The organism is Pseudomonas sp. ANT_J28 (assembly GCF_008370005.1).
In the GTDB taxonomy this organism is placed as follows: Bacteria; Pseudomonadota; Gammaproteobacteria; order Pseudomonadales; family Pseudomonadaceae; genus Aquipseudomonas; species Aquipseudomonas frigoris.
The window spans coordinates 1-57,671 of record NZ_VOBM01000041.1 but is presented as its reverse complement, the minus strand read 5'-3'; the positions used below and the strand labels follow the sequence as shown (position 1 = coordinate 57,671).

The 57,671-nt window shown below is 59.5% G+C and carries 44 protein-coding genes (1 of these 44 running past the window's edge); 22 read left to right on the top strand and 22 right to left on the bottom strand.

Features of this window, described 5'->3' with window-relative positions:
- On the bottom strand, nucleotides 1-3,290 hold the 5' portion of the coding sequence (locus FQ187_RS24035; RefSeq protein ID WP_149631378.1) for an RHS repeat-associated core domain-containing protein. Its footprint begins 1,513 nt before the window's first position; only the first 3,290 of its 4,803 coding nucleotides appear in the window; the start codon lies at nucleotides 3,288-3,290; the stop codon falls past the left edge of the window.
- 263 nt (nucleotides 3,291-3,553) lie between these two features.
- Here FQ187_RS24035 and FQ187_RS24030 point away from each other — a divergent pair, with 263 nt between their 5' ends.
- Complete coding sequence (locus FQ187_RS24030; protein ID WP_056744180.1) at nucleotides 3,554-4,249, top strand: HAD-IA family hydrolase; 696 nt, start codon at nucleotides 3,554-3,556, stop codon at nucleotides 4,247-4,249.
- 125 nt (nucleotides 4,250-4,374) lie between these two features.
- On the opposite strand, the gene FQ187_RS24020 is transcribed toward FQ187_RS24030, so the two are convergent.
- A complete protein-coding gene (locus FQ187_RS24020; protein ID WP_008146002.1) occupies nucleotides 4,375-5,121 on the bottom strand; it encodes a 3-oxoacyl-ACP reductase family protein in 747 nt (248 codons plus the stop codon).
- Nucleotides 5,122-5,246: 125 nt separating this feature from the next.
- Between FQ187_RS24020 and FQ187_RS24015 the strand changes: the two genes are divergently transcribed.
- Nucleotides 5,247-6,188 carry a LysR family transcriptional regulator gene (locus tag FQ187_RS24015; protein WP_149631377.1) on the top strand — a complete coding sequence of 314 codons (942 nt, stop codon included), beginning with the start codon at nucleotides 5,247-5,249 and terminating at the stop codon, nucleotides 6,186-6,188.
- Here FQ187_RS24015 and FQ187_RS24010 read toward each other — a convergent pair.
- The 3 genes from FQ187_RS24010 to FQ187_RS23995 form a co-directional block, all read right to left on the bottom strand.
- The gene (locus FQ187_RS24010) at nucleotides 6,157-6,885 is read right to left on the bottom strand and encodes an aspartate/glutamate racemase family protein (protein WP_149631376.1); all 729 of its coding nucleotides are present in this window, start codon (nucleotides 6,883-6,885) and stop codon (nucleotides 6,157-6,159) included. The two genes, FQ187_RS24015 and FQ187_RS24010, sit on opposite strands and share 32 nt — an antisense overlap.
- Nucleotides 6,886-6,941: 56 nt before the next feature.
- Nucleotides 6,942-8,483 carry an NCS1 family nucleobase:cation symporter-1 gene (locus tag FQ187_RS24005; protein WP_149631375.1) on the bottom strand — a complete coding sequence of 514 codons (1,542 nt, stop codon included), beginning with the start codon at nucleotides 8,481-8,483 and terminating at the stop codon, nucleotides 6,942-6,944.
- Nucleotides 8,484-9,054: 571 nt separating this feature from the next.
- The gene (locus FQ187_RS23995; RefSeq protein ID WP_149631374.1) at nucleotides 9,055-9,795 is read right to left on the bottom strand and encodes a phosphoadenylyl-sulfate reductase; all 741 of its coding nucleotides are present in this window, start codon (nucleotides 9,793-9,795) and stop codon (nucleotides 9,055-9,057) included.
- A 173-nt stretch (nucleotides 9,796-9,968) separates the two neighbouring features.
- Here FQ187_RS23995 and thrH point away from each other — a divergent pair, with 173 nt between their 5' ends.
- Nucleotides 9,969-10,586, top strand: coding sequence for a bifunctional phosphoserine phosphatase/homoserine phosphotransferase ThrH (thrH, locus tag FQ187_RS23990; protein WP_056744191.1), 618 nt, complete (start codon nucleotides 9,969-9,971; stop codon nucleotides 10,584-10,586).
- Between the two features lie 52 nt (nucleotides 10,587-10,638).
- Here thrH and pabB read toward each other — a convergent pair whose 3' ends face one another.
- From pabB to FQ187_RS23970, 4 genes are all read right to left on the bottom strand, one after another.
- The gene (gene pabB, locus FQ187_RS23985; protein ID WP_149631373.1) at nucleotides 10,639-11,976 is read right to left on the bottom strand and encodes an aminodeoxychorismate synthase component I; all 1,338 of its coding nucleotides are present in this window, start codon (nucleotides 11,974-11,976) and stop codon (nucleotides 10,639-10,641) included.
- Between the two features lie 81 nt (nucleotides 11,977-12,057).
- Nucleotides 12,058-13,044, bottom strand: a complete 987-nt coding sequence (locus FQ187_RS23980) for an alpha-L-glutamate ligase-like protein (protein WP_149631372.1) — start codon at nucleotides 13,042-13,044, stop codon at nucleotides 12,058-12,060.
- On the bottom strand, nucleotides 13,044-14,579 hold the full coding sequence (locus tag FQ187_RS23975; RefSeq protein ID WP_149631371.1) for an inactive transglutaminase family protein: 1,536 nt from the start codon (nucleotides 14,577-14,579) through the stop codon (nucleotides 13,044-13,046). Before FQ187_RS23975 ends, FQ187_RS23980 begins: the two co-directional genes overlap by 1 nt.
- A 5-nt stretch (nucleotides 14,580-14,584) precedes the next feature.
- Nucleotides 14,585-15,121 (bottom strand): ATP-dependent zinc protease, encoded by a 537-nt coding sequence (locus FQ187_RS23970; protein ID WP_149631370.1) that lies wholly within the window; start codon nucleotides 15,119-15,121, stop codon nucleotides 14,585-14,587.
- A 303-nt stretch (nucleotides 15,122-15,424) separates the two neighbouring features.
- Between FQ187_RS23970 and FQ187_RS23965 the strand changes: the two genes are divergently transcribed.
- The 6 genes from FQ187_RS23965 (at nucleotide 15,425) to prpD (ending at nucleotide 23,851) form a co-directional block, all read left to right on the top strand.
- Entirely contained in the window at nucleotides 15,425-16,144 is a 720-nt protein-coding gene (locus FQ187_RS23965) for a GntR family transcriptional regulator (protein WP_178122757.1), read from the top strand.
- Entirely contained in the window at nucleotides 16,141-17,031 is an 891-nt protein-coding gene (prpB, locus tag FQ187_RS23960) for a methylisocitrate lyase (RefSeq protein WP_008146328.1), read from the top strand. Before FQ187_RS23965 ends, prpB begins: the two co-directional genes overlap by 4 nt.
- Before the next feature lie 55 nt (nucleotides 17,032-17,086).
- Nucleotides 17,087-18,214 carry a 2-methylcitrate synthase gene (gene prpC, locus FQ187_RS23955; RefSeq protein ID WP_149631368.1) on the top strand — a complete coding sequence of 376 codons (1,128 nt, stop codon included), beginning with the start codon at nucleotides 17,087-17,089 and terminating at the stop codon, nucleotides 18,212-18,214.
- Between the two features lie 206 nt (nucleotides 18,215-18,420).
- A complete protein-coding gene (gene acnD / locus FQ187_RS23945; RefSeq protein ID WP_149631367.1) occupies nucleotides 18,421-21,015 on the top strand; it encodes a Fe/S-dependent 2-methylisocitrate dehydratase AcnD in 2,595 nt (864 codons plus the stop codon).
- Nucleotides 21,016-21,068: 53 nt separating this feature from the next.
- Complete coding sequence (gene prpF, locus FQ187_RS23940; protein ID WP_149631366.1) at nucleotides 21,069-22,259, top strand: 2-methylaconitate cis-trans isomerase PrpF; 1,191 nt, start codon at nucleotides 21,069-21,071, stop codon at nucleotides 22,257-22,259.
- Between the two features lie 107 nt (nucleotides 22,260-22,366).
- Nucleotides 22,367-23,851, top strand: coding sequence for a 2-methylcitrate dehydratase (prpD, locus tag FQ187_RS23935; RefSeq protein ID WP_149631365.1), 1,485 nt, complete (start codon nucleotides 22,367-22,369; stop codon nucleotides 23,849-23,851).
- On the opposite strand, the gene FQ187_RS23930 is transcribed toward prpD, so the two are convergent.
- Nucleotides 23,844-24,773 carry a DMT family transporter gene (locus FQ187_RS23930; protein ID WP_149631364.1) on the bottom strand — a complete coding sequence of 310 codons (930 nt, stop codon included), beginning with the start codon at nucleotides 24,771-24,773 and terminating at the stop codon, nucleotides 23,844-23,846. The genes prpD and FQ187_RS23930 overlap by 8 nt on opposite strands.
- A gap of 92 nt (nucleotides 24,774-24,865) precedes the next feature.
- On the opposite strand from FQ187_RS23930, the gene FQ187_RS23925 reads away from it, so the two are divergent.
- Nucleotides 24,866-26,275: a PLP-dependent aminotransferase family protein gene (locus FQ187_RS23925; protein WP_149631363.1), complete on the top strand. Its 1,410-nt coding sequence runs from the start codon at nucleotides 24,866-24,868 to the stop codon at nucleotides 26,273-26,275.
- A 91-nt stretch (nucleotides 26,276-26,366) separates the two neighbouring features.
- Here the strand turns inward: FQ187_RS23925 and FQ187_RS23920 are convergent, their stop codons facing one another.
- Nucleotides 26,367-27,185, bottom strand: a complete 819-nt coding sequence (locus FQ187_RS23920) for a pyruvate, water dikinase regulatory protein (protein WP_149631362.1) — start codon at nucleotides 27,183-27,185, stop codon at nucleotides 26,367-26,369.
- A 332-nt stretch (nucleotides 27,186-27,517) separates the two neighbouring features.
- On the opposite strand from FQ187_RS23920, the gene ppsA reads away from it, so the two are divergent.
- From ppsA to FQ187_RS23880, 8 genes are all read left to right on the top strand, one after another.
- The gene (gene ppsA, locus FQ187_RS23915; protein WP_149631361.1) at nucleotides 27,518-29,893 is read left to right on the top strand and encodes a phosphoenolpyruvate synthase; all 2,376 of its coding nucleotides are present in this window, start codon (nucleotides 27,518-27,520) and stop codon (nucleotides 29,891-29,893) included.
- A gap of 95 nt (nucleotides 29,894-29,988) precedes the next feature.
- Entirely contained in the window at nucleotides 29,989-30,978 is a 990-nt protein-coding gene (locus FQ187_RS23910; RefSeq protein ID WP_149631360.1) for an alpha/beta fold hydrolase, read from the top strand.
- Nucleotides 30,979-31,099: 121 nt separating this feature from the next.
- Nucleotides 31,100-31,591, top strand: a complete 492-nt coding sequence (gene rraA, locus FQ187_RS23905) for a ribonuclease E activity regulator RraA (RefSeq protein WP_149631359.1) — start codon at nucleotides 31,100-31,102, stop codon at nucleotides 31,589-31,591.
- A gap of 26 nt (nucleotides 31,592-31,617) precedes the next feature.
- Nucleotides 31,618-32,613: a zinc transporter ZntB gene (locus tag FQ187_RS23900; RefSeq protein WP_149631358.1), complete on the top strand. Its 996-nt coding sequence runs from the start codon at nucleotides 31,618-31,620 to the stop codon at nucleotides 32,611-32,613.
- A 63-nt stretch (nucleotides 32,614-32,676) separates the two neighbouring features.
- On the top strand, nucleotides 32,677-32,925 hold the full coding sequence (locus tag FQ187_RS23895; protein ID WP_027922557.1) for a hypothetical protein: 249 nt from the start codon (nucleotides 32,677-32,679) through the stop codon (nucleotides 32,923-32,925).
- 2 nt (nucleotides 32,926-32,927) lie between these two features.
- Complete coding sequence (locus FQ187_RS23890) at nucleotides 32,928-33,752, top strand: mechanosensitive ion channel domain-containing protein (protein ID WP_008027407.1); 825 nt, start codon at nucleotides 32,928-32,930, stop codon at nucleotides 33,750-33,752.
- A gap of 87 nt (nucleotides 33,753-33,839) precedes the next feature.
- The gene (sigX, locus tag FQ187_RS23885) at nucleotides 33,840-34,430 is read left to right on the top strand and encodes an RNA polymerase sigma factor SigX (RefSeq protein WP_008146300.1); all 591 of its coding nucleotides are present in this window, start codon (nucleotides 33,840-33,842) and stop codon (nucleotides 34,428-34,430) included.
- A gap of 107 nt (nucleotides 34,431-34,537) precedes the next feature.
- Entirely contained in the window at nucleotides 34,538-35,572 is a 1,035-nt protein-coding gene (locus FQ187_RS23880) for an OmpA family protein (protein WP_149631357.1), read from the top strand.
- Between the two features lie 85 nt (nucleotides 35,573-35,657).
- Here FQ187_RS23880 and cobA read toward each other — a convergent pair whose 3' ends face one another.
- The 8 genes from cobA to FQ187_RS23840 all read right to left on the bottom strand — a co-directional run bounded on the left by cobA (nucleotide 35,658) and on the right by FQ187_RS23840 (nucleotide 47,246).
- Nucleotides 35,658-36,422: a uroporphyrinogen-III C-methyltransferase gene (gene cobA, locus FQ187_RS23875; RefSeq protein ID WP_149631356.1), complete on the bottom strand. Its 765-nt coding sequence runs from the start codon at nucleotides 36,420-36,422 to the stop codon at nucleotides 35,658-35,660.
- Between the two features lie 10 nt (nucleotides 36,423-36,432).
- Nucleotides 36,433-39,147, bottom strand: coding sequence for a nitrate reductase (locus tag FQ187_RS23870; protein WP_178122756.1), 2,715 nt, complete (start codon nucleotides 39,145-39,147; stop codon nucleotides 36,433-36,435).
- Complete coding sequence (gene nirD, locus FQ187_RS23865; RefSeq protein WP_008146292.1) at nucleotides 39,147-39,464, bottom strand: nitrite reductase small subunit NirD; 318 nt, start codon at nucleotides 39,462-39,464, stop codon at nucleotides 39,147-39,149. Before nirD ends, FQ187_RS23870 begins: the two co-directional genes overlap by 1 nt.
- Nucleotides 39,461-41,914: a nitrite reductase large subunit NirB gene (gene nirB, locus FQ187_RS23860; protein ID WP_149631355.1), complete on the bottom strand. Its 2,454-nt coding sequence runs from the start codon at nucleotides 41,912-41,914 to the stop codon at nucleotides 39,461-39,463. Before nirB ends, nirD begins: the two co-directional genes overlap by 4 nt.
- 398 nt (nucleotides 41,915-42,312) lie before the next feature.
- The gene (locus FQ187_RS23855; RefSeq protein WP_149631354.1) at nucleotides 42,313-43,983 is read right to left on the bottom strand and encodes a bifunctional protein-serine/threonine kinase/phosphatase; all 1,671 of its coding nucleotides are present in this window, start codon (nucleotides 43,981-43,983) and stop codon (nucleotides 42,313-42,315) included.
- A gap of 7 nt (nucleotides 43,984-43,990) precedes the next feature.
- Nucleotides 43,991-45,202 (bottom strand): NarK/NasA family nitrate transporter, encoded by a 1,212-nt coding sequence (locus tag FQ187_RS23850; RefSeq protein ID WP_129442812.1) that lies wholly within the window; start codon nucleotides 45,200-45,202, stop codon nucleotides 43,991-43,993.
- Nucleotides 45,203-45,443: 241 nt separating this feature from the next.
- Complete coding sequence (locus tag FQ187_RS23845) at nucleotides 45,444-46,019, bottom strand: ANTAR domain-containing response regulator (protein ID WP_008146285.1); 576 nt, start codon at nucleotides 46,017-46,019, stop codon at nucleotides 45,444-45,446.
- A gap of 15 nt (nucleotides 46,020-46,034) precedes the next feature.
- Nucleotides 46,035-47,246 (bottom strand): CmpA/NrtA family ABC transporter substrate-binding protein, encoded by a 1,212-nt coding sequence (locus FQ187_RS23840; RefSeq protein WP_149631353.1) that lies wholly within the window; start codon nucleotides 47,244-47,246, stop codon nucleotides 46,035-46,037.
- Between the two features lie 229 nt (nucleotides 47,247-47,475).
- Here FQ187_RS23840 and FQ187_RS23835 point away from each other — a divergent pair, with 229 nt between their 5' ends.
- Nucleotides 47,476-48,495 (top strand): quinone-dependent dihydroorotate dehydrogenase, encoded by a 1,020-nt coding sequence (locus tag FQ187_RS23835; protein ID WP_149631352.1) that lies wholly within the window; start codon nucleotides 47,476-47,478, stop codon nucleotides 48,493-48,495.
- A 121-nt stretch (nucleotides 48,496-48,616) separates the two neighbouring features.
- Here FQ187_RS23835 and rmf read toward each other — a convergent pair whose 3' ends face one another.
- Nucleotides 48,617-48,832 (bottom strand): ribosome modulation factor, encoded by a 216-nt coding sequence (rmf, locus tag FQ187_RS23830; protein WP_003223300.1) that lies wholly within the window; start codon nucleotides 48,830-48,832, stop codon nucleotides 48,617-48,619.
- 530 nt (nucleotides 48,833-49,362) lie between these two features.
- On the opposite strand from rmf, the gene rlmKL reads away from it, so the two are divergent.
- Nucleotides 49,363-51,639 carry a bifunctional 23S rRNA (guanine(2069)-N(7))-methyltransferase RlmK/23S rRNA (guanine(2445)-N(2))-methyltransferase RlmL gene (gene rlmKL, locus FQ187_RS23820; RefSeq protein ID WP_149631351.1) on the top strand — a complete coding sequence of 759 codons (2,277 nt, stop codon included), beginning with the start codon at nucleotides 49,363-49,365 and terminating at the stop codon, nucleotides 51,637-51,639.
- A gap of 141 nt (nucleotides 51,640-51,780) precedes the next feature.
- On the top strand, nucleotides 51,781-54,168 hold the full coding sequence (locus FQ187_RS23815; RefSeq protein WP_149631350.1) for a GGDEF domain-containing protein: 2,388 nt from the start codon (nucleotides 51,781-51,783) through the stop codon (nucleotides 54,166-54,168).
- A 106-nt stretch (nucleotides 54,169-54,274) separates the two neighbouring features.
- Here FQ187_RS23815 and dacB read toward each other — a convergent pair whose 3' ends face one another.
- Complete coding sequence (gene dacB, locus FQ187_RS23810) at nucleotides 54,275-55,735, bottom strand: D-alanyl-D-alanine carboxypeptidase/D-alanyl-D-alanine-endopeptidase (RefSeq protein WP_046047889.1); 1,461 nt, start codon at nucleotides 55,733-55,735, stop codon at nucleotides 54,275-54,277.
- A 234-nt stretch (nucleotides 55,736-55,969) separates the two neighbouring features.
- On the opposite strand from dacB, the gene FQ187_RS23805 reads away from it, so the two are divergent.
- On the top strand, nucleotides 55,970-56,314 hold the full coding sequence (locus FQ187_RS23805) for a YggL family protein (RefSeq protein ID WP_007896965.1): 345 nt from the start codon (nucleotides 55,970-55,972) through the stop codon (nucleotides 56,312-56,314).
- Between the two features lie 42 nt (nucleotides 56,315-56,356).
- On the opposite strand, the gene FQ187_RS23800 is transcribed toward FQ187_RS23805, so the two are convergent.
- A complete protein-coding gene (locus FQ187_RS23800; protein WP_149631349.1) occupies nucleotides 56,357-57,547 on the bottom strand; it encodes a benzoate/H(+) symporter BenE family transporter in 1,191 nt (396 codons plus the stop codon).
- Nucleotides 57,548-57,671: the final 124 nt, after the last annotated feature.

Genomic DNA, 57,671 nt, shown 5'->3' with positions numbered 1-57,671 from the left:
GGCAGACGCAGGCGATTGAGCTGGCCGCAGGCGTCATAGCCATAGCGCAGCGTGCCCCAGCCCTGATGCTCAGTGATCAGGCGGTCCTGGTGGTCGTACTCAAATTCCAGCGGGTGATCGTGGTGGTCGTCGACGCTAACCAGTCGGCCGAGGCTGTCGTAGCGATATTCAACCTTGATGCCGTCGGGCAGGGTTTTGACCAGCAATCGTCCGGCCGAATCCCGCTGATAAGCCGTTACCAGTTGCGAGCCGTCCTCACCGAATTCGGTTTTCTCCAGCAGATGGCCATTGAGGTCGTAGGCGTACGCCGTGCGCTGGCCGTCGAATCGGGTTTCCTGTCGGATCAAGCCATTGGGCGTGTAGTCCAGGAGATATTTTTCGCCGGATTCGTTTTCGATTTCCGTGAGTAACAGCTGGGCGCTGTCGTAGCGGTACTTCAGTTGGGTGCCGTCGGCATTGATGCGGCGGCTGACCAGGTGCAGATCGTCGACGTATTCGTAGCGGGTGACGCGACCCAGTTCATCGCGTTCGGCAGTGATCTTGCCGTAGGCGTTGTAGCTGAACGCGCGACTGGCGCCGGTAGGCAGAGTCGTCTGGATCAGTCGTCCAACGGCATCCCGTTGGTACTGGGTAACGCCGCCGTGTTCGTCCTGACGGGTAATCTGCCGCCCCAACCCATCGTAGGAATACCGCCGCTGACCGCCGTCCGGCAAGGTCTCTTCGAGCAGTTGCCCTAGGGCGTTCCAGACGAACACCTGCCGACTGGTGTCCGGGTAACGGATCGACAGCAGCTGACCTTTTTCGTCGTAGTGATAGTGGCTGACATGGCCGTCGGGGTCGGTCGCTTCGGTGACGTCGCCCTGTGCATTGCGCTGATATTTCCACACCGCTTTGCCGCGATAGCGCGCGTGCAGGAAACCGTTGCGATACTCGTAGGTCGTCGGTTCGTCTTCCGGCGGAATCAGCGCGATAAGCCGTCCGACTTCGTCGTAACGGTACTCAGTGACAGCGCCGAGCGGATCCTGCTCGGCAAGCAACCGACCTTTATCGTCGTAGGCCTTGAGGTGCTCGCCACCGTCCAGCTCAACCTTGCGTACCAGCCGCGCCTGTTCGTCGTGCTCGTAAATCTCTTCGCTACCGTCGGCGTTCTTAACCAGCACATTGCCGTTGTTGTCCCAGACATATCGCGTGTCCATCTGCGAAAAAGTCGCCCAATGCCGCACGCACCGGGCCGCTTTACCAGCACGTTCCCACTCCCAGAAGAAACTCGCCCCACCGGCCAACTGCCGCTGCAGGATCACGTGCTGATCGTCGTAGTCGTAGCGTTCGCTTTCGCCGGCGGCATTGGTCGCTTCGATCAAGCGATGACGAGCGTCGTAGCGGTAGGCAACCAGTGTTTGCTCGGTACGCCAGGCGTTTTCCAGGGTGTCGGCCGGATGAAAACGCTGATACTCGACGGCGACCATGTGCCGGCGGTCATAGCGCAACAGAAGGGAACGCCCTGCGCCGTTATCGAGGCGATTGATCCTGTCAGAAGTGTCCCGCTGCACCGTCAGCCGATTGCCGTAGGCATCGCTGATAGCCGTCAGACGTCCTGCACGAAAGTGGAAAAATCGCGTTTTTTCGCCAGCCAGGGCGAGGATCAGCTCTTCCGGTTCGTCACCTAGATAAATCGCCGCCCGCGACAGGCTGTTGTGAATCGTCGGGCGCTCGCTACTCGGTAGCGGAAAGATCGTACGGCGGTTTTCGTGGTCGATCCAGATGACGGTGTCGCCATCGATTTCCAGGTGATGGGCGAGTGAGTGACTCCAGCCGAATCCGAGCCCGCAATCGATCTCCACCGCACTGGTGCGATAGAGTCGGGTGAAGTCGAACGGCAAAATCCCGTCCAGCGAACCATCGGTCAAGGTCAGCAGTTCTTCGCCCGTGACCATCGATACCGGACAGCCATTGGTACAGGTCAACGGTCCGCAATCGGCGCTGTCACCGTTGGGGTTTTTCGCTTGATCCGGGGCATCGTCGCGATGTTCCTGCCTGCCAATCCTGGTCATGGCTTCAGACTTGTCGCGAGCAATGGCCAGCGGATTCTTCACCAACAAAACCGGCGCAACCCCCGCGGTGATTTGCAACGACACAGCGGGCGCAGATTTGATCGGTGCATTCCGGGCATGGACCATCAGCGGTTTGAGCGCGCCAGCGTGGGCTGTCAGGTCGGACTTGGCGGTGAGCTCAGCCAATCGCAAACTGGCGGCCGCCAGCCATTGCCGGGTCTGCGGGGACTTGATCCTGGACAGCACCTTCTCACTCAGGCGCAATTCCAGTCCTGCAGGACCGGTGAGGCACATGAGCAGGAAACTGATCAATATCTCCGTACGAATTTCCGCCACGACCTCGGCGATGTACTGCGGCGGCAGCATCCTCAGCCAACTGGTGAACGCCGCGAGATGAATGAACATCAACGGCTCGTCGCTCAGCATCAGCAACACATTGGCGATGGACTCCGCCGAAGCGTTCAGCAGTGTTTCAAGCTCGGATCGGGTCAGGTATTCAAGGAGTTTTTCGCTGTTGGCGTGCAGGTCTGCGATCAGGGCGTAAATCTGTTTTACGTCATCCCACAAACTGTTCAGCGAGTTCTCGAAACCGCGCCAATCGGCCTGTTGCAGCATGCCGTAGCGCTTGATGAAACTGGCCTGGCAGAACCCGGCCCACGCTGGTTCGAACTCGGTCGTCCACTCGTTGCGCAACCAACCTTCCAGCTCGCCGATGATTCCCTGATAGGAGGCGTAAAGTGCTTTGACGTGATCAGCGGATACATCGGGAAAGAAGGTGATGCGATAACGCTGGCCGCGCTGGCAATCGGGGATTTCCAGGATGCCACTGGGGCCAATGTCGTCGTAGATCGGTTCGCCAAATGTCTGCTCACCCACCACATCGGAAATCAAAGGTTCAAGCATCACCGGCGTATTGCCGATCGGCACGAAACGCGCAGCCTCAAACATATGCACCAGGGTCAGCGGACCGCTGGCCGGGCACGCGGCGACAGTCGCACTGACCGGTGTGGTCGAATGCTTCGGCGCGCTTAGACGGACTTCGTTGCCGACCTTGAACACTTGCTCGACATCCAGTGGCCTACCGGTCCAGAAGCTTTCAGCCCAGGCGTCGTAGTCATTCAGGCAGAGCCGAAAGTCATCGAGCAGCGCTTCGACATTCGGCTGCTCAGGGTCCATGGCGGCGACCACCAGCAGCCCGATGGTGTTGTTCAAGGCCAGGAGGTTGTCAGGTATGAGCATTCGCAGTCCCTCGCGCGGATCAATTCAGAGCGCGAGACTTTGCGGGGGATCGGCGTGGAAAGAAGTCGGGAAAGTAAGTGTTTGGTGTAGGGGAAATCGCTAAATGACGGAGAGCACTTCGGCGCAGGTTTTAGTACCGATCAGGCATTGCCCGTTGCCCTATGCCCGCCGCGCTCGCTATGCTGCTGAATCCTTTAATCGATCGCGGACCCGGCCGTACCTGAGCCGCCTCTGGGATGTCATTAGAAAACGGATCAGATGCGATGAATGCACCACTCAATGAATTCGGCCCGATCAAGGCCGTGATATTCGATATGGACGGCTTGTTGCTGGACACCGAGGGCATTTACACCGAAGTCACGTCCATGATTGCCGCGCGTTACGGTCGGGTTTTCGACTGGAGCGTCAAACAGAACATCATCGGCCGTGGCGCGGGTGATCTGGCGCGTTATGTGGTCGAGGCGCTTGACCTGCCGATCACCGCCGAAGAGTTCCTGGTGATCCGCGAACCGCTGATGCGCGAGCGTTTTCCTACAGCGCTGGCGATGCCTGGCGCACAGGAGCTGGTTCGGCATCTGAAGGCGAACAACATTCCGATCGCGGTGGGCACCAGTTCTTCGCGTCAATCGTTCGGCCAGAAAACCACGTTGCACCGCGACTGGTTCGCGCTGTTCGATTTCATCGTGACGGCTGACGATCCAGAAGTCGGCGCGGCAAAACCGGCGCCGGACATTTTCCTCACAGCGGCGCGGCGCCTGGGTGTCGCGCCTGAGGATTGCCTGGTGTTCGAGGATTCGCCGTTCGGTGTCACGGCGGCGAAAGCGGCAGGAATGACCGCGATTGCGATCCCGGATGCGGCGATGGCTGATGAAAAATACGCACACGCCGACGGCATACTTCGTACGTTGAAAGCGTTCAAACCGAGCGCTTGCGGTTTGCCAGCGCTTGAATGGGCTTGACGACAGACATGTGGGAGCGGGCTTGCTCGCGAAAGCGTTGTGTCAGTCGACATTAATGTTGGCTGATATTCCCTCTTCGCGAGCAAGCCCGCTCCCACATTTGATTTGCGTTTGGCTGACCCGTATCAGGCGCCGAAACCACCGTCGATGGTCAGGCTGGCACCGGTGATGTAGCCGGCTTCCGGCCCCACGAGGTAGGCGACGAAGCTGGCGATTTCTTCCGCTTTACCGTAACGGCCCACCGCCATCAACGGGATCAGGCTTTCGGCGAAGTCGCCACTGGCCGGGTTCATGTCAGTGTCGACCGGGCCCGGCTGCACGTTGTTGATGGTGATGCCACGCGGGCCGAGGTCGCGCGCCAGGCCTTTGGTCAGGCCGACTAGCGCCGACTTGCTCATGGCGTAGGGGCCACCACCGGCAAAGGGCATGCGGTCGGCGTTGGTGCTGCCGATGTTGATGATGCGACCGCCTTCTGTCATGTGTTTGGCGGCGGCCTGAGTGGCGATGAATACGCTGCGCACGTTGATCGCGAGGGTCTGGTCGAAGTCTTCGAGTTTGAAATCTTCCAGCGGTGCAACGGCCAGCACGCCAGCGTTGTTGACCAGAATGTCCAAACGACCAAAGGCTTTTACGGTGGCGGTCACGGCGTTGCGGATGGCCTCGGCGTCGGCGCTGTCAGCCTTGATGGCGAGGGCTTTGCCGCCGTTACCGGTGATGCTGTTTTGCAATTCTTCGGCTTTGGCCGTGGAGCTGACGTAGGTGAAGGCGACTGTCGCGCCTTCAGCAGCCAGGCGTTTGACAATGGCGGCACCGATGCCGCGGGATCCGCCTTGAATCAAAGCCACTTTGCCGCTGAGGTTCTGAGTAGTCATATCGATCTCCAAAGTCCCGAGGCGAGATGTCTCGGTTGATGGAGCCTAGTATCGATTCAGGATTACCGGCTGTGTAGACGGTAATTGCGATAGTCTGTGTAAACCAAAAGTTTATAGTGGCGCTTATGGAAACCTTCAGCAGTATCGAATGCTTCGTGCGCAGTGCAGAGGTCGGCAGCTTCGCCGAAGCCGCGCGCCGTCTGAGTCTGACCCCGGCGGCGGTGGGCAAGAGTGTTGCCAAACTTGAGGCGCGACTGGGTGTGCGGCTGTTTCAGCGCAGCACTCGCAGCCTGACGCTCACCGAAGCGGGTCATCTGTTTCTCGGCGAAGTCAGCGCCAGCCTGCACACGATCCAGAATGCCGTGGCTAATCTTGCCAGTGCTGAAGGAAGACCAGCGGGCACGTTGAAGGTCAGCATGGGCACAGTGTTCGGGCGTTTGTATGTCGTGACGTTGCTTGGAGAGTTCCTACGGCGCTTTCCGGCGATCAACCCGGACTGGCATTTCGATAACCGTCAGGTCGATCTGATCGCTCAGGGTTTCGATGCGGCGATTGGCGGGGGATTCGAGCTGCCGCAGGGTGTGGTGGCGCGCAAGCTGACGCCGGCCCATCGGGTATTGGTGGCGTCAGCCGACTATCTTGCAGGGCGTGAGGTGATTGCTGAGCCCGACGATCTGAAGCATCACGATGGCATCCTGATTCGATCGCCGCAGACGGGGCGTGTGCGTTCCTGGCAATTGACCAGTCGCACTCAGCAACACAGCCCGCTGACGCTCAAGGCGCGGATGACCATGAGCGATTCGGAGGCTGCCTGCGCCACGGCCGCCCAAGGGTTGGGGATTGCGCTGGTGAGCATGCCGTTTGCCGTGGGCTATCTGGAGGCCGGGACCTTGCAGCGGGTGTTGCCGGACTGGTATGTCGACGATGGCAACATTTCCATTTATTACGCTGAACACAAACTGCTGCCCGGCAAGACCCGGGCGTTTGTGGATTTCATTATCGAGCAGTTTGCGGAGCAGGGGTTGGGGCAGCGGTTTAGCGCCCAAACCGCCCCGGCCAGCCAATAATTTTCTTCGGCCGCGGTGTCGCAAAAGTCCGCACTTTGGACGTTGATAATCCCAACCGCACCAACGACTCGGCAATCGTCACCGCCGCCGTCACACCATCCACCACCGGCACGCCGATGCGCCGGCGAATCTGTTCATCCAGGCCGGCCATGCCGCCGCAGCCCAGGCAAATCACCTCGGCCTTGTCTTCACCCACTGCCAATTCCGCCTGATTAAAAATTGCCTCCAAGGCACGTTCGGGATCGGATTCCAGTTCCAGCACCGCCAAACCACTGGCCCGCACGGACGCGCAACGGTCCCAGAGTCCGGACAGTTTGAGGCGATCCTCGATCAGCGGCACGGTGCGGTCCAGTGTGGTGACCACCGAGTAGGCATGGCCGAGGAACATGGCGGTGCTGGCCGCCGCATCGGTGATGTCCACCACCGGTACGTTGAGCAATTCCTGCAAACCTTCGCGGCCGTGTTCGCCGTAACCGGCCTGAATCACGGCATCGAACGGTTGGTCGTAAGCCATCACCCGGTCCATGACCGCGATGGCGGCCAGATAACTTTCGAAATTGCCTTCGATGGAGTCAGCACCGAAGTAGGGCGTCAGGCCGATAATTTCCGTGCCCGGCGCGGCCACGGACTGAGCCGAACGTGCGATGGCCTGGGTGATGGATTCGGTGGTATTGACGTTGACCACGAGAATTCGCATGGGAGGTCCTTATAGCGGGTGGTTCTGCGGCCCGACGGTGCCGGGCCGCCAAGGGATTAATGGCTGACGTTATCGACCGCGATGGCTTCACCGCTGACGTCTGCGTAATGAGGCTGCCGTTTGGCGATGATCAGGTAGAGCACCCCGGCAATCCCGGCACCAACCAGCCAGGAGAAGGGCGATACGCTGTCGAAGCCCGGTACCAGCGCCAGGACGATGGCGATCAACGCCGCAGGAATAAACGCCGCGACAGCGCGTAAATTGACTCCGCGGCTGTAGTAATAAGCGCCGTTGGGGTCTTCGCTGTACAACTGCGGCACGTTGACCTGACCTTTTCGTACGAGCCAGTAGTCGACCATGATCACGCCGTACAACGGGCCGAGCAGGGCGCCGAGGCCGGACAGGAAATACACGATCACCAGCGGGCTGTTGTAGAGGTTCCACGGCAGTATCAGCACCGCGATGGTCGCGCTGATCAGCCCGGCGCGGCGAAACGTCAGGTATTTGGGCGCCAGGTTGCTCAGCACGAAGGCCGGGGCGACGAAGTTGGCCATGATGTTCACCGCCACGGTGACGATCAGGAACGTCAGGCAACCAAGCACCAGGAAGAAGGTGTTGGGAATCGAGGCAATGATCTCGGTCGGGCTTTCGATAATCCGGCCATTGATCTGAAATTGCGCGCCACAGAGCAGGACGGTGATGCTGGCGAACACCAGAATATTCACCGGCAGGCCCCAGAAATTGCCGACCTTGATGGTCTTGCGGCACGGCGAAGAACGGGCGAAGTCGCAGAAGTTGAGGATCAGCGTGCCGTAGATCGACAGCCACAACGCACCACCGGCAAAGATGTTGCGCCACATCTCGCCGCCGGTCAGCGGTTCGCGGATCGACCAGGCGATGGTCGCGTTGGCCTGAAAGTACATCCACCCGGCGAGGGCGGCGACGGTCAGCAGAATCACTGGCCCGGCGAACGCCTCGTAACGCCGCACCATTTCCATGCCATAGGCAAGAATCGCCAGTTGCACGAACCAGATCGCCACGAAGCACACCCAGCCCAGGCTCGATAGTCCGAGGATCGAGTTGTGGTCGTAGTCCGCGAAGCCGGGATGAACCGCGGTCAGCAGCACCCGAAAGACCACCGAGGCCAAGTACGTCTGAATCCCAAACCAGGCAATGGCGATAACGGCACGAATCAATGCAGGAATTTGCGCCCCGTGAATGCCGAAACTGATTCGGCTGATGACAGGAAACGGCACGCCGGTCTTTTGCCCCATGTAGCCGGAGAGGTTCATGAAGCAATACACCAACGCCGCGCCGATCCCCAGGGACAGCAGGATTTGCCAGCCGCCCAGTCCGAGCGCATACAGCCCAATGGCGAATGAGTAATTGGCGATGTTGTGAACGTCGTTGGTCCACAGGGCGAAGATGCTGTAGCGGCCCCAGCGTCGACCTTCGGCTTTGGTCGGCGCCAGGTCCTTGTTGTGCAGGCGAGGGCTGAGTACGACGGGTTCTTGAAACGTTTGGTCGTGAGGGGTTGAAGTGGGTGGGAAGGAGGGCAGATCCAGCGCGATGTTGTTATTGGAGAGGCTAGTACGCATTCCGGCAGGCTCCGAGCTTGGCGTCGCGATGACTGTGCATGAGCGTTGGCTCGACAAATCTTCGTCGCGGGCAGTCAGCATCATTGGTTACGGGGCATCTGCAGCCTGTACGGGATAGGGCGCTTCAGGCTTGCGGATCTAAAGTGTGTGTATGTTTTGATACGATTGTATACAAAACATGTATGCACTTAAGCCAGATCCATGCCAGTCAGCGATCTATGAATTTCGCTATTAATTTCGTTTTGTTATCTGTTTGCGATAAGTATCTGAAATAAAGGCGATATAAATTGACTGTTTGAACAGGTATTTATTTTTCAGCGGGATTTGTACGAAAGGTCGACTGAGGAAGTCTGGAGAGGGGCGTGTAACTTTTTGGGGCGAAGAAATGAAAAGTGCACACACAAATGGCACCTATGGTGACATTCGTGTGTACACATTTTTGGAGCCGATCATAGAACCTGTGGGAGCGGGCTTGCTCGCGAAAGCGTTGTGTCAGTCGACATCAATGTTGGATGTCAGTCCGCTTTCGCGAGCAAGCCCGCTCCCACATTGGATCTCACAAGGCTCAAGATTACGCCTTGGATTTGCTGATGATGTTGCCCGCATGCAGCCCGCATTCTTTCTGCGTCGCTTCTTCCCACCACCAACGACCTTCGCGCTCGTGCTGGTTCGGCAACACCGGTCGGGTGCAGGGCTCGCAGCCGATGCTGATGAACCCGCGTTCGTGCAGGCTGTTGTACGGCAACTCCAGCATGCGGATGTAACCCCAGATTTCTTCACTGGTCATTTGCGCCAGCGGGTTGAATTTGTACAGGGTGCGTTCCGGGGTCGAGAACGCGGAATCGATTTCCAGCACGGCGACGGCGCTACGAGTTCCAGGGCTCTGATCCCGACGCTGACCGGTGGCCCAGGCTGTCACCCCCGAGAGTTTGCGACGTAGCGGCTCGATCTTGCGGATGCCGCAGCATTCGCCATGGCCGTCCTTGTAGAAACTGAACAGGCCCTTTTCCTTCACGAAAGGTTCGAGCTTGGTGTAGTCCGGCGACACCAGTTCGATGTCGATCTTGTAGTGCTCGCGCACCTGATCGATGAAGCGGTAGGTCTCGGGGTGCAAGCGGCCAGTGTCGAGGCTGAACACTTTGACGTTCTTGTTCAACTTCCAGGCCATGTCCACCAGCACCACGTCTTCGGCGCCGCTGAAAGATATCCACAAGTCATCGCCAAACTCGGCGAACGCGAGTTTCAGGATGTCTTGGGCGGATTTGTTTGCATAGGTCGTGGCGAGTTCCACGACGTCGAATGTTGGGCTCATCAGGGCGGCTTCCTACAGGTCGGTGGCGCTGGGCGCTCTATATGGGTCTGATGGTAACAAAATCCTGCAGCGACTGGCGCGCCCTCTGCGTTGCACCGATCAGCCTGAGTCGCTAGAGTTCGGCAGTCTTTTGGCTCGCTCGACTCAATAATCAATACAAATGGGAGTGTCTTGTGGAAATTGCCTGTCTGGATCTTGAAGGTGTACTGGTCCCGGAAATCTGGATCGCATTCGCCGAAAAAACCGGGATCGAGTCCCTCAGGGCTACCACCCGGGACATCCCCGACTACGACGTGCTGATGAAGCAGCGCCTGCGGATTCTCGACGAGCACGGCTTGAAACTCACCGACATCCAGGAAGTGATCGCCACGCTCAAGCCGCTGGATGGCGCCATCGAGTTCGTCAACTGGCTGCGTGAACGCTTTCAGGTGGTGATTCTGTCGGACACGTTCTACGAGTTCTCCCAGCCATTGATGCGTCAACTGGGCTTCCCGACCTTGCTCTGCCATCGTCTGATTACTGACGATTCCGGTCGGGTGACGAGCTATCAACTGCGTCAGAAAGATCCCAAGCGCCAGTCGGTTTTGGCCTTCAAGAGCCTTTACTACCGGGTGATCGCGGCGGGGGATTCCTACAACGACACCACGATGCTGGGTGAGGCAGATGCGGGGATTCTGTTCCATGCGCCGGACAATGTGATTCGCGAGTTTCCGCAATTTCCGGCGGTGCATAGTTTTGAGGAGCTGAAGCAGGAGTTCATCAAGGCTTCCAACAGGGCCTTGAGTCTGTAATTGCCGCCACTGATCGTTCCCTCGCGGAGTGTGGGAACGATCATGGTGTCGGTTACAGGTTTTGCAGGGTATCGAGCAATACCTTCACCTTGGTAATCGATTCCTGATACTCAGCCTGCCACTCCGAGTCCGCGACGATCCCGCCACCGCCCCAGCAACACACCTGCCCATCTTTCACCAACAAACTGCGAATCGCGATGGAGCTGTCCATCTCGCCGCGCACGTCCAGATAGAGCAAAGACCCGCAGTACAACCCGCGACGCGTCGGCTCCAGCTCGTCGATGATCTGCATCGCACGAATTTTCGGTGCCCCGGTAATCGAGCCACCAGGGAAGCTGCCGGCGATCAGGTCCAGCGCGTCCCGGTCATCCGCCAGTTCTCCGGTGACGCTGCTCACCAGGTGATGCACGTTCGGGTAGCTTTCCAGGCTGAACAACTCCGGCACTCGCACCGAACCGATACGGCAAGTACGGCCGAGGTCATTGCGCAGCAAGTCGACAATCATCAGGTTTTCTGCGCGGTCCTTGGGGCTGGCCAGCAGTTCGGCGGCGTTTGCCGCATCTTCGGCAGCGGTCAGTCCGCGAGGGCGGGTGCCTTTGATCGGGCGGGTTTCCACATGGCGTTCGCTGACTTTGACGAAACGTTCTGGCGACAGGCTCAACACCGCGCCGCCGTCGGGCAGACTCTGAAAACCGGAAAACGGCGTCGGGCATGCTGCCCGCAACGCGCAATACGCGACCCACGGATCGCCTTGGCACTGCGCGCGGAAACGTTGGGCGAAGTTGACCTGGTAGCAGTCGCCGGCCTGGATGTAGTGCTGAATGCGTTCGAGCGCTTGGCGATAGTCGTCAGCGCTCAGGTCGGCCTTCATCGGGGCTTTCAACGTGAAAGGCTCGACCGGGTCAACTGAAGGCTCACTGAATAGCGTGATCAGACGCTGACGTTCGCTATCGATCAGCGACGGGTGGAAGACCAACTGACTTGTACTCAGTTGGTGATCGCTGATCAGCGCCCAGTCGTACAGCCCGAAACGTGCGTCGGGCAATTGCAGATCGTCCTGCGCCTGACTCGGCAGGTTTTCCAGATGCCGACCGAAGTCGTAGCTCAGGTAACCGATGAGGCCACCCGCGAAGGGCAGGTCAACAGGCACTGTCGCTTCACCGAGTCGCGTCAGATTGTCGCGAAGGCGTTGCAGGAAATCGCCGCCCCTTTCGTCAGGCAATACGGCTAACTGCTCCAGCGGCCAGGCACTGAGCAGGTCATAACGTCCACGCTCGGCACTCGGCCTGCCACTGTCGAGCAGCACGGCACCGGGGGCATGACGAATCGCCGCGAAGTACTCGGCGGGGTTGGCGCGATAGGGGAGCGGGTGTACGGAGCAGGTCAACATGGGCGGGGCAGATCAGCCATCGAGGCGGGGGGGGCGATTGTAATCTCCTCCGGGAATTGCTCCTAGAGGGGATGTCGGGGATCAGCCTTCAACCGCAGGGATATGCCCAAACATCTCCTGAACAAACTCCACCCGTTCCCGCACGGTCTCGGTAATCCCGCGAGCCTTCAACTCTTCCAGCCGCGCCTCGACCGCATGGGTGCGCAACGTCAGCCCGCAATCATTGGCAATCTGAATGTTCAACCCAGGCCGGGCGTTGAGCTCAAGAATCAGCGGTCCTTTCTCCTGGTCCAGCACCATGTCGACACCGATGTAACCCAGCCCGCACAACTCATAGCAGCCCGCGGCGAGTTTCATGAAACCGTCCCAGTAGGGCAGTTGCACGCCATCCACCGCGTTAGTGGTGTCGGGGTGTTTGGTGATGATGTTGTTCAGCCAGGTCCCGCGCAACGTCTGCCCGGTCGCGAGGTCGACACCGACGCCGATGGCGCCCTGGTGCAGGTTGGCCTTGCCACCGGACTGGCGCGTCGGCAAGCGCAGCATGGCCATCACCGGGTAACCCATCAGCACAATGATGCGGATGTCTGGCACGCCTTCGTAGCTGATGCTTTTGAAGATCTGGTCCGGGATCACCCGGTATTCGATCAGCGCGCGGTCGCGGTGCCCGCCCAGGGAATACAGGCCCGTGAGGATGCTCGAGATATGGTGCTCGAGTTCCTCATGGTCGATGATCTTGCCGGATACTGTGCGATAGCGGCCCTCGAACCGGTCGGCAACCACAATGATGCCGTCGCCGCCCGCGCCCTGGGCCGGTTTGATCACGAAGTCGCTGCGCCCGCCTATGATCTCGTCGAGGTCGTCGATTTCCTTCTCGGTGGAGATCACGCCATACAGTTCCGGCACATGGATGCCGGCGGCGATCGCACGCTCCTTGGTGATGATCTTGTCATCGACGATCGGGTACAGGCTGCGCTTGTTGTACTTGAGTACGTAGTCTGCGTTACGCCGATTGATGCCCATGATGCCCCGGGCTTCCAGGGCCTTCCAGGTCTTCCAGAAGCCGAACATCAGGCGTCAGCCTTTTTCAGGAACGCCTTGAAGCGCACCAGTTCGGTCAGGCGGTAGCCGCGATAACGACCCATCGCCAGCATGAAGCCCACCAGAATCAGCAGGATCGCCGGGAAGGTAAACACGAAGTAAATCAGCTCCGGCACGGTCATGATCAGGTGCGCGAGGGACGCGGCGAACAGCGTGCCGATCGCCACTTTCATGGCGTGGCCGGAACCGCGTTCTTCCCAGGTAATCGACAGGCGTTCGATGGTCATCGTCAGAATCACCATCGGGAACAGCGCTACCGACAACCCGCGTTCCAGGCCGAGTTTATGGCTGAGCAGGCTGATCGTCGCGATCAGCACCACCACGAAGGTCAGTACCACCGACAGCCTCGGCAGCATTTGCAGCTTCAAGTGTTCAAGGTAGGAGCGCAGCGACAGGCCCAACGCAGTGATGATCGTAAACAGCAGGATACCGAAGCCCAGCTGGGTTTCGCGGAAGGCGAGGGCGATCAGCACCGGAGTAAAGGTGCCAAGGGTCTGAATGCCGATCAGGTTGCGCAGGATCAGGATCACCAATACGCCGATCGGGATCATTACCATGATCATGAAGGTCTGCTGGGTTTGCAGCGGCAGGCCGTACAGCGAGTATTCGAGGAAGTTGGCGTCGGTGTTTTCGTCGGTCAGCTTGGCCAGGCGAATCGCGTTCATTTCGCTGTTGTTCAGGCTGAAAGTCACGTTGGCCTTCTTGCCACCATCGACCGTGATCAGGTTTTCGTCGCCGGTCCACCACAGCAGGCGGTCGGTTGGCAGGCCCTGTTCGCCGGTTTCCGGGTTGAAGTATAGCCAGTCGGTACCGTTGAAGCTGCGCAGCCACAGTTCCGGGGTTTGCGGTTGGTCGGCCACCAGGCGAATAGTGTGGACCTTTTCGACCGGCACGTGGGCGATGGACAGTACCAGCTCGACGATTTTGGCTTTGTTCGCGGTGGACGGATCGCCACCCAGCAGCAGTTTCACATTGTCGTCGCTGAGATTGTTGACGCGCTTGATGGCTTCGCCGATGAAGGTTTCGACGTCGGCCGAATGCTGGCGGATCGGCGCAAGCAGGGCTTCGGCGGCGATTTTTTCCGGGCCTTCGACGGCGATGCTGTCGCGGAAGGTCGGCCCTTTGATCTTGGATTTTTCGCCGGTGTAACGCTTGGTCAGCACCAGACGGTAATAAAGGGTCTGGTTGCCCTTGGCCCGACGCGCCGACCAGGTGACCTTGCGGTTGCCGTCGACCCGATTCACGGCCACGCCGTAGTTATTGGAGATGAAGCTCTCGTTGAGGCTGACGTAATCGCGGCTCAGCGGCGGCACGAACATCTGGATCTTGACCGGGTCCTTGGCACTGGCGACGAACTCGACTTTGGCGTCGATGTTCCACAAGTCGTCGGTGGCGTCTTCGGTCACGGGAATGCCGAGCACGAAGATTTGATAGGCCGTAACTGAAATGCCCAGCACCACCAGGATGGCGATCAGCAGTTTCAGATGGAGGGTAAGAGAGCGCATTGGAATTACTCTGCGGTATGAGCGTCGGTGGCGCAGGCGGGTTTGCCAGCAGCGTATTTAAGACTGGGATCAACCAGCGCGTCGAAGCGTTTGAGCGCTTCGGAACCGATCAGGAGCGGGTGTTGGAAGGCGCTGCGGTCGGTTAGGTTCACTTCGATGCTACGTAAAGCCGAACCCATGCAGATATCCAGCTCGATCACCGGACGGGCGGTGTACTTCTTGCCTTCTTCCGGGTCGTAGTCGCCGGCCCGGCGCTTGATCTTGCTGACCCGGGCCAGCGGCCGTTCGATCGGGTGTGAGTGAGCGGTGTCGATGGCCAGGTAAAAACGCACCCAGGACTCGCCATTGCGTTTGAAGCGTTTGATGTCGCGGGCGCTCAAGGATGCGGTTTTCGCCCCGGTGTCGAGTTTGGCGGCGACCTCCAGGTCGATACCGTCCAGGGAGGCGTACTCATTGAGGCCGTACACGGTCTTTTCCCCCGCCGCGGCGAAACCGGGCAGGCAAAGAAGGTAAAGGAACGTCGGGAAGGGCTTGAGTTTCATAAATCCTGGTGCGCAGCGGTCCGTACTTCTATTCAAGGCCCTGGCATCGCTGCGCAAGCTCCCTCGTATGCCTATCAGCTGTTTATGACAAGCAGTGCAGATGTCACAAACAAATGCGGGCGGCATTCTAGCACGGTGGTTTTATGGCGCCAGCGCCGGGGGGCGGCTATAAACAGGGAGGGCTGCGTCGTTATGGTGCAGTCGGTTATTAGACGATTGTCGACAATACCTATTTATCCTTTGACTAAAAGGTCTGTATTCGCTAGTTTTTGCGGCATCAGCTTTCAAGGTGTCGACAATATGCTGGATCAACTCGATCCCCCGGTCATTGCCCAAGACGATTCGGAGACGCTTTCCGAGAACGTCTTCCGGCGCATTCAGGCGGCCATCGTCAAGGGCGAGATCGCCCCGGGCAGCAAGATCTCCGAGCCGGAACTGGCGCGCACCTATGGCATCAGCCGTGGGCCGCTGCGTGAGGCGATCCACCGTCTGGAAGGCCAGCGCCTGCTGGTTCGTGTGCCGCACGTCGGCGCGCGGGTGGTTTCGTTGAGCCATGCGGAGTTGCTGGAACTCTACGAAATCCGCGAATCCCTCGAAGGCATGGCCTGCCGTCTGGCGGCCGAGCGCATGACCCTCGAAGAAATCGACGAACTGCGCCGGGTCCTCGAAACCCATGAGCGCGATGCGGCGTTTCAGGCCGGTGTCGGCTACTACCAGCAGGAAGGTGATTTCGACTTCCATTACCGAATCATCCAGGGCAGCGGCAACCGCACCCTGACGCAGATGCTCTGTGGCGAGCTCTATCAACTGGTGCGCATGTACCGCATCCAGTTTTCCACCACGCCCAATCGCCCGCGTCAGGCCTTTGCCGAGCACCACCGAATTCTCGACGCCATCGCCGACCGTGACGGTGAACTGGCCGAGTTGTTGATGCGCCGTCACATCGGCGCCTCCAAACGCAATATCGCCCGTCACTACCAGGACGGTGCTAACCCGACAGCCACTGAACGAGGTGAGTCATGAGTTCCAACAAGAGCACTCCAGGCCAGCGTTTCCGCGATGCGGTCGCCAGCGAGCATCCTTTGCAAGTGGTCGGCGCGATCAACGCCAACCACGCGCTGCTGGCCAAGCGCGCCGGTTTCAAGGCGATTTATCTGTCGGGTGGCGGGGTGGCTGCCGGCTCCCTCGGTGTGCCAGACCTGGGCATCACCGGCCTGGACGACGTACTGACCGACGTGCGCCGCATCACTGACGTCTGCGACCTGCCGTTGTTGGTGGACGTGGACACTGGTTTCGGTTCCTCGGCGTTCAACGTCGCGCGTACCGTCAAGTCGATGATCAAGTTCGGTGCGGCGGCGATTCACATCGAAGACCAGGTCGGCGCCAAGCGCTGTGGTCACCGTCCAAATAAAGAGATCGTGTCCCTGCAGGAAATGGTTGACCGCATCAAGGCAGCCGTCGATGCGCGCACCGATGACAGCTTCGTGATCATGGCCCGCACCGACGCCCTTGCAGTGGAAGGTCTGGAATCTGCGCTGGATCGCGCCGCAGCGTGCATCGAGGCCGGCGCCGACATGATCTTCCCGGAAGCCATCACCGAACTGGACATGTACAAATTGTTCGCCAGCCGCGTGAAAGCGCCGATCCTGGCCAACATCACCGAATTCGGCGCGACGCCGCTGTACACCACCGAACAACTCGCCGCTGCCGACGTGTCGCTGGTGCTGTACCCGCTGTCGGCGTTCCGCGCGATGAACAAAGCCGCAGAAAACGTCTACACCGCGATCCGCCGCGATGGCACGCAACAGAACGTCATCGACACCATGCAGACCCGCATGGAGCTTTACGATCGCATCGATTACCACACCTTCGAGCAGAAGCTCGATGCGTTGTTTGCGGCGAAGAAGTAATCGCGACTCCCACAACTTGCCGATTCCCTAACAAATTCAAAAACTGGAGACAGCAATGGCCGAAGCAAAAGTACTCAGTGGCGCCGGGCTCCGTGGCCAGGTTGCCGGGCAAACCGCACTGTCCACCGTGGGCCAGTCGGGCGCAGGCCTGACCTATCGTGGCTACGACGTTCGCGAACTGGCGGCTGACGCACAATTCGAAGAAGTGGCCTACCTGCTGCTTTACGGCGAACTGCCGACCAAAACACAACTCGCCGCTTACATCAGTAAACTGGGCAAGCTGCGCGACCTGCCGCAAGCGCTCAAAGAAGTGCTGGAGCGCATCCCCGCCGACGCCCACCCGATGGACGTGATGCGCACCGGTTGCTCGTTCCTGGGCAACATCGAGCCGGAGAAAGACTTCTGCGAACAACATGACGTGACCGACCGCCTGCTGGCCGCGTTCCCGGCGATCATGTGCTACTGGTATCGCTTCAGCCACGACGGCAAACGCATCAGTTGCGTGAGCGACGAACAATCCATCGGCGGCCACTTCCTGCACCTGCTGCACGACAAGAAACCGAGCGAGTTGCACGTCAAAGTGATGAACGTTTCGCTGATCCTCTACGCGGAGCACGAGTTCAACGCCTCGACGTTCACCGCACGGGTTTGCGCCTCGACCCTGTCGGACATGTATTCCTGCGTCACGGCCGCCATTGGCTCGCTGCGTGGTCCGCTGCATGGCGGCGCCAACGAAGCGGCAATGGAAATGATCGAGCGCTTCAGCTCGCCGGAAGAGGCGATCAAAGGCACCCTCGGCATGCTCGAGCGCAAGGACAAGATCATGGGCTTCGGCCACGCGATCTATAAGGACAACGATCCGCGCAACGAGGTGATCAAGGGTTGGTCGAAAAAACTCGCTGACGAAGTGGGCGACACCGTGTTGTTCCCGGTTTCCGAAGCCATCGACAAAACCATGTGGGAACAGAAGAAGCTGTTCCCGAACGCCGACTTCTACCATGCGTCGACGTACCACTTCATGGGCATCCCGACCAAGTTGTTTACCCCGATTTTTGTCTGCTCGCGCCTGACCGGCTGGGCGGCGCACGTGTTCGAACAACGGGCCAACAACCGCATCATCCGCCCGAGCGCCGAGTACGTCGGCGTCGAACAGCGCAAGTTCGTGCCAATCGAACAACGCTGAATGGTGGGGGCTGACCACGCAGGTTACTGAATGAACCGGGAACCATTGTGGGAGCGGGCTTGCTCGCGAAGACGGACTGACATTCAACATTGATGTCGACTGATACACCGCATTCGCGAGCAAGCCCGCTCCCACATTTGACCGAGTTCATTTCAGCGTCGGCGAAAGGCCCCACCTTTTGAAACTACCGTGACCGAGTCCTGACGATGAACACTGAATTCCGTAAATCGCTGCCCGGCAGCCATCTGGATTACTTCGACGTCCGTGCGGCTGTCGAAGCCATCCAGCCTGGCGCCTACGACACTCTGCCGTACACCTCCCGCGTGCTGGCGGAAAACCTGGTGCGTCGCTGCGACCCGGCCACGCTCACCGAATCCCTGAAGCAATTCATCGAGCGCAAACGCGACCTCGACTTCCCGTGGTTCCCTGCCCGTGTGGTGTGCCACGACATTCTCGGCCAGACCGCGCTGGTCGACCTCGCCGGCCTGCGTGACGCCATCGCCCTGCAAGGTGGCGATCCAGCGCAAGTGAACCCGGTGGTGCCGACGCAATTGATCGTCGATCACTCCCTGGCCGTCGAGCGTGGTGGTTTCGATCCGGAGGCGTTCGAGAAGAACCGCGCCATCGAAGACCGTCGCAACGAAGACCGTTTCCACTTCATCAACTGGACCAAAAAGGCCTTCAAGAACGTTGATGTGATTCCGCCGGGCAACGGGATCATGCACCAGATCAACCTGGAGAAAATGTCTCCGGTGATCCAGGTGCGCGACGGCGTGGCGTTCCCCGACACTTGCGTCGGCACCGACAGCCACACTCCGCACGTCGATGCACTGGGCGTGATCGCCATCGGTGTCGGCGGCCTGGAAGCTGAAAGCGTGATGCTCGGCCGTGCGTCGTGGATGCGTCTGCCGGAAAGCGTCGGCGTTGAACTGACGGGCAAGCTGCAACCGGGCATCACCGCCACCGACATGGTGCTGGCGCTGACCGAGTTCCTGCGTCAGCAAAAAGTGGTCGGCGCGTGGCTGGAATTCTTCGGCGAAGGCGCCTCCGCGTTGACCCTGGGCGACCGCGCGACCATCTCCAACATGGCCCCGGAATACGGCGCCACCGCAGCGATGTTCTACATCGACCAGCAAACCATCGACTACCTGAAACTCACCGGCCGTGAAGACGAGCAGGTTCAATTGGTCGAGAACTATGCCAAGACCACGGGGCTGTGGGCTGACAGCCTGAAAGGCGCGCAATACGAGCGTGGGTTGACCTTCAACCTGTCCTCGGTGGTGCGTAATATGGCTGGCCCGAGCAACCCGCACGCCCGCGTCGCCACTTCCGATCTCGCCGCCCAAGGCATCTCCGGCCAGTGGACCGAAGTGCCCGGCCAGATGCCGGACGGTGCGGTTATCATCGCCGCCATCACCAGTTGCACCAACACCAGCAACCCGCGCAACGTCATTGCCGCCGGCCTGCTGGCGCGCAATGCCAACAAGCTCGGGCTGACTCGCAAACCGTGGGTCAAATCGTCCCTGGCGCCGGGTTCGAAAACCGTCGCGCTGTACCTCGACGAGGCCGGCCTCACCAGCGAACTTGAGCAACTCGGTTTCGGCATCGTCGCCTTCGCCTGCACCACGTGCAACGGAATGTCCGGCGCGTTGGATCCGGTGATTCAGCAAGAGATCATTGACCGCGACCTGTACGCCACCGCTGTGCTGTCAGGCAACCGCAACTTCGACGGCCGGATCCACCCGTACGCCAAGAACGCGTTCCTCGCGTCGCCGCCGTTGGTAGTGGCTTACGCCATCGCCGGCACCATTCGTTTCGACATCGAAAAAGATGTGTTGGGCCTGGACGCAAACGGCAAAGAAATCCGCCTGAAAGACATCTGGCCGAGCGACGAAGAAATCGACGCAGTGGTCAAGGCGTCGGTCAAACCTGAGCAGTTCCGTCAGGTCTACATTCCGATGTTCGCCATCCACGAAGACACCGGCCCGAAAGTGACGCCCCTGTACGACTGGCGCGAGATGAGCACCTACATCCGCCGTCCGCCGTACTGGGAAGGCGCGTTGGCTGGCGCTCGTCCACTCAAGGGCATGCGCCCGCTGGCGGTGCTGCCGGACAACATCACCACCGATCACCTGTCGCCGTCGAACGCGATCATGCTCGACAGCGCCGCCGGCGAATACCTGGCGAAAATGGGCTTGCCGGAAGAGGACTTCAACTCTTACGCAACGCACCGCGGTGACCACTTGACCGCGCAGCGCGCCACCTTCGCCAACCCGAAACTGTTCAACGAAATGGTTCAGGAAAACGGCAAGGTCAAACAGGGTTCGCTGACTCGCGTCGAGCCGGAAGGCAAAGTGATGCGCATGTGGGAAGCCATCGAAACCTACATGGAACGCAAGCAGCCGCTGATCATCATCGCCGGCGCCGACTACGGTCAGGGTTCGTCCCGCGACTGGGCAGCCAAAGGCGTGCGTCTGGCCGGTGTTGAAGCGATTGCGGCTGAAGGCTTCGAGCGCATTCACCGCACCAACCTGGTGGGCATGGGCGTGTTGCCGCTGGAGTTCAAACCGGGCACCGACCGCAAGACGTTGGGCATCGACGGCAGCGAAACCTACGACGTGATCGGTGAGCGCACCCCGCGTGCCGAGCTGACGCTGGTGATCAATCGCAAGAACGGCGAACGCGTCGAAGTGCCGGTGACCTGCCGCCTCGACACCGCCGAAGAAGTGTCGATCTATGAGGCGGGTGGCGTGCTGCAACGCTTCGCTCAGGACTTCCTGGAATCGGCCGTCGCCGTTTAAAACTTAGAGCCACAGGGGATTTCGAATCCCCTGTTGGCCAATAGAGGAATGACATGGCTCACGCACCTCAAATCAAAATCCCCGCCACCTACATGCGCGGCGGCACCAGCAAAGGCGTGTTCTTCAGCCTGAAAGACCTGCCCGAAGCGGCACAGATTCCAGGGCCTGCTCGCGATGCGTTGTTGCTGCGCGTGATCGGCAGCCCCGACCCGTATGACAAGCAAATCGACGGCATGGGTGGCGCGACCTCCAGCACCAGCAAAACCGTGATCCTGTCGAAAAGCATCAAGGCCGATCACGACGTCGATTACCTGTTCGGTCAGGTGTCCATCGACAAGCCTTTCGTCGACTGGAGCGGCAACTGCGGCAACCTGTCGGCGGCGGTCGGTTCGTTCGCCATCAGCAATGGTTTGGTGGACGCCAGCCGCATCCCGCACAACGGCGTTGCCGTGGTTCGCGTGTGGCAGGCCAACATCGGCAAGACCATCATTGCCCACGTGCCGATCACCAACGGTGAAGTGCAGGAGACTGGTGATTTCGAACTCGACGGCGTGACCTTTCCGGCGGCCGAAGTGCAGGTCGAATTCATGAACCCGGCGGCGGAAGAAGAGGGTGGCGGTGGTTCGATGTTTCCTACCGGCAATTTGGTGGATGACCTCGAAGTGCCCGGCGTCGGAACCTTCAAGGCGACCATGATCAATGCCGGTATTCCGACGATTTTCGTCAATGCCGAAGACATCGGTTACACCGGCACCGAGCTGCAAGGCGCGATCAATAGCGATCCGAAAGCGTTGCTGATGTTTGAAACCATTCGGGCTTACGGCGCATTGCGCATGGGCCTGATCAAGGATCTGGACGAAGCGGCCAAGCGTCAGCACACGCCTAAGGTTGCCTTTGTGGCCAAGCCTGCGGACTACGTTGCTTCGAGTGGCAAAGCGATTGCGGCGGGCGATGTCGATCTGCTGGTGCGGGCGCTGTCCATGGGCAAATTGCACCACGCGATGATGGGCACGGCGGCGGTGGCGATCGGTACTGCGGCGGCGATTTCCGGCACGCTGGTGAACCTCGCAGCGGGCGGTGTCGAACGCAATGCCGTACGCTTTGGGCATCCGTCCGGCACGTTGCGCGTGGGTGCTGAAGCCAGTCAGGTCAACGGTGAATGGACCGTGAACAAAGCCATCATGAGCCGCAGCGCGCGGGTGTTGATGGAAGGTTACGTCCGCGTGCCGGGCGATTCTTTCTGACTGGCTCCTACAGGACCGCATTTCAGCAATAAGAATCTTGTCACCGACTGAAGATTGCCCCCTGAACCGAGGTCCCATTAACGAACCACTTCAAGAGTGAATCGAACATGAGCACCAACGTCGACCAGAACAACCGCCCCGACTACGACACGGTCCTGCAAGACATTGCCGATTACGTCCTGACCTATAAAATCGAGTCCAAGGAAGCGTTGGACACCGCCCGCAACTGCCTGATGGACACGTTGGGCTGTGGCCTGCTGGCCCTGCGCTTTCCCGAATGCACCAAACACCTTGGCCCGATCGTCGAAGGCTCCGTCGTCCCGTTCGGCGCGCGCGTCCCCGGCACCAGTTATCGCCTCGACCCGGTCAAGGCGGCGTGGGACATCGGCTGCATCGTGCGCTGGCTCGACTACAACGACACTTGGCTCGCGGCCGAGTGGGGCCATCCGTCCGATAACCTCGGTGGCATTCTCGCGGTGGCCGATCACCTGTCGCAAAAGCGGCTGGCCAATGGCGATGCGCCGCTGACCGTTCGCGTGGTACTCGAAGCCATGATCATGGCCCACGAGATTCAAGGCGTGATCGCGCTGGAAAACTCCTTCAATCGTGTAGGCCTTGATCACGTCATCCTGGTGAAAGTCGCCTCGACCGCTGTCACCGCCAAGCTGATGGGCGCCAATCGCGAGCAACTGTTGTCCGCGTTGTCTCACGCCTTCGCCGACGGACAGGCGCTGCGTACCTATCGCCATGCACCCAATGCCGGGTCACGAAAATCCTGGGCCGCAGGCGACGCGTCCAGCCGTGGCGTGCGTCTGGCGGACATTGCAATGCGTGGCGAGATGGGCATCCCCGGCGTACTGACCGCCAAACAATGGGGCTTCTACGACGTGCTGTTCAGCCACACCAACAACGACCTGGCGCTCAAGCCGGAAGACAAACGCACGTTCAGTTTTTCCCGGACATACGGCAGCTACGTGATGGAAAACGTGCTGTTCAAAATCAGCTTCCCGGCCGAGTTTCACGCACAAACGGCGTGCGAAGCGGCGGTGACTCTGCACCCGCAAGTCAGAAATCGCCTGCATGAAATCGACAGAATCGTCATCACCACCCACGAATCGGCGATCCGCATCATCTCCAAAGTCGGCCCGCTGGCCAACGCTGCGGACCGTGACCATTGCATCCAGTACATGACCGCCGTGCCTCTGGCGTTCGGCAATCTGGTGGCCGAGCAGTACGAAGACCACTTCCATGCGGCGCATCCGATCATCGACGTGCTGCGCGAAAAAATGGTCATCGTCGAAGACCCGCGCTACACCCGCGAATACCTGGAGGCCGACAAACGCTCCATTGCCAATGCGATACAGGTGTTCTTCAAGGATGGCTCCAGCACCGATAACGTGTTGGTGGAGTACCCGATCGGCCATCGCCGTCGCCGCACCGACGGCATTGCGCTGCTGGAAGACAAGTTCAAGGCGAACCTGGCGACGCGCTTCACCGCCCAGCGATGCGCCGAGATCTTTGCGTTGTGCAAGGATCAGGTTGCCCTTGAAGCAATACCGGTCAACCGTTTCATGGACTTGTTTGTCATCTAAGCCACTTTTCGACAGGCAATTTGGTGATCGCAAACCCCGTCAGCAAAATCGCCGAGTACATCATCAGTTCCCGGGACAAGGTTTGCCCCTCGTACCAGGCACCGATGATCACCGCGAACACCGGAAAAATGATGAACACAAACGACAGAATGATCGGGCTCAGTCTCTTGAGCAGCAGGAAGTAAACGATAAACCCGCCCACCGACGCCACCAGCCCCAGATAGAGCAGGGCACTCCACGAACGCGCGGTGATGGCATCGAACATCGGTGCTTCGACGCTCAATCCCGCGACAAACAGCATCAGCCCGGCGATGCCAATGGGCAGCGTGTTGTAGGTGATGACGCTGATCGCCGTACCGTGTTTTTTAGTCACCACGTAACACAGCGCATGCATCACCGCGGCGCAGAGGATCGCCAACACCCCGAACAACTCGGCATGGTCCAGATGCAGCCCCTGGTTGCGGATGATCATGAACAGGCTACCGAAACCGATGGCGATGCCGAGTACTTGCGAGGGGTAGATTTTCTCCCGCAGAAACAGCGCGGAAAACAGCAGGATGAACACCGGCATGCAGCTGAACAGCAGCGCCGTCAGGCCGGACGAAACGTGCATCTCGCCGTAGTTGAGCAAGTAGTACGGCAGGCTGAAATACGACAGCGTGACAAAGACAAAAAACCAGCGGCTTTCCCTGGGAAACAGCAGCGGCTCACGGCGTATGAGGGCGAAGCCGAGAAACAGTGGGAAGGCGATGAGGAACCGCAGGCCGGCGGCGGTCAGCGGCGGCACGCTTTCAACGGCAATCTTGATCCCGAGCCACGTGGTGCCCCAGCTCAGGCACACGATCAGGAACAGTACGCTGGTGATCAGTGCGGACCGCCAGGGTTTTGCAGTACATGAAGGTGCACTGACGGCAATGGACATGAGCGAGCTCCTTTTGTGTTCGGAATTGACCTTCATCTGCAAAAGGTCTATCCCTGATTGAACCTGTTTCAAGCACGCTATTCGGGGCTGTAATGACTGTCAAAACAAGTATTGCCATGGTGTCAATCCTGCGCGACGGCCTCGCAAACGGTCTGGGGGTGAAATACAAGCGCCTCGCCGACGCGATCGAAAAAGGCATCGCTGAAGGGCTGATCGAGCCCGGCTGCAAATTGCCGCCTCATCGGTTGCTGGCGGATAGCCTCGGCGTGACCATCGGTACCATCAGCCGCGCTTACGGTGAACTCGAACGTGTGGGATTGGTGGTCGCGCGAGTAGGAGACGGCACCTATGTGCGTCAGCGCGGGTTGGAACGGCCGCGGGACGGTGGCTTTCGCAATGTCAGTGATGAACCGCGGGCGTTTTTTGACATGAGCCGCAATCAACCGATTCCGGGGCAGGAAGCGCTTTTTTTGAGTCAGAGCTTGCAAGCGTTGTCCCTTGATCCTGAGGCGTTGCAACACATCAGTGGCTACACCGTCGATGTCGGTTTGCCACGCTATCGTGCGGCGGGCGCGCACTGGCTCAGGCATAAAGAGTTTGCCCCGACCGTCGAGCAGATCGTTTGCGTGAACGGCGGCCAGCACGGTCTGTTGTGTGCCTTGATGGGGTTGCTCAAGGCGGGCGATACGTTGGTGACGGAGCACCTGACCTACCCGGGGTTGATCAGCGTCGCCCGCCAGCTCGGGATAAAACTGATCGGCGTCGGGATGGATGATGAAGGGCTGATGCCCGATGCGCTGGAGGAGGTTTGCCGCAACCATCGTGTATCAGCGCTGTATTGCACGCCGACGATCCAGAATCCTACGGCTGCAGTGATGTCCGTCGCACGGCGCGAGGCGATTGCAGAGGTCTGTCGGCAGCACAATCTGTTGATCTTTGAAGACGAAGCCCACGCGGTATTGGCTCAACAACGACCGTTACCCTTGAGCCATTTCGCCCCGGAGCGTTCGGTGCTGATTGGCAGTTTGAGCAAGGCGGTATCGGCAGGTTTGCGGGTCGGTTACCTGCACGCGCCGCAACCGTTGATCGGACGCTTGAGTGCAGCCGTGCGCGGAACCTGCTGGATGGCCAGCCCGCTGTCGCTGGAGGTGGCGAGTCTGTGGATAGAAAACGGCATTGCCGAGCAGTTGCTGGGCCAGCAGATTGCTGAAATCGGTCGGCGCAAGGCGTTGGTGAGTGGTGTGCTGGAAGGCTTGGTGTACAAAACCCATCCCCATAGCCCGCACTTCTGGGTCGACGTGCCCGAGCCGTGGCGGGCCTCGCAGATTGCTGAGGAGCTTAAGGAAAAAAATTATCTGGTGGCTACTGCCGAGATGTTTGCGGTTGGGCATGGAGCGGTGCCGCAGTTCATCAGGGCGAGTGTGTGTAATTCGGCGGGGGATGATCGGTTGTTGCTGGGTGGGTTTGACGCGTTGGCGGCAGCATTGGCGGAGACCGTGTAATCGTTCTTCGCGAGCAGGCTCGCACAGTTGAAATGCATTCCCCTGTGGGAGCGAGCCTGCTCGCGAAGGCGGTGTAACGGGCGCCGCAGAACTACTTGAACCGCCGCTCCACGCCTTTCTCCACCAAAATCTTCGCCGAAATCTCTTCCACCGAAAAATGCGTGGAATTGATGTGCGGAATGTTCTCGCGACGGAACAGATTCTCCACCTCACGCACTTCGAATTCGCACTGGGCGTAGCTCGAATAGCGGCTGTTGGGCTTGCGCTCGTTGCGGATCGCGGTGAGGCGGTCCGGGTCAATGGTCAGGCCGAACAGTTTGTGCTGGTGGGCACGCAGGGTGCCTGGCAGTTGCAGGCGTTCCATGTCGTCTTCGGTCAGCGGGTAGTTGGCCGCGCGGATGCCGAATTGCATGGCCATGTACAGGCACGTCGGCGTCTTACCACAACGCGACACGCCCACTAGGATCAGGTCCGCCTTGTCGTAATAATGCGTGCGCGCACCGTCGTCGTTGTCGAGGGCGAAGTTCACCGCCTCGATCCGCTCCATGTAATTGGAGTTGCTGCCAATGGAGTGGGACTTACCGACGGTGTAGGAAGAAAGCTCGGTCAATTCCTGTTCAAGAGGAGCCAGGAATGTCGAGAAAATGTCAATCATGAAACCATTGGACGTTGCGAGGATCTCACGGATGTCCTGATTGACAATGGTGTCGAAGATGATCGGCCGAAAGCCTTCGGTTTCGGCGGCTTTGTTGATTTGTTGTACCATGGCCCGCGCTTTATCCACGTTGTCGATGTATGGCCGCGTGAATTTGCTGAAGGTAATGTTTTCGAACTGCGCCAGGAGGCTTTGGCCGAGGGTCTCGGCTGTGATGCCGGTGCCGTCGGAAATAAAGAAAGCAGATCGTTTCATTTGCACCTTGGGCCTTAAGTGAGTGTCCTGTATCACAAGTGCGTACCTTTTTGGCGGCGCCTGTTGTCGCCATACTACGTTGCCGCTCCTCGCCATAGCCAGCTATGACTTGTCACGGCGCCTTGTCTGGCAACAACAGTCACTCGCCAAAAAGGCACGCACTTGCGACACAGGACACTTGTGACGAATCTTGGATATAGTAGGCGCGATTTGCCGGCCACTGATGGCCCGCATTCTCACTTATTTTCCAGGTCCAGGCCATACAGCTGGCAAACGCTCCTTTGAGCCGCCGGCTTCTGAGCTTTTCCAACACAGTTAGTGGAGAGATCACCTTGGTAGAGTACGTAGTTTCCCTCGATAAGCTCGGCGTCCATGATGTAGAGCACGTAGGGGGCAAGAACGCATCCCTGGGCGAGATGATCAGTAACCTTGCAGGTGCCGGTGTATCGGTGCCCGGTGGCTTCGCCACGACAGCTCAGGCTTATCGTGATTTTCTCGAGTTGAGCGGCCTGAACGATCAGATCCACGCCGCCCTCGACGCCCTGGACGTCGACGATGTCAATGCCCTGGCCAAGACCGGCGCCCAGATCCGTCAATGGATCATGGAAGCCGAATTCCCCGAGAAGCTCAACGCCGAGATCCGCACCGCGTTCGCCACGCTGTCGGCCGGCAACCCTGACATGGCCGTGGCCGTGCGCTCTTCCGCTACCGCTGAAGACCTGCCGGACGCTTCCTTCGCCGGTCAGCAGGAAACTTTCCTGAACATCCGTGGTGTCGAAAACGTTATTCGCGCCGCCAAAGAGGTGTTCGCTTCGCTATTCAACGACCGCGCGATTTCCTACCGCGTCCACCAGGGCTTCGACCACAAGCTGGTTGCCCTGTCGGCCGGCGTGCAGCGCATGGTCCGCTCCGAAACCGGCACCGCCGGCGTGATGTTCACCCTCGATACCGAATCTGGCTTCCGTGACGTGGTGTTCATCACCGGCGCCTACGGCCTGGGTGAAACCGTCGTACAAGGCGCGGTAAACCCGGATGAGTTCTACGTCCACAAAGGCACGCTGGCAGCCGGTCGTCCGGCCATCCTGCGTCGCAACCTGGGCAGCAAAGCCATCAAGATGATCTACGGCGAAGTGGCCACGGCCGGTAAGTCGGTCAAGACCATCGACGTGGACAAGGCTGATCGCGCACGTTTCTGCCTGAGCGACGCCGAAGTCAGCGAGCTGGCCAAGCAAGCGATGATCATCGAGAAGCACTACAAGTGCCCGATGGACATCGAATGGGCCAAAGACGGCGACGACGGCAAGCTCTACATCGTTCAGGCCCGTCCTGAAACCGTGAAGAGCCGCACCTCGGCCAACGTCATGGAACGCTATCTGTTGAAAGAAACCGGCACCGTGCTGGTTGAAGGTCGCGCCATCGGCCAGCGCATCGGCGCCGGCAAGGTCCGCATCATCAAGGACGTGTCCGAGATGGACAAAGTCCAGCCCGGCGACGTACTGGTCTCCGACATGACCGACCCGGACTGGGAACCGGTCATGAAGCGCGCCAGCGCCATTGTCACCAACCGTGGCGGCCGTACTTGCCACGCGGCGATCATCGCTCGCGAGCTGGGCATTCCGGCCGTGGTCGGTTGCGGCAACGCCACCCAGCTGTTGAAAGACGGCCAGGGCGTGACTGTGTCCTGCGCTGAAGGCGACACCGGTTACATCTTCGAAGGCGAACTGGGCTTCGACATCAAGAAAAACTCCGTTGACGCCATGCCTGATCTGCCGTTCAAGATCATGATGAACGTCGGCAACCCGGATCGCGCCTTCGACTTCGCACAGCTGCCGAACGCAGGTGTGGGCCTGGCCCGTCTGGAGTTCATCATCAACCGCATGATCGGTGTTCACCCCAAAGCGCTGTTGAACTACGACGGTCTGCCGCAGGACATCAAGGACAGCGTCGACAAGCGCATCGCCGGTTACGACGATCCGGTTGGCTTCTATGTCGACAAACTGGTTGAGGGCATCAGCACCCTGGCCGCTGCGTTCACCCCGAAAAAGGTCATCGTGCGTCTGTCGGACTTCAAGTCCAACGAATACGCGAACCTGATCGGCGGCAAGCTCTACGAGCCGGAAGAAGAAAACCCGATGCTGGGCTTCCGCGGTGCTTCGCGTTACATCAGCGAAGCGTTCCGTGACTGCTTCGAACTCGAGTGCCGCGCCCTCAAGCGTGTGCGCAACGAGATGGGCTTGACCAACGTTGAAATCATGGTGCCGTTCGTCCGTACCCTGGGCGAAGCTAGCCAAGTGATCGATCTGTTGGCCGAAAATGGCCTGGCCCGCGGCGAGAATGGTCTGCGCATCATCATGATGTGCGAACTGCCGTCCAACGCGATCCTCGCTGAAGAGTTCCTCGAGTTCTTCGACGGCTTCTCCATCGGTTCCAACGACCTGACCCAGCTGACCCTGGGTCTGGACCGTGACTCCGGGATCATCGCGCACCTGTTTGACGAGCGTAATCCGGCGGTCAAGAAGCTGCTGGCCAACGCGATTCAGGCCTGTAACAAGGCTGGCAAGTACATCGGCATTTGCGGTCAGGGCCCTTCGGACCACCCTGATCTGGCCAAATGGCTGATGGAGCAGGGCATCGAAAGCGTTTCGTTGAACCCCGATTCCGTATTGGAAACCTGGTTCTTCCTGGCTGAAGGTCAAGTTTCGGCTTGATGGTGTGAGTGAAAGGGCCGATCAGTGATCGGCCCTTTTAGAGATTCAAGTAGGGCGGGCTCCTCTGGACGCCGCCCTTTTTGTGCAAGAGCATTATGCAAAGCAGCAGCAACCTATTTCCTGTTGCCCTGATCAGCGCCGAGCGGCGCGGCGATCTGAGCGAAGACGTCTATCGTCTGAAACCCGGCAACAGCCCTGACGGCACCGTCGAACTGGCTGTGACGCGCCTGGGCATGGCGGATGGCTCAGACGCGCGTGGCGTTCCGGTTATTTTGCTTCACGGCAGCTTTTCCAATCGCCGGTTCTGGTTTTCCCCGAAGGGGCTTGGGCTGGGCGCCTATCTGACGCGTCTGGGATTCGATGTATGGATTCCCGAAATGCGTGGCCACGGCCTGTCCCAGCGTAACCAGAACTACCGCAAGAACCGCGTTGCCGACTACGCCCGTTACGATTTGCCGGCCATTGGCGCGTTCGTGCGCGAGCAGAGCGGCCAGATCCCGCACTGGATCGGTCACTCGCTGGGCGGGATTACCCTGGCGGCGGCGCTGGGTGGCGAGTACATCGGCGAGCCGGTCGTGGCTTCCGCGGCGTTTTTTGGTACGCAAGTCAGTCGCACCTATTGGCCGCTGAAGATTCCGCCGGTGGAGTGGAGTGGACGTTTCATCCTTAAACGCTTTGCCCAGCTGTCCGGTTCTCGGCTCAAGCGCGGCCCGGAGGACGAGCCGATTGGCCTGGCCCTGGAAAGCATGCGCTGGTATGGCCTGTTCGGGCGCTTCGGCGATGCCGATAAGGATTGGTGGGCCGGATTGGCCGAGGTTCAGTTGCCGGTATTGGCCGTAAGTGCCGCAGGTGATCATCAGGACCCGACCTGGGCTTGTCGCAAGCTGTTCGATCAGGTGGGTTCCGAGCATAAGCAATTTATTAACCTGGGTCGCGAGCAGGGCTTTGGCGATAATTTCGGTCATGTGGAGATGCTCGTGAGCAAAGCCGCCCAGACTGAAGTCTGGCCGCTGGTAGCGCTGTGGTTGGCAGATCAGCAGACGCCATTGCTGGGTGAAAAACCGGATCTGGCCACGGCAGTCTGAGCCTGATGCTCTAACAAGGGCATTTCGCTCTGTTCGGCTTGCGGCTAAGATATGACGCATTGAGCTGTTCTGGTCACGTTTCGACACCCTCGATTGTCTTCCTCTTTACAGGAGTTTCTCGATGAATCATTACCTTACGCCTGACCTGTGCGACGCCTATCCGGAGCAGGTGCAGGTGCTGGAACCGATGTTCAGCAATTTCGGTGGCCGTGACTCTTTCGGCGGCGAAATCGTGACCATCAAATGCTTCGAAGACAACTCGCGGGTCAAGGAGCAGGTTGAGCTCAAAGGTAATGGCAAGGTGCTGGTGGTCGACGGTGGCGGTTCCCTGCGTCATGCGTTGCTGGGTGACATGCTGGCCGAGAAAGCCGCGAATAACGGTTGGGAAGGGCTGGTGATCTACGGTTGCATCCGCGACGTCGATATCATCGCGCAGACCGATCTGGGCGTTCAGGCCCTCGCCAGCCACCCGAGGAAATCCGACAGGCGCGGGCTCGGCGATCTCAACGTAGCCGTGACCTTTGCTGGCGTGACCTTTCATCCAGGCCATTACATCTATGCGGACAATAACGGCGTGATCATCTCGCCAAGCCCGCTGAAGATGCCTGAATAAAGCGCTACACCAACAAAGGGGTGAGGATGTTCGAGGAAGAAAACGCGCAGTGGGGGCTGGTGCATGCCCTGGTGCTGGACGGTAAAGGCGGTGCGCGTTCGATAGCCCGGACTGAACTCGATGACTTGCAGCTGCAGGCTCATGAAAGCCTGTGGCTGCACTGGGATCGCAGTCACCCGCAAACCCAGACCTGGTTACGAAAATCCAGCGGTCTGAGCGAATTCAGCTGTGATCTATTACTTGAAGAAAACACCCGTCCGCGTCTTTTACAGCTTTCGGACAGCGAACTGCTGCTATTTTTGCGTGGGGTGAACCTGAACCCGGGTGCCGAGCCGGAAGACATGGTCTCGGTGCGGATTTTCGCGTCAGCCCAGCGGGTTATTTCTCTGCGTTTGCGTCCGTTGCGCGCCACCGATGAGTTGCTGGTGCAGCTCACTGAAGGCAAAGGACCCAAAACTGCGTCAGAACTCATCCTTTATATGGCGCAATACCTCACCAACAAGGTGCAGGATCTGGTCAGTTGCCTCTCGGAAGTGGTCGATGAGGAAGAAGAAAAGCTGGATGCCGACGAACGGTATACACCCGAGCACGGAGCCATTTTGCAGATCCGTCGCAGGGCCGCTGCGCTGAAACGTTTTCTTGCGCCGCAGCGGGAAATATTCGGACAACTGACACGGATAAAACTGCCTTGGTTCGTCGAGGACGACGGTGATTACTGGAACGAATTGAACAATAGCCTGACCCGGTATCTCGAGGAGCTGGAATTGACCCGGGAGCGGGTGGGGTTGGTCCTCGAGGCAGAAGATAGACGTTTGAGTGTGCGAATGAACCGCACGATGTACCGCTTCGGGATCATCACCGGGATCTTTTTGCCGATGAGTTTTCTAACGGGGCTTTTAGGTATCAATGTCGGCGGGATTCCGTTCTCTGCAAGCCCCTATGGCTTCCTGATCGCTTGCCTGATCATGGTCTCGGTGGCGCTGGGGCAGTGGTGGATATTCCGACGTTTGCGCTGGGTCTGAGGGTGAACCATGTGACCCGAGCAAATTTGGCCGCGTCTTTCACAGACATCACGAGAGGTGCGTATGCACGATCCGTTTGAACAGTCTTTGCGCGACATGCTGAACGCCTCGCCGTCCACCCGGGACGACGATGCGTGCCTTGGGCGTGTACTGAAAACCGCCAACCGCCAGGTCGGCGCCGGTGATCTGTTTAGCCTGCTGGGCCGCTGGCTGCCCGCGCTGATGATCGCCCTGAATAACGGATCGGCCCATGTCGCTCCGGTTTCCCGCCACCGTAAACCTACCGTTCGCACTGCTGATAAGGCTGATTGAATATGGAACTTGATCTCTGGACTCAGAGCCTCGTCACTGCAATGACTGCGTTATGGACCAAGGTTGCAAATTTCATCCCGAACCTGTTCGGCGCACTGGTTGTGCTGCTGTTGGGTTTCGTCGTTGCGAAACTTTTGGACACTTTGTTGTCCAAGTTGCTCGCCAAGCTGGGGCTCGATCGCCTGATGGGCGGCACCGGACTGACCAAATTGCTGTCCCGGGCCGGCCTTCAAGTGCCGATCTCGACCTTGATTGGCAAGATTGTCTATTGGTTCGTTCTGCTGATTTTTCTGGTTTCTGCCGCAGAATCCCTTGGACTTGAGCGAGTTTCGGCTACGCTTGACATGCTTGCGCTGTATTTGCCGAAAGTATTCGGCGCCGCGCTGGTGTTGTTGGTGGGTGTATTGCTCGCACAATTGGCCAATGGGCTGGTGCGGGGTGCGGCAGAGGGCGTAGGGCTTGACTACGCTGCGGGCTTGGGGAGAATTGCCCAGGGCCTGGTGATTATCATCAGTATTTCGGTCGCAATCAGCCAGTTGGAGGTCAAGACTGACCTGCTCAACCATGTGATTGTGATCGTATTGATTACCGTTGGTCTGGCGGTTGCGCTGGCCATGGGGTTGGGAAGCCGGGAAATCGCCGGTCAGATTCTTGCGGGAATCTATGTGCGTGAGTTGTATCAGGTTGGACAACAAGTGCGTGTTGGCGAGGTCGAAGGCCAGATCGAAGAGATCGGCACGGTTAAAACCACATTGCTGACCGATGAGGGTGAGCTAGTCTCACTCTCCAATCGGATTCTCCTGGAGCAGCATGTGAGTAGCCGCTAACCCGGCAAACCCTGCTAATGTACGCCGCCGCAAAATGCCCTGTAAGGGCTGCGGCGGACATTGACCTGACTGTCGGCCCGACTTGTTTTGAATAAAGCTCAATCGCTGTCCACGCGCTACGACCCCCGCGAGCTCTCTGATGAGGAGTTGGTCGCGCGCTCGCATACCGAGCTGTTTCACGTAACACGCGCCTACGAAGAACTGATGCGGCGTTACCAGCGAACATTATTTAACGTCTGTGCACGGTATCTTGGGAACGATCGCGATGCAGACGATGTCTGTCAGGAAGTGATGTTGAAGGTGCTGTACGGCCTGAAGAACTTCGAGGGGAAATCGAAGTTCAAGACATGGCTGTATAGCATCACGTACAACGAATGCATCACGCAGTATCGGAAAGAACGGCGAAAGCGTCGCTTGATGGATGCTTTGAGTCTGGACCCCCTTGAGGAAGCGTCTGAAGAAAAGGCGCCGAAACCCGAGGATAAGGGTGGACTTGATCGCTGGTTAGTGTATGTGAACCCGATTGACCGTGAAATCCTGGTGCTACGATTTGTCGCAGAGCTGGAATTTCAAGAGATCGCGGATATCATGCACATGGGTTTGAGTGCGACAAAAATGCGTTACAAACGTGCTCTAGATAAATTGCGTGAGAAATTTGCAGGCATTGCTGAAACTTAGTTCGGCGCAAATATCTCTTACGTGTAGGCAAGTTCTGATAGACTTGCCGCCGAGTTGTCCCCCGGTTTGCGGGACTGCTTCACAATCACCAGATGGGGATTTAACGGATGAAACTGAAAAACACCTTGGGCTTTGCCATTGGTTCTCTTATTGCCGCTACTTCGTTCGGCGCGCTGGCACAAGGCCAAGGCGCAGTTGAAATCGAAGGCTTCGCCAAGAAAGAACAGTACGACAGCGATCGTGACTTCAAAAACAACGGCAACCTGTTTGGCGCTTCCGTAGGCTACTTCATCACCGACGACGTTGAACTGCGTCTGGCTTACGACGAAGTGCACAACGTGCGTTCCGATGACGGTCGTAACGTTAAGGGCGCTGATACCGCTCTGGACGCTCTGTACCACTTCAACAACCCAGGCGACATGGTTCGTCCATACGTTTCGGCCGGTTTCTCGGACCAGAGCATTGGCCAGAACGGCGGTGGCGGTCGTAACCGTTCCACCTTCGCCAACGTTGGTGGCGGTGCCAAGCTGTACTTCACCGAGAACTTCTACGCCCGTGCTGGCGTTGAAGCTCAATACAACATCGACCAGGGCGACACCGAGTGGGCTCCAAGCGTCGGTATCGGTGTGAACTTCGGTGGCGGCTCCAAGCCTGCTGCTGCTCCAGTTCAAGCACCCGCTGAAGTCTGCTCCGACAGCGACAACGATGGCGTGTGCGACAACGTTGACAAGTGCCCGGACACCCCAGCCAACGTAACTGTTGACGCTGATGGCTGCCCAGCAGTTGCTGAAGTTGTTCGTGTTGAGCTGGACGTGAAATTCGACTTCAACAAGTCGGTAGTCAAGCCTAACAGCTACGGCGACATCAAAAACCTCGCTGACTTCATGAAGCAGTACCCATCCACCAGCACCACTGTTGAAGGTCACACTGACTCCGTCGGTCCTGACGCTTACAACCAGAAACTGTCCGAGCGTCGTGCAAACGCCGTTAAACAAGTTCTGACCAACCAGTACGGTGTTGAATCGTCCCGCGTTCAGTCTGTTGGCTACGGCGAATCCCGCCCAGTTGCTGACAACAAAACTGAAGCTGGTCGCGCTGTTAACCGTCGCGTAGAAGCGAAGGTTGAAGCTAACGCTAAGTAATTAGCGCGCAACTCTGAAAAGCCCGGCTCAGGCCGGGCTTTTCTTTGTCTGCGATTTGGTGAAGGCAGGGTTGAAGCGGGGAGAGTCAGGCTGACTGATTGACCGCAGTTGCGGGCAAGCCATGTTCCAGAATGGATACTTTCGCACAGGCTGCCACAGCACCAATCACCAGGATTGCCGGACTCTTCAACTCAAAGGCGTAGGCATCTTCTTCCATCGCTGTCAGGTCGCTCCGACATTCGCGTTGGTGTGGCAGGGAAGCGTTTTCAATCATTGCCACCGGTGTATCCGCCGCCATTCCTCCGGCGAGCAACTGCTCACGAATCTCGCTCAGTTTTGCGACACCCATATACACCACCAGCGTCGTGCCACCTTGGGCCAGGGCTTGCCAGTTCAGGCTGCTGCCATCCTGAGTGTGGGCGGTGACCAGTGTCACGCCACGAGCAACACCCCGCAGGGTCAACGGAATATTGCATTGCGTTGCGCCGGCAAGCCCGGCGGTGATGCCATTGACCAGTTCCACTTCGACCCCGTGTTCACGCAGCCACTGCGCCTCTTCGCCGCCCCGGCCAAAAATGCACGGGTCGCCACCCTTGAGCCGTACCACGCTTTTACCGTGGCGGGAATAACGCAGCATCAGGCGATGAATGAATGCCTGAGGTGTGGAGCGACAGCCGCCGCGCTTGCCCACGGGAATGATCCGCGCCTGCGGGCAATGCTCCAGCACCGCGTCGTTGACCAGGTCATCGATCAGCACCACATCTGCTTCGCTCAACGCCCGTACGGCCTTGAGGGTCAACAATTCCGGATCGCCAGGACCCGCACCCACCAGCCAGACTTTTGCGCTCATAGTGTTTTCCTCACGAGGTGACGGCAACCGGCTGCGCAGTGGCGGCCAGCAAACGCTTGATTTCCGGGACGCAGGAGCCGCATTGCGTGCCGCAGCCCAATTCTTGTTTCAAACCCAGCAGGTCCAGACCGCGGCTAATGCCGGCGCAGACCGCGCTTTGGCTGATGTTTTTGCAGTTGCACAGGGTTTTGTTACCGATAGCCGGCGTACTAGTGTTGCCCGGCGGTGCGCTCAGCGGTGCCAGCAACCAGCGCCGCAGCTGTTCGTCAGCGCGACCTTCCAGCCACAGGCTTTGCAGCCAGTGTTGGGCAAGGGTTTCACCGGCCAGGCGAATTGCAGTGATCCGGCCGTTCTCGATCCGCACCCGTTTACCGATGGAGCGCCGTGGGTCGTCGTAGGCCAAAACCGGGCCATCGTTGAGTCCCAGGCATTGATCGATATCACGCAGCAGTTGAGGGTCTGGCGCGACGGCGCTGGCGGCGCGTATCAGCAGCGCGGGACGTTCACGGCCGACGAGGCTGAGGCTGACGTAGGAAAACGCCTCGCAGAGTGGTCTTAGCGTCTCAAAATGCTGTTGAACATCGCCCTCGACCAGGGCGAAAAGGTTCCACGGCAGTTGCACCGGTTCCAGGCGCACGCTGCTGTGTTTGAGTTCGGGCTGTTTCGATAGCGGGTCGAAGGCGGGAAGAGTGAGGGTATTTACGCCGCCCTTGAGGAAGCGGTCACCCCAATGCATGGGCAGAAAGGCCTGACCGGGTCGCACGCTGTCGTCACCGCCGACGGCGACAATCACTGCGCCACGGCGACTTTTCAGGCTGACCAGGTCGCCCGATTGCAGCCGATGCCGGCGCAGTTCATCCGGGTGCAAACTCAACACAGCTTCGCTGACATGGCCAAATAGCTGCGCGGCGGTGCCGGTGCGGCTCATGCCGTGCCATTGATCGCGCAGGCGGCCGGTGATCAGGGTCAGCGGGAAGCGCGCGTCGCGTTGTTCCTTGCCGGCGCGGTACGGGTCGGCCACAAATTGCGCACGTCCACTGGCCGTCGGGAAAACGCCGTCCAGGTACAGCCGGGCCGTGCCTTCGCTGGCGCCAGTGGGGAAGGGCCATTGCTGCGGGCCGAGGCGGTCGATCAGTGCATGACTGATGCCGGACAAGTCCAGATCACGCCCGCGGGTCAATTGCTTGTACTCGTCGAAGACCTGCGCCGGATTTTCAAAGGCGAACAGGCTGGTTTGCCCGGGACGCAGATGTTTTTCCAGGCGCTGTGCGAAATCCACCGTGATCGCCCAGTCCGAGCGGGTTTCACCGGGTGTGACGATGGCTCGGCGAACGTGGGAAATGCGCCGCTCGGAGTTGGTCACAGTGCCGTCCTTTTCGCCCCAACTGGCGGCGGGCAGCAACAGGTCGGCAAACGCGGCGGTTTCGGTGGTCCGGAACGCTTCCTGCAACACAACGAACGGGCAGGCTTGCAGTGCCGTGCGCACGGCGGTTTGGTCCGGCATTGATTGCGCAGGGTTGGTGCAGGCGATCCACAGCGCCTTGATCTTGCCGCTGCGCACCTGCTCAAACAATTCGATTGCGGTGAGCCCGGTGTTTGCAGGCAGTTGATCCACGCCCCAATACGCCGCCACTTCCGCGCGATGTTCGGCATTCGCAGCCTCGCGATGGCCTGGCAGCAGGTTCGACAAGCTGCCGGTTTCGCGGCCACCCATGGCATTCGGCTGACCAGTCAGGGAGAAAGGTCCTGCGCCGGGGCGGCCGATTTGCCCGGTGGCCAGGTGCAGATTGATCAACGCGCTGTTCTTCGCGCTGCCGGCGGTGGACTGGTTCAGCCCCATGCACCACAGCGACAGGAAGCTCGGCGAGGTGCCGACCCATTTGGCGCATTGCTGCAGTTGCTCGACACTGATCCCACAGAGCTGCGAGACCATCTGCGGCGTGTAATCACGCACCAGGTTTTTCAGTTCGGCCAAGCCTTCGGTGTGGGCTTTGATGAAGTCGCGGTCGACCCAGTCTTCCCACAGCAGCAGGTGCAAAATCCCATGGAACAAGGCGACATCGGTGCCTGGCAGAATCGCCAGGTGCAGGTCGGCCAGATCGCAGGTGTCGGTACGACGCGGGTCGATGACGATGACTTTCATCTGCGGCCGGCGGGATTTCGCTTCCTCCAGGCGACGGAAAAGTATCGGGTGGGCGTAGGCCATGTTGCTGCCGACGATCATCACGCAGTCGCTCAGTTCCAGGTCTTCGTAGCTGCACGGCGGTGCGTCGGCGCCCAGGCTGCGCTTGTAACCGACCACTGCCGAAGACATACACAGGCGCGAATTGCTGTCGATGTTGTTGGTGCCCACCAGTGCTCGCGCCAGTTTGTTGAAGGCGTAGTAATCCTCGGTCAGCAATTGTCCGGAAATGTAGAACGCCACGCTGTCCGGGCCGTGTTCGGCGATGGTCTCGGCAAAAACGCTGGCGGCGTGATCGAGGGCTGTGTCCCAGTCGGTGCGACTGCGGGCCAGGCCTTTGCCCAGGCGCAGTTCGGGATACAACGCTCTGGCTGCGAGATCGCCGGTCAGGTGCAAGGTAGAGCCTTTACTGCACAGTTTGCCGAAGTTGGCCGGATGGGCCGGATCACCGCTGACGCCGAGAATGTGCTCGCCGTCATGCTCGATCAGCACGCCGCAGCCGACCCCGCAATAGCAGCAGGTGGAAGCGGTGATCTGGTTCATCAGCTTGCTTCCCGCAGGGCCAGCAACACCCGGCCATTCTCGACCCGTGCTGAATGGTGGTGAGCGCAACCGATGTCCGGGGCCTGGGCTTCACCGGTTTCCAGGTCGATCTGCCAGTTATGCAGCGGGCAGGCGACCCGTTTGCCGTAGATCAAACCTTGGGACAGTGGCCCGCCCTTGTGCGGGCAGCGGTCATCGAGTGCGAAAACCTCATCGTCGCTGGTACGAAAAATCGCGATGTCACCTTTCGGGCCGGCGATGATCCGCGAGCCCAGGGCATTGATTTCTTCCAGTGCGCAGATATCCAGCCAGTTCATGCCGACACCTCCAGGTTCTTCACTGCGATGACGTCGAATTCTTTTTTCAGCAACGGTTGTTCCAGGCGTTCCTTCCACGGGTCCTGTTCGAACGACAAGGAGAATTGCAAGCGATCGTTGAGTGCCTTGCGCCGCTCCGGGTCTTCCAGCACGGCTTTTTTGATGTGTTCCATGCCGACCCGTTGCAGGTAGTGCACGGTGCGTTCGAGGTAGAACGCTTCTTCGCGATAGAGCTGCAGGAACGCGCCGTTGTATTCACGCACTTCTTCGGCGGTCTTGAGCTTGACGAAGAATTCCGCGACTTCGGTTTTTATCCCGCCGTTGCCGCCGATGTACATCTCCCAGCCCGAATCCACGCCGATAATTCCGACGTCCTTGATGCCCGCTTCCGAACAGTTGCGTGGGCAACCGGAGACGGCCAGTTTCACTTTGTGCGGCGACCACATGTTGAACAGGTCGTGCTCAAGCTCGATGCCCAGTTGCGTGGAGTTCTGGGTGCCAAAGCGGCAGAACTCACTGCCGACGCAAGTCTTCACGGTGCGGATGGATTTGCCGTAGGCGTGGCCGGACGGCATGTCGAGATCCTTCCAGACGCCCGGCAGGTCCTGCTTCTTGATCCCCAGCAAATCGATGCGCTGGCCGCCGGTCACCTTGACCATGGGCACGTTGTATTTGTCGGCCACGTCGGCTATACGCCGCAGCTCCGAAGGATTGGTCACACCGCCCCACATCCGTGGGACTACAGAGTAAGTGCCATCTTTCTGAATGTTGGCGTGGGCCCGTTCGTTGATCAGGCGCGATTGCGGATCGTCCTTGGCTTCGCCCGGCCAGGTGGAAATCAGGTAGTAGTTGAGCGCCGGGCGGCACGTGGCGCAGCCGTTCGGCGTGCGCCAGTTCAAATAGCTCATGGTGCCGGCGATGGTCAGCAGATGCTGCTCGCGGATGGCCTGGCGGATTTGCCCGTGATTCAAGTCGCTGCAACCGCAAATGGCTTTTTCGCTTTTCGGTTTAACGTCTGCTGCGCCGCCCACGGTGTTGATCAGAATCTGTTCCACCAGCCCTGCGCAGGAACCGCAGGAGCTGGCCGCCTTAGTGTGTTTCTTGACGTCGTCGACGCTGAACAATCCGTGCTCCTGAATCGCCTTGACGATGGTGCCTTTGCACACGCCGTTGCAGCCGCAGACTTCGGCGGTGTCGGCCATGCTCATGGCTTTGTCCTGGCCTTGATGTCCTACATCGCCTAGAGCGTTTTCACCGAACATCAAGTGATCGCGGATCTCGTCGATGGCGTGGTTCTCACGGATCTGCCGGAAATACCAGCCACCGTCTGCGGTATCGCCGTACAGACAGGCCCCGACCAGCACGTCATCCTTGATCACCAGTTTTTTGTAGACTCCGCCGATCGGGTCGGAGAGGGTGATGGTTTCGGTGCCTTCGCCGCCCATGAAGTCGCCAGCGGAGAACAAGTCGATGCCCGTGACTTTCAATTTGGTCGACGTCACCGAGCCTTTGTAGGTGGCGAAGCCCAGTTGGGCGAGGTGGTTGGCGCAGACCTTGGCTTGTTCGAACAGCGGCGCCACCAGGCCGTAAGCGATGCCGCGGTGGCTGGCGCATTCGCCGATGGCGTAGATGCGTGGGTCGTAGGTTTGCAGGGTGTCGTTGACCAGAATCCCGCGGTTGCAAGGGATGCCGGATTTTTCCGCGAGTTCGGTGTTGGGGCGAATGCCGGCGGCCATTACCACCAGGTCGGCGGGGATGATGTCGCCATTTTTGAACTCAACCGAGCCGACCCGGCCATTGCCGGCATCGTGCAGGGCCTGGGTTTGCTCGCAAAGACGAAAGTGCAGGCCGCGGGCTTCCAGGGCAGTTTGCAGCAACTGGCCGCTGGTTTTATCCAGTTGCCGTTCCAGCAGCCATTCACCGATGTGCACCACGGTGACGTGCATGCCGCGCAGCATCAGACCGTTGGCGGCTTCCAGGCCGAGCAGGCCGCCACCGATCACAACGGCGTGCTTGTGGGTTTTCGCGGTGTCGATCATTGCCTGGGTATCGGCGATGTCGCGGTAGCCGATCACGCCGTGCAAGGTGTTACCGGGAATCGGCAGGATGAACGGAGTCGAGCCGGTGGCGATCAGCAGACGATCGTATTCGGCCTCGCTGCCGTCTTCGGCGATCACGCGGCGTTTGACCCGGTCGATCTCCACCACTTTGCGGTTGAGCAGCAGCTTGATGTTGTTGTCCAGGTACCAGTCCAGATCGTTCAGCACGATCTCTTCGAAGGTCTGCTCGCCGGCCAGTACGGGTGACAGCAGGATGCGGTTGTAGTTGGTATGAGGTTCGGCGCCGAAGACCGTGATGTCGTACAGCTCATTGCTCAGCTTGAGCAGTTCTTCCAGGGTGCGAACCCCGGCCATGCCGTTGCCGATCATCACCAGTTTTAGTTTTTTCATCAGGTTCTCCGGGGAGCTCAGACTCGCCTCATCAGGGCTTTCAGGTCTTGCTCGACAAATTTGCGCAAACAAAAAAAGGCGTCTCGCTAGTTGCCTAGCGAGGACGCCTTTGTCCTGGTCCCGTTCTCTCGGGCAGCGCATCCTTCATCGTTGAAGGCTGGGCTTTATGTATGGTGAGAAAGGTAATGCAGTGGTTGTGCCAAGTCTCGCAAATGCAGAATTTATGGGCTTTCGTCATGGGCGGAGGGTGTTTCCGTGCACCGGTTCAATGCGCGATGCCCGGTTTTGAAGCAGAAAAGTCAAAAGATCGCAGCCTACGGCAGCGCCTACAGGAGATCGTGGGCACCCGTAGCTGCCGCAGGCTGCGATCTTTTGATCTTTTGGGTGCAGTGAAAAACTCAGCCATGAAACAGTAAAACCAACAACACCAGGTTCACCAGTAACGACACCAGCGCCAAGGTCCGCCAGACCTTCAATGGTTCGCGCTCCAGCAACGGTCTGGGTCGCACGCTCAAACTGCGCCGCTCGCCCTGTTCCAGCAGCAGCAACCATTCTTCCGCCGTTTCAAATCGTTGATCCGGATCCGCCGCCACGGCGTGCTCCAGACTTTGCGCAATCCATTCCGGCAGGTCGGGTCGATAGCGACTGGCGCTGACAGGAACCCCGAACCGTGGGCGCTGGAAGGCTTCGATTTCGCCGTAGGGATAATGCCCGGTGAGCAGGAAATACAAGGTCACGCCGACGGCATACAGGTCCTGTTGCGGTGTCGGTGCTTCCCCGCGAAAGGCTTCCGGCGCGATATAGCAGGGCGTTCCGGGCAGGGCAGAAGGCTGATCTTCGGACAGGCCGGGACAGTAGGCGAGACCGAAGTCCAGCAGGCGTAATTCGCCGTCGTCCCCCAGTAGCAGGTTCTCCGGTTTGATATCGCGATGGAGAATCTGCCGTCGATGCAGCATGCCAACGGCGCGCAGCAGGCGTTCGGCCAGATCCTGCCATTGAGGCAGAGGCAGCGGTCCGACATCGGCGTGCAGCTCCGCCAACGTAGATCCGGAATATTCCCGCATCACGTAGTACAAATGCTGACGCTGACTGCTGGCATGGACTTCAGGGAAATGCCGCCCGGCCACGCGCTTGAGAAACCATTCTTCCGACAGCAACGCCTGCCCGGCCAAGTGATCGTCGCGCAGCGCGCCCGGTAAGGTTTTCAGCAGCCAGGGTTGTTGTTGCCCATCGCGTACCCGATAGAGCAACGACTGCTGGCTCTGACCGAGTATCCCTTCGACCTGCCAACCTTCGAAAGTCTGGCCTGGTTTCAAGGCGGGCGGCAGCGGCCATTGCTGCAAATGAATCAATGCATCGCCGATGCTCGTTTCACCGAGGGCATCGACTCGCACCAGCAGTGCGCTGGCATTGTCCTGGCTGCCGGCCAGATGCGCCGCGTTGACCAAGGTCTGCGCAGCGCTGTTCAGATCCGGTTGATCGCGCAGAATTGCCGCAATCGCGGTGTCGCCCAGCACGGCCCAAATGCCGTCGCTGAGCAGTACGAAACTTTCGTTCAGCCGCAGTTCGCCATCGAGAAAATCCAGCACCAAATGCTGATCGAGCCCAAGTGCCCGTTTGAGCACATGCTGCATGCCCGGCTGGTCCCAGACGTGATCCTCGCTGACCCGTTGCAAGGTGTCGGCGTGCCAGCGATAAACACGGCAATCGCCGACGTGGGCCAAGGTAAATCGCCTACCGCGCATGACCAAAGCACTGACAGTGGTGAGCAACGGTTGCCCACCGCCATTGGCCTGCAACCAGCGATTTTGTGCCAGCAGCAGGCGATCCAGTGCCTGCGCGACGCCCCAGGTTTCCGGCGTGGCGTAGTAATCCAGCGCCAGAGCCTGCAGCGTCGAGCGGGCGGCGAGGCCACCATCGGCGCACTGGCTGACGCCATCGGCGATGGCGAACAGGTAACCCTTGCTCGCCGCCAGCGCCGGGGCCGGAGTCACCAGGCGCAGGGCGTCCTGATTCTCCTCGCGAGGGCCGATGGCACTCGCTTCGGCAAAACTCAGTTGCAGGCTCATTAAGGTCTCAGACCCGAGCAGCGGTTACAGCGGCAGAACCCCAAGTAGTTCTCCAGCGACGTTTCACGCCGTGCAGACCGAACCAGGCCAGAACGCCAAGGCTGGCGAACAACCACAAGGCCAATTGATAACTGCCAGTGCTTTGCTTGATCGCGCCCATGCCTGCTGCCAGTGCAAACCCACCGATACCGCCGGCCATGCCGATCAAACCGGTCATCACACCGATCTCGCGACGGAAACGCTGCGGCACCAATTGGAAAACGGCGCCGTTACCGGCACCCAAGCCGAGCATGGTGCAGACGAAAAGTGCCAGTGCCGCGTAGGAACTCGGCAGATTGAAACCCACCGCTGCGATGCAGACCGCCGCCACCGTGTACATCCCCAAAAGGGTGCGAATGCCACCGAAACGGTCGGCCAGAGCGCCGCCCAACGGACGCATCAAGCTGCCACCGAACACACAGGCTGCGGTGTAGTAACCGGCGGTCACCGGGCTGAGGCCATATTGGTCGTTGAAATAGCCGGGCAGGGCGCTGGCCAAGCCGATGAAGCCGCCGAAGGTCACGCTGTAGAAAAACATGAACCACCAGCTGTCGCGGTCGCCCAAGGCCTTGAAGTAGTCGGACACGGACTTGGCTTTCGGCCGCTCAGGCGCGTTTTTGGCCAACCAGGCGAAGACGATGATGGTCAGAATCAGCGGGATCAGGGCGAAGCCGAACACGTTGCTCCAGCCAAATGCCGCGGCCAGCACCGGGGCGATCAGTGCCGCGAGCACGGTGCCCGAGTTACCGGCACCGGCGATGCCCATGGCTTTGCCTTGGTGTTGTGGTGGATACCATTGCGACGCCAGCGGCAGGGCGACGGCGAAGGATGCGCCGGCCATGCCGAGGAACAGGCCCAGCACCAGCGCTTGTTCATAGCTGTGGATGCCGAGCTTCCAGGCCCCGAACAGTGCGCAAATGACGATCACCTGGCCAATCAGCCCGGCGGTTTTCGGTGACAGGCGATCAGCCAGCAAACCCATTACAAAGCGTAATACGGCCCCGGCCAGAATCGGCGTGGCCACCACCAGCCCGCGCTGTTGGGTGGTCAGGTGCAGGTCGGCGGCAATCTGCACCGCCAGCGGGCCGAGCAGGTACCAGACCATGAAACTCAGGTCGAAATAGAGGAAGGCCGCGAACAATGTCGGGGTATGGCCAGATTTCCAGAAGCTTGATTTCATCGCGCACCTCAGCTGTTAGGAGTCTCGAGAAGGAGTCATGAGCTTGCAGGTGGGGCGCCGCATCGGCCGCACCACCGGCCCCGGTCTATGGGGCCAAAACAAAAAAACGCCGCCACCGGATTCGCCAATGGGCAAATGAGGTGAGCGACGTCTTTGTCGTAGGTGGGGCAACCGCCGTTGGTTACCTGTAGCGATTACCTAGCGAGATCTGTGCCACATTCACACCGATCGTTGGGGGGAGTCAGCCAAGTAGCTCACTCATGGCGATGATCTGCTCCGCCACCTGAATCAGCTTCTGCTGACGGCTCATGGCCTGGCGGCGCATCAGGGTGTAGGCCTCTTCCTCGTTACAGTCCTTCATTTTCATCAGCAGCCCTTTGGCCAGCTCGATGCGCTTGCGCTCGGCCAGTTGCTGGTCACGGGCGTTGAGTTGGGCGCGCAGGGCCTGGTCGCTTTCAAAGCGCGCCATGGCCACGTCGAGAATCGGCTGCAAGCGCTGTGCGTGGATGCCTTCGACGATGTAGGCACTGACGCCGGACTTGATCGCCTGGCGCATCACATCGGGGTCATGTTCATCGGTAAACATCACAATCGGCCGCGGTTGGTCGCGGCTCACCAGCACCACTTGCTCCATCACATCGCGGCTCGGTGACTCGGTATCGATCAAAATCACGTCTGGACGCACCGTTTCGACGCGCGCGGGCAGGTCGATGGTCAGGCCCGACTCGTCGATCACCTCGAACCCGGCTTCGGTCAGGGCCGCCTTCAGGCGACCGACTTTCTTCGCGGTGTCGTTGATCAGCAGGATACGCAACATATTCGTAGTCTCCTGTCAGCGGCTGGCGAGAAGGGGCGAGGTGTCGCTCATGGCGTGCAGCTTGAAGCTGCGGGCATAGCCGGCGGGGTCCAGGCCATCCCAGACTTTGCCGTCGATCAACTGACTGCTGCGCATTTGCTGATCACTCGCGGCCACACCGAAAGCGGTGGCGGCCTCTCGATACAAGTCTAGTTGCTGGACCTGACGGGCCACGCCCAGGTAGTCCGGGTCGTCGCGCAACAAGCCCCAGCGGCGGAACTGGGTCATGAACCACATGCCGTCGGACAGATACGGCAAGTTGACCTCGCCACCACCGTGGAAGCGCAGCGCGTGCGGGTCTTGCCAGCGATTACCCAGGCCATCGGCGTAGTCGCCGAGCAACCTCGGTTCGATGCAGTCGAGCGGTGCGTCGAGGTATTGCGGCGCGCTCAAGAGCTTCGCGGTGCTGCGGCGATTCTCGGTGCTTTGTTCGATGAAGCGGCTGGCCTCCAGAATCGCCATCACCAGCGCCCGTGCGGTGTTGGGGTATTGCTCGACAAAGGCGCGGGTGCAACCGAGGACTTTTTCCGGGTGATCGGGCCAGATGGTCTGGGTAGTTGCCATCGTGAACCCCAGATTTTGCTGCACCGCGCTGGCGGACCATGGCTCACCGACGCAGAAGCCGTCGATGCGCCCGGCTTGCAGGTGCGCGACCATTTGCGGCGGCGGCACGACCACGCTGTCGACGTCCTGCAACGGGTGGATGCCCTGGCTCGCGAGCCAGTAATACAGCCACATGGCGTGGGTACCGGTAGGAAATGTCTGGGCGAAGGTGAGTTTTGGGCGGCTTTGGTGCACGTGCCGGTCCAGTGCTTCAGGACTGGTCACGCCCAGCGCCTGTAAGCCATGGGAGAGATTGATGCTCTGGCCATTCTGATTCAGGCCCATGAGCACCGCCATGTCGGTCGACGCGACACCGCCGATGCCCAAATGCACGGCGTAGATCAAACCGTACAGGCTGTGGGCAGCATCGAGTTCGCCACTGACCAGTTTGTCCCGCAGGTTGGCCCAGGACGACTGGCGCTTGAGGTTCAGGGTCAGGCCATAAGGTTGGGCGAAGCCCTGCGTGGCCGCAACCACTACCGAGGCGCAGTCGCTCAGGGCCATGAAACCGAGGTTGATTTCGGTCTTTTCCGGGGCATCGCTGCCGTTGACCCAGGCCAGAGGGTTGGCTGGAACTTCAATCATCAGTAAACACCTTCCATAAAAAAGCGCCGGACCGGGCTGCTTGCCAGGGCAAGGCCAAGTGACGACGCCTTTGTCTTTCGACTCATCCCGCCGTTGGCATGAGTGCTGATGTCAGTGACGGTGCAAGGCATATGCCATCGCCCGCTGATTTTGTCGCGCGCCTCGCCTGCAACCCCGATGCCCGGCTATAATCGCCGCCACTTTTCGTAGCCCAGAGTCAAACCCGCCCATGTACACCCTGGCCCGTCAGCTGTTGTTCAAACTTTCCCCGGAAACCTCCCACGATCTGTCCCTGGACCTGATCGGCGCGGGCGGGCGTTTGGGCCTCAACGGCTTGCTGTGCAAGGCGCCGGCGAAAATGCCGGTGACCGTCATGGGCCTCGAGTTCCCGAACCCGGTGGGTCTGGCGGCCGGTCTGGACAAGAACGGCGCGGCCATCGACGGTTTTGCGCAACTGGGTTTTGGTTTTGTCGAAATCGGCACCATCACCCCGCGTCCGCAGCCGGGCAATCCGAAGCCACGCATTTTCCGTCTTCCGGAAGCCGAGGCGATCATCAACCGCATGGGGTTCAACAACCTCGGCGTCGATCACCTGCTGGCTCGAGTGGCGGCAGCCAAGTTCAAGGGCGTGCTGGGCATCAATATCGGCAAAAACTTCGATACCCCGGTTGAGCGGGCGGTCGACGACTACCTGATCTGCCTGGACAAAGTCTATGCCCACGCCAGCTATGTGACGGTCAACGTCAGCTCGCCGAACACCCCAGGCCTGCGCAGCCTGCAATTTGGCGATTCGCTGAAGCAATTGTTGGCCGACCTGGCGACGCGCCGCGCAGAACTGGCGCTGCGCCACGGCAAACATGTACCTCTGGCGATCAAGATTGCACCGGACATGACCGACGAAGAAACCGCTCAGGTCGCGCAAGCGCTGATCGAAACCGGGATGGACGCGGTGATCGCCACCAACACCACCCTGAGCCGCGTCGGCGTAGAAGGCATGGAGCACGGCGACGAGGCGGGCGGTCTGTCCGGCGCACCGGTTCGTGACAAGAGCACCCACACTGTGAAGGTGCTGGCGGCCGAGTTGGCCGGTCGCTTGCCGATCATCGCCGTGGGCGGCATCACCGAAGGCAAGCACGCGGCTGAGAAAATCGCTGCGGGTGCCAGCCTGGTGCAGCTCTATTCCGGCTTCATCTATAAAGGTCCGGCGCTGATTCGTGAATCGGTGGATGCGATCGCGGCGCTACGCTAAACGACAGGCATAAAAAAGGGCTCCTCGAAGGAGCCCCTGGGCCGAAGCCCGCCGCCCGGATGGGGCGTGCGTGGTAAGTCGTTATGTAATCAGATTGTCGTGTCGGAGTGTGTGCCCTGTGTTAGCCGACGGCGTGAAGTTCGTTGAGTCTATGGATTCCCGCAGTGCCGGTCATACCGTCCCAGTTGTCGCCGCGTCCTTCTCGCCAGCCGTTAATCCAGGCTTGGCGTACCGACGGTAGAGTAAATGGGCAAAGCTCACGGGATTTGCCACCAACGCCATATTGATATCCGCGCAAAAATGCTCTTTCCAACGGATCACGCTTAAGTCTTCTCATAGGGTGTTGCCCTCACTTGTTGACTGTATTAATCGTGTCGACCTCAATCGAGGTCTGGCAGAAAAACTCCTGCCGTTGGGGCTCGCTGCCGGCGTCGCGAGCCAAGGTGTTGACGTCATTGCGGCGTCAACCTGTATTGAGTTCTAACCAATGCGTCACATCGAGGGAATGATCGTTTTGTCATAAGGACGTAACGATAAAGATGGTATGGCGATAAGTAACACGATGTTGTCCCGTGTCTATTGGCAAAACCCCGGTATGATCAGCCCCGCGCTGCATGATGGGGTTAATCCTTTAGTGAGAATGCCTCCTGTTGAGCAGGGGGACTATTCGACGAAGGGTCGACTTATGACATTTTGTTGCATCAACTTTTTTATCTGTCTTTGCATCTAAGCTCTTTTAACCCGAGCTTGCAGGGGTGGGACGGCACACCTTCGTGCCACGCGGGCGCTCTTTTAGAAAAGCGCCTGATTGAAAACCGGGCCGGCAATGCGTTGCCGGTTCACTTAGCTAAAGGCTCTGGAATTACCATGTCCGATCGTTTCGAACTCTTCCTCACTTGCCCCAAAGGCCTTGAAGGCCTGCTCATCGAGGAAGCCATCGGGCTTGGCCTTGAGGAAGCGCGTGAGCACACCTCTGCCGTGCGCGGTATGGCCACCATGGAAACCGCTTATCGCCTGTGCCTGTGGTCGCGTCTGGCGAACCGGGTGCTGCTGGTGCTCAAGCGTTTCCCGATGAAGGACGCCGAAGACCTTTATCACGGCGTGCTGGATATCGAGTGGCAAGACCACATGCTCAACGATGGCACCTTGGCCGTTGAGTTCAGCGGTCACGGCTCGGGCATCGACAACACCCACTTCGGCGCCTTGAAGGTCAAGGACGCCATCGTCGACAAACTGCGCACGCCGCAGGGCGATCGTCCTTCCATCGACAAGCTCAACCCGGATCTGCGCATTCACCTGCGCCTGGACCGTGGCGAAGCCATCCTGTCCCTCGACCTCTCCGGCCACAGCCTGCACCAGCGCGGCTATCGCTTGCAGCAGGGCGCGGCGCCGCTGAAGGAAAACCTCGCGGCCGCGATCCTGATCCGTTCCGGCTGGCCACGCATTGCGGCCGAAGGCGGCGCGCTGGCTGACCCAATGTGCGGTGTGGGTACGTTCCTCGTCGAAGCGGCGATGATCGCCGCCGACATGGCGCCGAACCTGCGTCGTGAGCAGTGGGGTTTCACGGCCTGGCTCGGTCACGTCCCAGCGCTGTGGAAAAAGCTTCACGAAGAAGCCACTGAGCGTTGCGCCGCCGGTCTGGCCAAGCCACCGTTGTGGATTCGCGGTTACGAAGCCGATCCGCGCCTGATTCAACCGGGCCGCAACAACGTCGAACGTGCCGGCCTGAGCGAGTGGATCAAGATCTACCAGGGCGAAGTCGGGACGTTCGAGCCGCGTCCGGACCAGAACCAGAAAGGCCTGGTGATCTGCAACCCTCCGTACGGCGAGCGTCTGGGTGATGAAGCGAGCTTGCTCTATCTCTACCAGAACCTCGGCGAACGTCTGCGTCAGGCCTGCCTGAACTGGGAAGCTGCGGTATTCACCGGCGCCCCGGACCTGGGCAAGCGCATGGGCATCCGCAGCCACAAACAGTATTCGTTCTGGAACGGCGCGTTGCCGTGCAAATTGCTGCTGATCAAGGTCACGCCGGACCAGTTCGTCACTGGCGAACGTCGCACTCCGGAACAGCGTCAGGTCGAGCGTGAACAAGTTCAAGCTGAAGTCGAAGTCGCCGACAACGACGTGGCACCCGGCAAGTACGAGAAGTACAACAAGAACGGCAACCCGATCAAACCGGCACCGGTGGTGATCGAGCAGCCGCGCTTGAGCGAAGGCGGGCAGATGTTTGCCAACCGTCTGCAAAAGAACCTCAAGGCGCTCGGCAAGTGGGTCAAGCGTGAAGGCATCGACTGCTACCGCGTCTATGATGCCGACATGCCGGAATACTCAATGGCCATCGACCTGTATCAGGATTGGGTCCACGTCCAGGAATACGCCGCGCCGAAGTCCATCGATCCAGAAAAAGCCTCGGCGCGCATGTTCGATGCCCTGGCCGCCATTCCGCAGGCCCTGAACATCGACAAGAGCCGCGTGGTGGTCAAGCGTCGCGAGCGACAGAGCGGCACCAAGCAGTACGAACGCCAAGCGGCACAGGGCAAGTTCGTCGAGGTCAATGAAGGCGGCGTGAAGCTGCTGGTGAACCTCACGGATTACCTCGACACCGGGCTGTTCCTCGATCACCGGCCAATGCGCATGCGGATTCAGAAAGAGGCAGCCGGCAAGCGCTTCCTCAACCTGTATAGCTACACCGCAACCGCCAGTGTTCACGCAGCCAAGGGTGGCGCGCGCAGCACCACCAGCGTCGACCTGTCGAAAACCTATCTGGACTGGGCGCGTCGCAACTTGTCGCTGAACGGTTTCTCCGACAAGAACCGTCTGGAGCAGGGCGACGTGATGGCCTGGCTCGACGCCTGCCGTGACGAATACGACCTGATCTTCATCGATCCGCCGACGTTCTCTAACTCCAAGCGCATGGAAGGGATCTTCGACGTGCAGCGTGACCAGGTGCAATTGATCGACCTGGCCATGGCGCGTCTCGCCCCGGGCGGCGTGTTGTACTTCTCCAACAACTTCCGCAAGTTCCAACTCGAGGAAAACCTTGCCGAGCGTTATGCGGTCGAGGAAATCACCACCCAGACCATCGATCCGGATTTCGCCCGTAATGGCAAAATCCACCGTGCCTGGAAAATCACGGCTCGTTGACGCTCGAAGGATTGGATCCACAGAGCCTTGATTTTTAAAGGCTCTTGGCTTCTTTCTGTGCTGGTCAAATTGATGGCTAATAGCTATAACTCAACGCATGGCCAATGGGCTTTCCCGCACCTGGCGTTGTGAGTTGCGTCTATGTCGTTGCACGCCGTGCGCCCGAAGATCCTGGGTTTTATCAGTGAAGATGTCTCGGCCTGGCTGGTCGCACTGCTGGTATTGATCGTCGGCGGGATTCTCACGGGATTGCTGGCATGGTCGACGCTGAATCTGTTTCACCAACAATTGCGGCAACGTTTTCAACTGCTGGCCAGTGAACGTTACAGCCGTATCGAAGAACGCTTCGAAGATCAGGAGCAGCGCCTCGATGGCCTGCGCCGGTTCTTTACCAATTCCGATTCGGTCTCCCGCGCGCAGTTCGACGGTTACACCCAACCGCTGCTGCACCGGACTCAGGCCTATTCCTTCGCCAAGCGGATAACCGGTGCCGAACGGGCGGAATTTGAACGCCAGGTGCGTGCAGAGGGTTTACCCGACTTCACTATTCGTGAACTCAATGCCGACGGCCAACTGCAACAGGCGGCCGAGCGGGATGAGTACGCGGCGGTGCTGTATAGCCAGACCCAAAGCAAACTGGGTTCGCCGCTGGGCTACGACTTGTGGGCTCAACCCTTGCGCCGTGCCACCCTTGAACGGGCCGATCAGCACGGCGGCATGGCGGTATCGCAGCCGATGCATTTGGTCAGTATCGAACCGGCCTATGCGCGTGGCGTGCTGCTGGTCGCACCAGTATTGCTGCGCAAGACGGGGGTGAAACCGTACGGATATGTCATGGCCGTGATCAGCATGCATCAGTTGCTGGCGGACGGGCTGCCGGACACTGGCCGTGACTATCTTTCGGTGCGCATCCTCGACTTATCCACAGACGATCAGCACGAAGTGCTTTATGAGTCCCCCAACACGCCGGCGCCCAGTGAGTTGTCCGCGACTCGGCTGTTGCGGCTTGCCGACCATGACTATCAAGTCGATATTCAGCCCAGCGATGCCTTCCTGCGAGCCAATCACTCTTCGGTGACCACCCTGGTGGTGCTGGGCGGCTTGCTCAGTCTGTTGCTAAGCGCCTTGCTCTATGTGCTGGTCAGTCAGCGTCAACGGGCGCTGAAAATGGTCGAGCAACGGACCCAGGAACTGCGCGCCCGTGAGCAGGAGTTGCGCGGCACCCATGGCCAGTTGCGTGGCGTGCTGAATGCCGCGACCCAAGTGGCGATCATCGCCACTGACCTGCGTGGGGTTATCCGCACCTTTAATGCCGGGGCAGAGCAAATGCTTGGCTACACCAGCATCGAGGTGGTGGGCCATATGACTCTGGAAAACCTGCACCTGCCCCGAGAGCTCCTGGCACGTTCGGCGGAGTTGAGCGCGCGCTATGGCAAACCGATTCCGACCTGCCAGGCGATGTTGGTCGAGGGCGGCGAGGAGGGCGGTCACGAAGCGCGGGAATGGACGCTGCTGCGTAGCGACGGCAGCCATTTGACGGTGAACATGCTGGCAACCCCGGTCCTCGACGAGCAAGGCTTGTGGGTCGGGCACCTGGCGATCTGTATCGACATCACTGAACGCAAGCGGGTCCACGAGGCCCTGGCGGCACGGGACCTGTTGTTGAAGAAACTCAGCGCCCATGTGCCCGGCGGGATCTACCAATTCAAGATGGAGTTCGATGGGCGCTTCAGTGTGATCTACGCCAGCGACGGTATTCGCGAGATCTACGAACTTGAACCGGATGTGCTGTTGTTCAATGCCGAAGCGATTTTCACGCGGATTCATCCGCAGGACACCACCCGGGTCCGCGCTTCGATCCGGGCGTCGGCGGACACCCTCAGCCCTTGGCGCGAGGAGTACCGCGTGCAGCTGCCCCTGCGCGGCCTGCGTTGGGTTCGTGGCGAGGCGACACCGGAGGAATTGCCCGGTGGCGGCGTGCTCTGGCACGGCTACATCTCGGACATTTCCGATTTGAAACGGGTGGAAGAAGAACTGCGGGCGCTATCGATCACCGACTCGCTGACCGGGATCCACAACCGCCGCTATTTCCAGGAGCGCCTGACCACCGAAATGGTCCGGGTCGAACGCGGTGGCGGCGAGCTGTCGGTGATCATGCTCGATATCGACCATTTCAAACGCATCAATGATCAGCATGGCCACGCTGTCGGCGATCGGGTGTTGCAGATTGTGTGCGAACGCATCGGCCATCGGCTGCGACGCACTGACGTGTTCTGTCGCCTGGGTGGCGAGGAGTTCATGGTGCTTTGCCCGGACATCAACGGCGAGCATGCCCATGTCCTGGCCTTGCAGCTGTGGCAAGGGTTGCGCAGTTCGCCGATCGAAGGCGTCGGGACAGTGACCGCGAGTTTCGGGATTGCCAGTTGGCGAGTCGGGGAGGGCGCGGATGCGCTGCTGCTGCGGGCGGATTCGGGGGTATATGCGGCGAAACTGGCAGGACGGGATCGGGTAAAAGGGGAGATGAACTAGGCGATTCTGCGGTGAATTGAAAAGATCGCAGCCTTCGGCAGCTCCTACGGGGTCATGTGTACACCTGTAGGAGCTGCCGAAGGCTGCGATCTTTTGATTTTAAAGGTTAGAGCACCGAAGCCGTTTCCGGCAGTTTCGGCTGGCGATACAGGTCCAGCAGCACCTGATCCAGCACCGACGACGCGCCAAACGGTGCCTTGTCGTTGAGGATCGCCACCACCGCCCAGGTATTGCCGTTGATGTCGCGGCTGAAGCCGGCAATTGCCCGCACGGTATTCAGGGTGCCGGTCTTGATGTGCGCCTCACCGCGCATCGCCGTGGTCTTCAGGCGTTTGCGCATGGTGCCGTCGGTGCCGGCAATCGGCATCGAGCTGATGAACTCGGCCGAATACGGGCTTTTCCAGGCCGCTTGCAGCATGCCGGCCATTTCACGCGCACTCACCCGTTCCGCACGGGACAGGCCGGAACCGTTTTCCATCACCAGGTGCGGCGCGGTGATGCCTTTCTTCGCCAGCCACTGACGCACCACACGCTGTGCAGCCTTGGCATCGTCACCGTCGGCCTCAGTGCGGAACTGCGCGCCCAGGCTCAGGAACAGCTGCTGGGCCATGGTGTTGTTACTGTATTTGTTGATGTCGCGGATGATTTCCGCCAGGTCCGGCGAGAAGGCCCGAGCCAGGACCTTGGCATCTTTAGGTGTTGGCGCCAAACGGTCCACGCCCTGAATACTGCCGCCCAGTTCCTTCCAGATCGCTCGCACGGCGCCTGCGGTGTAGGTCGCGTGGTCGAGCAGCGACAGGTAAGTCTGGGAACTGCAGCCCTCACCCAACTGGCCGCCAACCGTCACGGTCACGCTGCCATCGGCCTGGGTCACCGGGTTGTAACGCACGCCACCGGTGCATTGCTTGGAGTTGACGGCTTTGACCTGGTTTTCGATGCGAATGGTGGCAATCGGCGGTTCCACCGACACCAGCACCCGGCCGTTGTCGTTACGCGCCACAAAGCGCAGGGCCTTGAGGTTGACCATCAGCGCGTCGGGTTTGACCAGGAACGGCTTGTTATCGTCATTGCCGTCGTCGTTGAACTGCGGCAATTGCGGCTGTACGAAGAAATTGCGGTCCAGCACCAGATCGCCGGTGATTTGCGTCACACCGTTGGCGCGCAGGTCACGCATCAGCAACCAGAGTTTTTCCATGTTCAGCTTCGGATCGCCGCCGCCCTTGAGGTAGAGGTTACCGTTGAGGATGCCGCCGCTGAGGGTGCCGTCGGTGTAGAACTCGGTTTTCCACTGGTGGTTTGGGCCGAGCATTTCCAGCGCCGCGTACGTGGTGACCAGTTTCATGGTCGAGGCCGGATTGACCGAGACGTCAGCGTTGAAAATGGTCGGGGTGCCAGGGCCGTTGAGCGGGATCATCACCAGCGACAGGGCGTTGTCCTGCATCTTGCTGGCCTTGAGGGCTTTTTCAACGTTGGGCGACAGCGAGGTGTTGATCGGAGCGGCGGAAACAGAGAAGGCCAGCGGGAGCAGAAAACCGGCCAGCAGCAATGGACGCAAAGATTTGATCATGTGAAATAAAACCCTACAGCCGAGGGGGAAAAAGACGAGGGCATGAAGATAAATTCCCTCAGTGGTCATGAAAGTGTCGGCATTATGCCCCAAGGTGTAGCGGCTTGTGCCGTACCCTGGTCCTCTAATCCGCTATTTTTTTACCGACGGTAGGGCTTGCAACCCAGAGAGACGGGCAATCGGCGCCTTAAACTGCTAAAGTGCCGCCCGTTATTACTTATGAGGATTGTTCCAATGGCGACTAACCGTTCCCAGCGTCTGCGCAAAAAACTGTGCGTCGATGAATTTCAAGAGCTGGGTTTCGAACTGAACCTGGATTTCAAAGAAGATTTGGCTGATGAAGCCATTGATGCTTTCCTCGACGCGTTCCTGAAAGAAGCCATGGAAGCCAACGGTCTGGGCTATGTTGGCGGCGACGACTTCGGTCTGGTTTGCCTGCAGAAGCGTGGCTCGGTGTCCGAAGAGCAGCGTGCCGCTGTTGAAGCCTGGCTCAAAGGCCGCAGCGAATTGACCGAAGCGACTGTCAGCCCGCTGATCGACGTCTGGTACCCGGAAAAGCCGATCAATCCGGTAGCTTGATGTTCTAAAAAACGGCGACCCAAGGGTCGCCGTTTTTTTGCTTCAGGCTTTACGCCAATTCAGAATCACCAGCGTCAACACCCCTGCCACAATCCCCCAGAACGCCGAACCGATGGAAAACAGCGTCAGCCCCGACGCCGTGACCATAAAGGTAATCAGCGCCGCTTCACGTTCCTTCACTTCGCTCATGGCGATGCTCAAGCCGTTGATGATCGAGCCGAACAACGCCAGCGCCGCAATCGACAGCACCAACTCTTTCGGCAGCGCGGCAAACAGCGCCGCCAGTGTCGCGCCGAACACCCCGGCAATCCCGTAAAAAATCCCGCACCAGACGGCCGCCGTGTAGCGCTTGTTGCGATCTTCATGGGCATGCGGCCCGGTGCAAATCGCCGCGCTGATGGCTGCCAGGTTGATCCCGTGGGAACCGAACGGCGCCAGCAGCAACGAAGCGATGCCGGTGGTGGTGATCAGCGGCGAGGCCGGCACGGTGTAACCGTCGGCGCGCAGCACGGCGATGCCGGGCATGTTCTGCGAGGTCATTGCCACGACAAACAGCGGAATGCCGATGCTGATGGTCGCGGCGAGGGAGAAGTGCGGCGTGGTCCAGACCGGCGTCGCCAGTTCCAGATGAAAACCGCTGAAGTCCAGCAGACCCATGAACCCTGACAGCGCCGTGCCGATCAACAGCGCGGCCAGAACGGCATAACGTGGCGACAGACGTTTGACCGCCAGATAAGTGAAAAACATGCCTAATACCAGCGCGGTGCGATGCTGCGCAGCGACGAAGATTTCGCTGCCGATCTTGAACAGAATCCCCGCCAGCAAAGCCGCCGCCAATGACGCCGGAATCTTTTTCACCAGTCGTTCAAAGCTGCCGGTCAAACCACAAATCGTCACCAGCACCGCGCAGGTAATGTAGGCGCCAATGGCTTCGCCGTAGGTCACACCGCCCAGACTGGTGATCAACAACGCCGCGCCGGGGGTCGACCAGGCGATGGTGATCGGCGTGCGGTAACGCAGGGACAGGCCAATCGAGCATACCGCCATGCCAATCGAGATCGCCCAGATCCACGAGGAAATCTGCCCGCTGGTCAGACCCGCCGCTTGCCCGGCCTGGAACATCAGGACCAGGGAGCTGGTGTAACCGGTCATCATCGCGATGAAGCCGGCAACGATCGCAGAAGGCGACGTATCGGCAAAAGGGCGGAGCTGCGTGTGCGTGACGTCGTTCATGACAGCGGTGTTCCTTGTTCTGATGAAGATGTCCGAAACGCCGCTGAACCCTGTGGGAGCGGGCTTGCTCGCGAAGGCGGTGTGTCAGTCAAAGCAGATGTCGACTGATACACCGCCTTCGCGA

Excerpts from the sequence above, each read along its gene's own strand:
- FQ187_RS24030 (WP_056744180.1), top strand. The coding sequence starts at position 3,554 with ATGAATGCACCACTCAATGAATTCGGCCCGATCAAGGCCGTGATATTC.
- FQ187_RS24020 (WP_008146002.1), bottom strand. The coding sequence starts at position 5,121 with ATGACTACTCAGAACCTCAGCGGCAAAGTGGCTTTGATTCAAGGCGGA.
- FQ187_RS24015 (WP_149631377.1), top strand. The coding sequence starts at position 5,247 with ATGGAAACCTTCAGCAGTATCGAATGCTTCGTGCGCAGTGCAGAGGTC.
- FQ187_RS24010 (WP_149631376.1), bottom strand. The coding sequence starts at position 6,885 with ATGCGAATTCTCGTGGTCAACGTCAATACCACCGAATCCATCACCCAG.
- FQ187_RS24005 (WP_149631375.1), bottom strand. The coding sequence starts at position 8,483 with ATGCGTACTAGCCTCTCCAATAACAACATCGCGCTGGATCTGCCCTCC.
- FQ187_RS23995 (WP_149631374.1), bottom strand. The coding sequence starts at position 9,795 with ATGAGCCCAACATTCGACGTCGTGGAACTCGCCACGACCTATGCAAAC.
- pabB (WP_149631373.1), bottom strand. The coding sequence starts at position 11,976 with ATGTTGACCTGCTCCGTACACCCGCTCCCCTATCGCGCCAACCCCGCC.
- FQ187_RS23980 (WP_149631372.1), bottom strand. The coding sequence starts at position 13,044 with ATGTTCGGCTTCTGGAAGACCTGGAAGGCCCTGGAAGCCCGGGGCATC.
- FQ187_RS23975 (WP_149631371.1), bottom strand. The coding sequence starts at position 14,579 with ATGCGCTCTCTTACCCTCCATCTGAAACTGCTGATCGCCATCCTGGTG.
- FQ187_RS23970 (WP_149631370.1), bottom strand. The coding sequence starts at position 15,121 with ATGAAACTCAAGCCCTTCCCGACGTTCCTTTACCTTCTTTGCCTGCCC.
- prpB (WP_008146328.1), top strand. The coding sequence starts at position 16,141 with ATGAGTTCCAACAAGAGCACTCCAGGCCAGCGTTTCCGCGATGCGGTC.
- prpC (WP_149631368.1), top strand. The coding sequence starts at position 17,087 with ATGGCCGAAGCAAAAGTACTCAGTGGCGCCGGGCTCCGTGGCCAGGTT.
- acnD (WP_149631367.1), top strand. The coding sequence starts at position 18,421 with ATGAACACTGAATTCCGTAAATCGCTGCCCGGCAGCCATCTGGATTAC.
- prpF (WP_149631366.1), top strand. The coding sequence starts at position 21,069 with ATGGCTCACGCACCTCAAATCAAAATCCCCGCCACCTACATGCGCGGC.
- prpD (WP_149631365.1), top strand. The coding sequence starts at position 22,367 with ATGAGCACCAACGTCGACCAGAACAACCGCCCCGACTACGACACGGTC.
- FQ187_RS23930 (WP_149631364.1), bottom strand. The coding sequence starts at position 24,773 with ATGTCCATTGCCGTCAGTGCACCTTCATGTACTGCAAAACCCTGGCGG.
- FQ187_RS23925 (WP_149631363.1), top strand. The coding sequence starts at position 24,866 with ATGACTGTCAAAACAAGTATTGCCATGGTGTCAATCCTGCGCGACGGC.
- FQ187_RS23920 (WP_149631362.1), bottom strand. The coding sequence starts at position 27,185 with ATGAAACGATCTGCTTTCTTTATTTCCGACGGCACCGGCATCACAGCC.
- FQ187_RS23910 (WP_149631360.1), top strand. The coding sequence starts at position 29,989 with ATGCAAAGCAGCAGCAACCTATTTCCTGTTGCCCTGATCAGCGCCGAG.
- rraA (WP_149631359.1), top strand. The coding sequence starts at position 31,100 with ATGAATCATTACCTTACGCCTGACCTGTGCGACGCCTATCCGGAGCAG.
- FQ187_RS23900 (WP_149631358.1), top strand. The coding sequence starts at position 31,618 with ATGTTCGAGGAAGAAAACGCGCAGTGGGGGCTGGTGCATGCCCTGGTG.
- FQ187_RS23895 (WP_027922557.1), top strand. The coding sequence starts at position 32,677 with ATGCACGATCCGTTTGAACAGTCTTTGCGCGACATGCTGAACGCCTCG.
- FQ187_RS23890 (WP_008027407.1), top strand. The coding sequence starts at position 32,928 with ATGGAACTTGATCTCTGGACTCAGAGCCTCGTCACTGCAATGACTGCG.
- FQ187_RS23880 (WP_149631357.1), top strand. The coding sequence starts at position 34,538 with ATGAAACTGAAAAACACCTTGGGCTTTGCCATTGGTTCTCTTATTGCC.
- cobA (WP_149631356.1), bottom strand. The coding sequence starts at position 36,422 with ATGAGCGCAAAAGTCTGGCTGGTGGGTGCGGGTCCTGGCGATCCGGAA.
- FQ187_RS23870 (WP_178122756.1), bottom strand. The coding sequence starts at position 39,147 with ATGAACCAGATCACCGCTTCCACCTGCTGCTATTGCGGGGTCGGCTGC.
- nirD (WP_008146292.1), bottom strand. The coding sequence starts at position 39,464 with ATGAACTGGCTGGATATCTGCGCACTGGAAGAAATCAATGCCCTGGGC.
- nirB (WP_149631355.1), bottom strand. The coding sequence starts at position 41,914 with ATGAAAAAACTAAAACTGGTGATGATCGGCAACGGCATGGCCGGGGTT.
- FQ187_RS23855 (WP_149631354.1), bottom strand. The coding sequence starts at position 43,983 with ATGAGCCTGCAACTGAGTTTTGCCGAAGCGAGTGCCATCGGCCCTCGC.
- FQ187_RS23850 (WP_129442812.1), bottom strand. The coding sequence starts at position 45,202 with ATGAAATCAAGCTTCTGGAAATCTGGCCATACCCCGACATTGTTCGCG.
- FQ187_RS23845 (WP_008146285.1), bottom strand. The coding sequence starts at position 46,019 with ATGTTGCGTATCCTGCTGATCAACGACACCGCGAAGAAAGTCGGTCGC.
- FQ187_RS23840 (WP_149631353.1), bottom strand. The coding sequence starts at position 47,246 with ATGATTGAAGTTCCAGCCAACCCTCTGGCCTGGGTCAACGGCAGCGAT.
- FQ187_RS23835 (WP_149631352.1), top strand. The coding sequence starts at position 47,476 with ATGTACACCCTGGCCCGTCAGCTGTTGTTCAAACTTTCCCCGGAAACC.
- rmf (WP_003223300.1), bottom strand. The coding sequence starts at position 48,832 with ATGAGAAGACTTAAGCGTGATCCGTTGGAAAGAGCATTTTTGCGCGGA.
- rlmKL (WP_149631351.1), top strand. The coding sequence starts at position 49,363 with ATGTCCGATCGTTTCGAACTCTTCCTCACTTGCCCCAAAGGCCTTGAA.
- FQ187_RS23815 (WP_149631350.1), top strand. The coding sequence starts at position 51,781 with ATGTCGTTGCACGCCGTGCGCCCGAAGATCCTGGGTTTTATCAGTGAA.
- dacB (WP_046047889.1), bottom strand. The coding sequence starts at position 55,735 with ATGATCAAATCTTTGCGTCCATTGCTGCTGGCCGGTTTTCTGCTCCCG.
- FQ187_RS23805 (WP_007896965.1), top strand. The coding sequence starts at position 55,970 with ATGGCGACTAACCGTTCCCAGCGTCTGCGCAAAAAACTGTGCGTCGAT.
- FQ187_RS23800 (WP_149631349.1), bottom strand. The coding sequence starts at position 57,547 with ATGAACGACGTCACGCACACGCAGCTCCGCCCTTTTGCCGATACGTCG.